General features: G+C 49.0%; 44 protein-coding genes and 4 tRNA genes. 30 read left to right on the plus strand and 18 right to left on the minus strand.

Going from position 1 to position 46,083, the window contains the following annotated elements; all coding sequences use genetic code 11:
- Window positions 1-104 precede the first annotated feature (104 nt).
- Together ACSHWX_RS13870 and ACSHWX_RS13875 are read left to right on the plus strand one after the other, a co-directional pair.
- On the plus strand, window positions 105-722 hold the full coding sequence (locus ACSHWX_RS13870; protein ID WP_435668824.1) for a cold-shock protein: 618 nt from the start codon (window positions 105-107) through the stop codon (window positions 720-722).
- A gap of 43 nt (window positions 723-765) precedes the next feature.
- Entirely contained in the window at window positions 766-1,194 is a 429-nt protein-coding gene (locus ACSHWX_RS13875; protein WP_435668825.1) for a DUF192 domain-containing protein, read from the plus strand.
- Window positions 1,195-1,305: 111 nt separating this feature from the next.
- On the opposite strand, the gene ACSHWX_RS13880 is transcribed toward ACSHWX_RS13875, so the two are convergent.
- The 8 genes from ACSHWX_RS13880 to ACSHWX_RS13915 all read right to left on the minus strand — a co-directional run bounded on the left by ACSHWX_RS13880 (window position 1,306) and on the right by ACSHWX_RS13915 (window position 6,394).
- Window positions 1,306-1,710: a LuxR C-terminal-related transcriptional regulator gene (locus tag ACSHWX_RS13880; protein ID WP_435668826.1), complete on the minus strand. Its 405-nt coding sequence runs from the start codon at window positions 1,708-1,710 to the stop codon at window positions 1,306-1,308.
- Between the two features lie 95 nt (window positions 1,711-1,805).
- Window positions 1,806-2,525, minus strand: a complete 720-nt coding sequence (locus tag ACSHWX_RS13885; protein WP_435668827.1) for a helix-turn-helix transcriptional regulator — start codon at window positions 2,523-2,525, stop codon at window positions 1,806-1,808.
- A 622-nt stretch (window positions 2,526-3,147) separates the two neighbouring features.
- Complete coding sequence (locus tag ACSHWX_RS13890) at window positions 3,148-3,318, minus strand: hypothetical protein (RefSeq protein WP_435668828.1); 171 nt, start codon at window positions 3,316-3,318, stop codon at window positions 3,148-3,150.
- A gap of 73 nt (window positions 3,319-3,391) precedes the next feature.
- Entirely contained in the window at window positions 3,392-3,637 is a 246-nt protein-coding gene (locus ACSHWX_RS13895; RefSeq protein ID WP_435668829.1) for a GlsB/YeaQ/YmgE family stress response membrane protein, read from the minus strand.
- 144 nt (window positions 3,638-3,781) lie between these two features.
- Complete coding sequence (locus tag ACSHWX_RS13900) at window positions 3,782-5,656, minus strand: cation:proton antiporter domain-containing protein (RefSeq protein WP_435668830.1); 1,875 nt, start codon at window positions 5,654-5,656, stop codon at window positions 3,782-3,784.
- A gap of 180 nt (window positions 5,657-5,836) precedes the next feature.
- Window positions 5,837-5,913: transfer RNA gene (locus tag ACSHWX_RS13905), tRNA-Arg, on the minus strand.
- 66 nt (window positions 5,914-5,979) lie between these two features.
- Window positions 5,980-6,285 carry an ETC complex I subunit gene (locus tag ACSHWX_RS13910; protein ID WP_435668831.1) on the minus strand — a complete coding sequence of 102 codons (306 nt, stop codon included), beginning with the start codon at window positions 6,283-6,285 and terminating at the stop codon, window positions 5,980-5,982.
- Window positions 6,286-6,317: 32 nt separating this feature from the next.
- Window positions 6,318-6,394, minus strand: a tRNA-Pro gene (locus tag ACSHWX_RS13915).
- Window positions 6,395-6,509: 115 nt separating this feature from the next.
- On the opposite strand from ACSHWX_RS13915, the gene ACSHWX_RS13920 reads away from it, so the two are divergent.
- Window positions 6,510-7,289: a phosphatase PAP2 family protein gene (locus ACSHWX_RS13920; RefSeq protein WP_435668832.1), complete on the plus strand. Its 780-nt coding sequence runs from the start codon at window positions 6,510-6,512 to the stop codon at window positions 7,287-7,289.
- On the opposite strand, the gene metC is transcribed toward ACSHWX_RS13920, so the two are convergent.
- Window positions 7,286-8,476 (minus strand): cystathionine beta-lyase, encoded by a 1,191-nt coding sequence (gene metC, locus ACSHWX_RS13925; RefSeq protein ID WP_435668833.1) that lies wholly within the window; start codon window positions 8,474-8,476, stop codon window positions 7,286-7,288. The two genes, ACSHWX_RS13920 and metC, sit on opposite strands and share 4 nt — an antisense overlap.
- A 219-nt stretch (window positions 8,477-8,695) precedes the next feature.
- Here metC and ACSHWX_RS13930 point away from each other — a divergent pair, with 219 nt between their 5' ends.
- From ACSHWX_RS13930 to ACSHWX_RS13950, 5 genes are all read left to right on the plus strand, one after another.
- Window positions 8,696-9,718, plus strand: coding sequence for an amino acid ABC transporter substrate-binding protein (locus ACSHWX_RS13930; protein ID WP_435668834.1), 1,023 nt, complete (start codon window positions 8,696-8,698; stop codon window positions 9,716-9,718).
- 132 nt (window positions 9,719-9,850) lie between these two features.
- On the plus strand, window positions 9,851-11,047 hold the full coding sequence (locus tag ACSHWX_RS13935; RefSeq protein ID WP_435668835.1) for an amino acid ABC transporter permease: 1,197 nt from the start codon (window positions 9,851-9,853) through the stop codon (window positions 11,045-11,047).
- An 11-nt stretch (window positions 11,048-11,058) separates the two neighbouring features.
- Window positions 11,059-12,201: an amino acid ABC transporter permease gene (locus ACSHWX_RS13940; protein WP_435668836.1), complete on the plus strand. Its 1,143-nt coding sequence runs from the start codon at window positions 11,059-11,061 to the stop codon at window positions 12,199-12,201.
- 4 nt (window positions 12,202-12,205) lie between these two features.
- Complete coding sequence (locus ACSHWX_RS13945; protein WP_435668837.1) at window positions 12,206-13,000, plus strand: amino acid ABC transporter ATP-binding protein; 795 nt, start codon at window positions 12,206-12,208, stop codon at window positions 12,998-13,000.
- Window positions 13,001-13,118: 118 nt separating this feature from the next.
- The gene (locus ACSHWX_RS13950; protein WP_435668838.1) at window positions 13,119-14,132 is read left to right on the plus strand and encodes a transporter substrate-binding domain-containing protein; all 1,014 of its coding nucleotides are present in this window, start codon (window positions 13,119-13,121) and stop codon (window positions 14,130-14,132) included.
- A 10-nt stretch (window positions 14,133-14,142) separates the two neighbouring features.
- On the opposite strand, the gene ACSHWX_RS13955 is transcribed toward ACSHWX_RS13950, so the two are convergent.
- The 4 genes from ACSHWX_RS13955 to ACSHWX_RS13970 are packed head-to-tail and all read right to left on the minus strand — an operon-like array spanning window position 14,143 to window position 16,800.
- The gene (locus ACSHWX_RS13955) at window positions 14,143-14,574 is read right to left on the minus strand and encodes a hypothetical protein (protein WP_435668839.1); all 432 of its coding nucleotides are present in this window, start codon (window positions 14,572-14,574) and stop codon (window positions 14,143-14,145) included.
- Between the two features lie 53 nt (window positions 14,575-14,627).
- Complete coding sequence (locus ACSHWX_RS13960) at window positions 14,628-15,011, minus strand: GFA family protein (protein WP_435668840.1); 384 nt, start codon at window positions 15,009-15,011, stop codon at window positions 14,628-14,630.
- The gene (locus tag ACSHWX_RS13965; protein ID WP_435668841.1) at window positions 15,012-15,758 is read right to left on the minus strand and encodes an alanyl-tRNA editing protein; all 747 of its coding nucleotides are present in this window, start codon (window positions 15,756-15,758) and stop codon (window positions 15,012-15,014) included.
- Window positions 15,751-16,800 carry a cysteine synthase A gene (locus tag ACSHWX_RS13970; RefSeq protein WP_435668842.1) on the minus strand — a complete coding sequence of 350 codons (1,050 nt, stop codon included), beginning with the start codon at window positions 16,798-16,800 and terminating at the stop codon, window positions 15,751-15,753. The genes ACSHWX_RS13965 and ACSHWX_RS13970 overlap by 8 nt, the downstream gene beginning before the upstream one ends.
- Before the next feature lie 422 nt (window positions 16,801-17,222).
- On the opposite strand from ACSHWX_RS13970, the gene cysD reads away from it, so the two are divergent.
- The 3 genes from cysD (at window position 17,223) to ACSHWX_RS13985 (ending at window position 20,860) form a co-directional block, all read left to right on the plus strand.
- On the plus strand, window positions 17,223-18,137 hold the full coding sequence (gene cysD, locus ACSHWX_RS13975) for a sulfate adenylyltransferase subunit CysD (RefSeq protein ID WP_435668843.1): 915 nt from the start codon (window positions 17,223-17,225) through the stop codon (window positions 18,135-18,137).
- A gap of 2 nt (window positions 18,138-18,139) precedes the next feature.
- Window positions 18,140-20,056 carry a sulfate adenylyltransferase subunit CysN gene (cysN, locus tag ACSHWX_RS13980; RefSeq protein ID WP_435668844.1) on the plus strand — a complete coding sequence of 639 codons (1,917 nt, stop codon included), beginning with the start codon at window positions 18,140-18,142 and terminating at the stop codon, window positions 20,054-20,056.
- Window positions 20,057-20,158: 102 nt separating this feature from the next.
- Window positions 20,159-20,860, plus strand: coding sequence for an SDR family NAD(P)-dependent oxidoreductase (locus ACSHWX_RS13985; RefSeq protein WP_435668845.1), 702 nt, complete (start codon window positions 20,159-20,161; stop codon window positions 20,858-20,860).
- Window positions 20,861-20,878: 18 nt separating this feature from the next.
- Here ACSHWX_RS13985 and ACSHWX_RS13990 read toward each other — a convergent pair.
- From ACSHWX_RS13990 to ACSHWX_RS14000, 3 genes are all read right to left on the minus strand, one after another.
- Window positions 20,879-20,954 (minus strand) — tRNA-Asn (locus ACSHWX_RS13990).
- A gap of 108 nt (window positions 20,955-21,062) precedes the next feature.
- Window positions 21,063-21,668, minus strand: a complete 606-nt coding sequence (locus ACSHWX_RS13995; RefSeq protein WP_435668846.1) for a molybdenum cofactor guanylyltransferase — start codon at window positions 21,666-21,668, stop codon at window positions 21,063-21,065.
- A 337-nt stretch (window positions 21,669-22,005) separates the two neighbouring features.
- Window positions 22,006-22,079: transfer RNA gene (locus ACSHWX_RS14000), tRNA-Cys, on the minus strand.
- Window positions 22,080-22,258: 179 nt separating this feature from the next.
- Here ACSHWX_RS14000 and ACSHWX_RS14005 point away from each other — a divergent pair.
- The 6 genes from ACSHWX_RS14005 (at window position 22,259) to ACSHWX_RS14030 (ending at window position 31,126) form a co-directional block, all read left to right on the plus strand.
- The gene (locus tag ACSHWX_RS14005; RefSeq protein WP_435668847.1) at window positions 22,259-22,909 is read left to right on the plus strand and encodes a protein-L-isoaspartate O-methyltransferase family protein; all 651 of its coding nucleotides are present in this window, start codon (window positions 22,259-22,261) and stop codon (window positions 22,907-22,909) included.
- A gap of 181 nt (window positions 22,910-23,090) precedes the next feature.
- Complete coding sequence (locus tag ACSHWX_RS14010) at window positions 23,091-24,437, plus strand: TolC family outer membrane protein (RefSeq protein ID WP_435668848.1); 1,347 nt, start codon at window positions 23,091-23,093, stop codon at window positions 24,435-24,437.
- A 128-nt stretch (window positions 24,438-24,565) separates the two neighbouring features.
- Entirely contained in the window at window positions 24,566-25,579 is a 1,014-nt protein-coding gene (locus tag ACSHWX_RS14015; RefSeq protein ID WP_435668849.1) for a DUF2497 domain-containing protein, read from the plus strand.
- Window positions 25,580-25,702: 123 nt separating this feature from the next.
- A complete protein-coding gene (locus tag ACSHWX_RS14020) occupies window positions 25,703-28,360 on the plus strand; it encodes a valine--tRNA ligase (RefSeq protein ID WP_435668850.1) in 2,658 nt (885 codons plus the stop codon).
- A gap of 269 nt (window positions 28,361-28,629) precedes the next feature.
- Window positions 28,630-30,354, plus strand: coding sequence for a dihydroxy-acid dehydratase (gene ilvD, locus ACSHWX_RS14025; protein ID WP_435668851.1), 1,725 nt, complete (start codon window positions 28,630-28,632; stop codon window positions 30,352-30,354).
- Entirely contained in the window at window positions 30,341-31,126 is a 786-nt protein-coding gene (locus ACSHWX_RS14030) for a tetratricopeptide repeat protein (RefSeq protein ID WP_435668852.1), read from the plus strand. The genes ilvD and ACSHWX_RS14030 overlap by 14 nt, the downstream gene beginning before the upstream one ends.
- A gap of 6 nt (window positions 31,127-31,132) precedes the next feature.
- Here ACSHWX_RS14030 and xth read toward each other — a convergent pair whose 3' ends face one another.
- Window positions 31,133-31,912 carry an exodeoxyribonuclease III gene (gene xth, locus ACSHWX_RS14035; protein WP_435668853.1) on the minus strand — a complete coding sequence of 260 codons (780 nt, stop codon included), beginning with the start codon at window positions 31,910-31,912 and terminating at the stop codon, window positions 31,133-31,135.
- Between the two features lie 75 nt (window positions 31,913-31,987).
- Entirely contained in the window at window positions 31,988-32,338 is a 351-nt protein-coding gene (locus ACSHWX_RS14040) for a HesB/IscA family protein (protein WP_435668854.1), read from the minus strand.
- Window positions 32,339-32,439: 101 nt separating this feature from the next.
- Here ACSHWX_RS14040 and ACSHWX_RS14045 point away from each other — a divergent pair, with 101 nt between their 5' ends.
- The 13 genes from ACSHWX_RS14045 to ACSHWX_RS14105 form a co-directional block, all read left to right on the plus strand.
- Complete coding sequence (locus tag ACSHWX_RS14045) at window positions 32,440-33,627, plus strand: deoxyguanosinetriphosphate triphosphohydrolase (RefSeq protein WP_435668855.1); 1,188 nt, start codon at window positions 32,440-32,442, stop codon at window positions 33,625-33,627.
- 42 nt (window positions 33,628-33,669) lie between these two features.
- Complete coding sequence (argS, locus tag ACSHWX_RS14050) at window positions 33,670-35,424, plus strand: arginine--tRNA ligase (RefSeq protein ID WP_435668856.1); 1,755 nt, start codon at window positions 33,670-33,672, stop codon at window positions 35,422-35,424.
- Window positions 35,425-35,512: 88 nt separating this feature from the next.
- Window positions 35,513-37,693 (plus strand): SPOR domain-containing protein, encoded by a 2,181-nt coding sequence (locus ACSHWX_RS14055; protein WP_435668857.1) that lies wholly within the window; start codon window positions 35,513-35,515, stop codon window positions 37,691-37,693.
- 110 nt (window positions 37,694-37,803) lie between these two features.
- The gene (locus tag ACSHWX_RS14060; RefSeq protein WP_435668858.1) at window positions 37,804-38,595 is read left to right on the plus strand and encodes a segregation and condensation protein A; all 792 of its coding nucleotides are present in this window, start codon (window positions 37,804-37,806) and stop codon (window positions 38,593-38,595) included.
- 13 nt (window positions 38,596-38,608) lie between these two features.
- Window positions 38,609-39,307 carry an SMC-Scp complex subunit ScpB gene (gene scpB, locus ACSHWX_RS14065; protein WP_435668859.1) on the plus strand — a complete coding sequence of 233 codons (699 nt, stop codon included), beginning with the start codon at window positions 38,609-38,611 and terminating at the stop codon, window positions 39,305-39,307.
- Entirely contained in the window at window positions 39,294-40,418 is a 1,125-nt protein-coding gene (locus ACSHWX_RS14070; RefSeq protein ID WP_435668860.1) for an ABC transporter ATP-binding protein, read from the plus strand. The genes scpB and ACSHWX_RS14070 overlap by 14 nt, the downstream gene beginning before the upstream one ends.
- 60 nt (window positions 40,419-40,478) lie before the next feature.
- Complete coding sequence (locus tag ACSHWX_RS14075) at window positions 40,479-40,673, plus strand: twin-arginine translocase TatA/TatE family subunit (protein WP_435668861.1); 195 nt, start codon at window positions 40,479-40,481, stop codon at window positions 40,671-40,673.
- Window positions 40,674-40,733: 60 nt separating this feature from the next.
- Window positions 40,734-41,513, plus strand: coding sequence for a Sec-independent protein translocase protein TatB (gene tatB / locus ACSHWX_RS14080; RefSeq protein WP_435668862.1), 780 nt, complete (start codon window positions 40,734-40,736; stop codon window positions 41,511-41,513).
- Window positions 41,513-42,349: a twin-arginine translocase subunit TatC gene (gene tatC / locus ACSHWX_RS14085; protein WP_435668863.1), complete on the plus strand. Its 837-nt coding sequence runs from the start codon at window positions 41,513-41,515 to the stop codon at window positions 42,347-42,349. Before tatB ends, tatC begins: the two co-directional genes overlap by 1 nt.
- 65 nt (window positions 42,350-42,414) lie before the next feature.
- Window positions 42,415-43,695: a serine--tRNA ligase gene (gene serS, locus ACSHWX_RS14090; protein WP_435668864.1), complete on the plus strand. Its 1,281-nt coding sequence runs from the start codon at window positions 42,415-42,417 to the stop codon at window positions 43,693-43,695.
- Window positions 43,695-44,471 (plus strand): 5'/3'-nucleotidase SurE, encoded by a 777-nt coding sequence (surE, locus tag ACSHWX_RS14095; protein ID WP_435668865.1) that lies wholly within the window; start codon window positions 43,695-43,697, stop codon window positions 44,469-44,471. Before serS ends, surE begins: the two co-directional genes overlap by 1 nt.
- A 10-nt stretch (window positions 44,472-44,481) precedes the next feature.
- Window positions 44,482-45,132, plus strand: coding sequence for a protein-L-isoaspartate(D-aspartate) O-methyltransferase (locus tag ACSHWX_RS14100; protein WP_435668866.1), 651 nt, complete (start codon window positions 44,482-44,484; stop codon window positions 45,130-45,132).
- Window positions 45,133-45,206: 74 nt separating this feature from the next.
- Window positions 45,207-46,083 (plus strand): LysM peptidoglycan-binding domain-containing protein (locus tag ACSHWX_RS14105; protein WP_435668867.1); only part of this gene is annotated, 877 nt, incomplete at its 3' end.

Raw genomic sequence — 46,083 nt, forward strand, 5'->3', positions numbered from 1 at the left:
CTAATTATTTGCTTAACAAATTGCTCTGAATCGGACAAACTTGGATATTAGTAAAGTGTAACCTGCTTGTGGTGGGGCAGACGAGACAGAGGGATGTCACGATTATGGGGGCCAAAATCACAGCCGATATGGGCAGCGAAGCAGAATATGAAGGCAATGTGCCTTCGGCGGACGATCTTAGCGAAGGTGTAAACGATCCTTCCGTAGACGTGATCGAAATAGCTGGTTCGATTAAGTGGTTCGATGTTGGTAAGGGCTTCGGGTTTATCGTACCCGACAATGGCATGCCCGACGTGTTGGTTCATGTGACATGTTTGCGCAGAGATGGCTTTAAAACAGCCTATGAAGGCTCGCGCATTGTTGTTGAAGCGCTGGACCGCCCCGGTGGGTTACAGGCATTTAGAATTCTCTCAATGGATGATTCTACTGCTAAACATCCAGCACAGATGGCCGCGCCAAATACACATGTTGTGGTGGAGCCTACATCAAAACTAGAACGTTTGCAGGTGAAATGGTTCAACCGCCTTCGTGGCTTTGGTTTCCTTTCAGCGGGCGAGGGACATCCGGACATATTCATCCATATGGAAACGCTTCGTCGTTTCGGTTTGGCTGAACTACGCCCCGGCCAATTTGTTTTGGCTAGATATGGCGATGGACCAAAAGGATTGATGGTTGCTGAAATTCGTCCTGAAGGATGGGGTGACGCACCGTCGTCGCACTAACATTTTGATGTATTCTCATTTTGTGAAACATTTGGCGCGCGGATTGTGCGCCTTTTTTCTGGCTATTGGCCTGTCGGCTTGCTTGGCAGGTGAGGATCAATTGACCCTCGTTACTCAAAACGGCGAGCACAGGTTTTCGATTGAAGTGGTGGATACGGATGAAACGCGGGCTAAAGGGCTCATGTATCGAACCAGTTTAGCGCCCGATGCAGGCATGCTCTTTGACTTTATTGAGGCGCGACCCGTGGCGTTTTGGATGCGTAATACGCTTATCCCGTTGGATATGATCTTTATTTCTGCGGCAGGTAATGTGGTCAACATCCATTCAAATGCCAAGCCACATGATCCAACATCCATCCCCTCAGATGGGCCGGTACGCTTTGTACTAGAAATTGCGGGTGGGCGCGCAAGGCAAATTGATCTGCGTGTCGGCGATCAAGTTATCCATCCACGTATTGATTCTTCGGAATAGTATGCCGGAATAATTTTGTAAAAATGAAATGCACACATAGAGAAGTCGAACAATTGTTGGTTGAGTGAGTGCGCAAGCATTTAGTGAACAGGCAATTATGCGGCCCGAATACTAGCCAGTTTTTGCAAGAGTTGGCGGCGCCACTTGCAGGTCATTCATGACAATCAAAGTTTCGAGGACGGAAAAATACCGCGCCGCAATCACCATGTTGCCGATGCCCATTTTCTGGATGAATCGTGCTTTATGGACATCAACTGTTCGCGGGCTTATGCCCAGTTCCTTACCAATTTTTACAGCGGTAAGACCCTGAATTACCTTTTCAAAAACTTCGAATTCTCGATTGGTAATCTGTTCAAGTTTACGCGCGAAGTTTAACAATTCTGGCGTTTCCGGCAGCGGGTTTGCGCGTTTTCTGCAGTTGATTGTATAATAATCCCGAACACGTCCCACCACCGCTAACAAGTTTGCAGGCGACTCAACGGCCCCAATTGGCGCAATGTTTTCAATATTATTCATTTTTTTGCCTATGGATCAAACACGATGTTATCCGTAGTCAATGTGCGCCTTTTTGTACGAAAAGGCACTTCCCCTAATTGGGGGTAATGACAACTTTAAATTGCACCTAAGCGCATGGCAGTGACAACAGCATGAAGCTTGTTGACGCCGCGCAATTTTCGTTGGCAATTTTGGAGGTAGGTCTTAACGGAGTGATCTGAAATGCCTAAAATCTGGGCCGTCTCCCACACAGATTTTCCCTCCGCTGCCCATTGCAACACCTCAATTTCACGATTTGAGAGTTGAACCTCGCCAGGACTGGGTTGGCATAGTTTAAGAACTTTTGCATGAAATTGATGGGCGAACAAAACCAGATGGGGCAAAATTTTGTTCCGTTTATCCCGCCACTGCCTATTCGACATACTAACATTTGCTGACATCGCACAGCATTCGCCCTCGGGTCCGTGAATTGGCACGGTGATGCCTTGGTTGCCTAGACCATGTTCAGTGGAGTCGGAGAAAAACTTAACCAGTTCTGGCGTTTTGTACCGCTTTGTGTCCCAGTCAAATGGTGTGTGTCTTTGAGTTGCTTCTTTGATTACGGGATCCAACTCATGATATTTGCGGCTTAGATATCTACTTTGCCATTCGTCACTATATGTAGTGATGAAATCGAACGACCTTCCATCGCTTCGAGCGCCAAGGCGTATAATCCCATATGCCAAATGGTCAACGCCCCACTCCTGAACCTTTTGCTGGAATACTACTAAGGCATCATGGCGGTCGGTGAGCTTGAATTCGCCTTCAATAAACTTGGCAGCCGAATGAAAATCCATCCAAATCATATATCCGAATAAAAGAATTAAATTATTTATCGTCCAAAATAAGTATTTTTCAGCCGACGTCGAGTCACTTTTATCGTATCTGTTACTTAAGAGGCGGATTTATTGGTTTTGTTGCGCAATTGTGAACGATGAACTGCGCCATCCACCGAGTTGGGATAAACGGGAACTGGTTTGTGGGAGGGACCAGCTCCTTATCAGTCGGAAGTTTCTTCTGGACGGGGAACGCCCCGGTGGCATCCATGCCCGATCATGGTCCTATGGGAAGCCGCTGTGGCACCAGCCAAATCCAATCCGACGGCTCCCATGATTTTTTTTGCTGCTTTTGGGGGCAATGCCTGAATTAGTATTAAAGCGGGGTAGCGCTTGTGTAGATCGAAAAGGTTATGCCCTCGACCTGCTTTGCAACAGCCCCAAGCTTATTTGTTGATTATCGAATGGCGAGGTGCGGGGAGGGCTTAAAGCGCAACAATCTTTTGCATATTTGTTCTCCCACCTGTTCAAGCAATAAACGCCACAAGTCAGGGTGAAAGTATCAATGCTTAGATAAGTGGCTGATTTGGCGACAAAGTTGGATAAAAATCGCTGAGTAAGACAACCGATAGTTCGCTGGCGACTAAACGCCAACAACAGGTGCGAAATATGCGCCCAAATAATATGGCCAAACGATAAGGCCCAAAAGGCCTTTAAAGAATCCCAGTTTTAAATACCCGACCGTAAACAGCCAGCCAACAAACCAGAGCATGCCTGCGCCACCGTGCTGGGTGACGTTGATTTTACGTTCCATGGGCGGCTTCCCGATTTAGGTGAGAATGTGCCCCCAATCAATCAACAGATTTTGGTTGATTGGGGTCGCGTTATTATGCTCGTTTGACGAGCTTGATCACAAACAGCAGCACAACTGCGCCAATGGTTGCGTGAATAATCGCCGCAATAATGCCACTGCCAATAGAAACGCCGACGATTGGCAATAAGTAGCCAGCAACAACTGCGCCGACAATACCCACAACGATGTTGCCGATTAAGCCAAAACCGAAACCTTTAACAATAAGGCCAGCTAACCAACCTGCAATACCGCCAATGATTAAGAAAACTAGAATATTCATATGTGCCTCCATTTAGCTATGATGAATTGAATATTGGATGTTTGAACCACAAAATCAACGCCTCGGTGAAATTTGGCGTGTATTGTTGTTAACAATGTGCGCGAAAAGGGAATTTCAAACAATTTTCGCGCACATTTCTGGCATTCACTCGCCGCCGCGCGCAGCTTGCATTTTTGCCTTCAGTTCTGCCTCCCAAGTTCCCACATTCTCACGAATCATTTGAGTGTAAGTGCTATCGTCACTATGGGGATCCTCACTTTCGATAAAGGCGCGTGCAGTTTCCACCATTGTCTTGCGATCGAAATCTTCAAATATGCCGGTGAGTTGCTCTGCCTGCTCGCGTGGATGACCAACCGCTTCAAAGACAGAACGTGCTGCGCGGATCGAACTGTCATATGTCTCGCGGATAATATCGCGACAACCCGCAGCCCAAAGGTCATATACATGCCAACGATCGACTGCGCGGGCCACGACATGCACCTTTGGGTGATGTTCATGTATGTAGCGGGCGAGTTCTGTTGCAGCATCTTTGTTGTCAATTGCAATCACCAACACTTTTGCTTCCTCGATTCCGGCGGCATGCAAAAGGTCAGGACGCGTGGCATCGCCGAAATAGGCCCTGAGACCGAAGCGACGTAGCATGGCTAATTGTTCATTGGAGTAATCGATAACTGTTGTTTCGTAGTCAGCTGCTTGTAGAGCTCGGTTTACAATGCCACCAAAGCGTCCGTGCCCAGCAATTATGATTTTCGCATCGGATGGCATGTCATCTGCATCTTGCGCCTGTTGTCGTGCATAGCGCGGCATGATGAGTTTATCATAGCAGATGAACAGCGCAGGGGTGAGCAACATGGAAAGTGCAACAACCAGCAGCAAGAGATCGGCAATTGGTCCCGGCACCACAGCATTTGCAACGGTAAAGGACACCAACACAAAGCCAAATTCACCGGCTTGAGCAAGGCCCAAAGAGAATAACCACTTGTCACTACCACTAAGTTTGAACACAAAGCCGAGCACAAACATGATCCCGGCTTTAAGTGCGATCAAACCAAGGGTTAGCCCAACAATCAACGCCATGTTTTCGCTGAACAGGGCAAAATCGATGCTGGCCCCGACGGTGATAAAGAAAACGCCAAGGAAGATGCCTTTGAAGGGCGCAATATCGCTTTCAAGCTCGTGTCGATATTCGCTGTTCGCCATCACAACGCCGGCTAAGAAGGTGCCGAGCGCTGGGGATAGTCCTACCATCGTCATCAAAAGGGCAATGCCGACCACCATCATCAATGCGGTGCTAACGAACAGTTCTCGTAGGCGCGCGCTCGCAACGTACCGAAATACCGGCCCGGTCAAATACCGCCCGGCGACGATAACTATTCCCACAGCAGCAAGCGTAACAATCGCGGTTTGCCAACCAGGAAGTCCTTCGACGAGGCTGAGGTTTAGACCGGCCTCGCCATGTCCGCCGCCATGATCATCGCCATGACCCAAGGCCGCTGTCAATTCCGGCAACGCCAAAAGTGGGATAAGCGCGAGCATGGGGATAACGGCAATATCTTGGAACAACAGCACAGAGAAACTAGCTTGTCCGCCGTCACTTTTCATCAACCCTTTTTCGTTCAGCGTCTGTGTGACGATTGCAGTCGAGGAAAGCGCAAATATCAAACCAATAGCGAGGGAGACTGTCCAGGGTTGCCCGAAAAACATTGACACTGCCATCACCGCAGCGGCTGTCAAACCGACTTGCAGCCCACCCATCAAAAAGATCCGCGCCCGCATGGCCCACAGAACCTTTGGCTGCATCTCTAGGCCGATCAGGAACAGCATCATCACGACGCCAAATTCGGTGAAGTGCTGTAAGCCCACCACATCGACCCCAGCCCAGTGCAAAATTGGCCCAATCGCAATACCGGCAATTAGGTAGCCGAGCACGGACCCAAGCCCAAAGCGGGAGGCCAAAGGCACAGCAATCATTCCAGCTAGAAATATGGTGAAGGTGATAAACAGGAATTCTGCAGTCATTAAGTCGTCCTTTTGGGGGTTTCTATTTGCGTGTGGGCTATGCTCAACATAGCGTTAGACATTCAAACGCACCATCCCAATTGTGGACCACGACACGCCAGTATGCGAGCCACTTCAATTGGAACGAACGAGCAGGACTGCAAATGTGTTGATATGTGGGAAGTGGGGGCAACCAATTAATGGTGATCCCGACAGGAATCGAACCTGTAACCTGCTGATTAGAAATCAGCTGCTCTATCCAGTTGAGCTACGGGACCAGCTAAGACCACAATCAGTTGGCCATGCGATAGGTGGTTTATTTTATCGGCTTGATGAATTTGTATTTAGTGTGTCCAGGGTGCTTTGCGATCCGATTTAAAGTTATCGGCATAGGCAACCTTTTTGGGTGTTGATTCATGGGGTTGCTGAACCACATATTCGAGCCCTTTGCGCTGGGCGTAGCTTTCGGCTTCTTCCAACGTATCAAACTTGAGTTTGATTTGTGAGCTCATGTCTGTTGAAGAAGTGTAGCCCATCAACGGGTCAATTGAACGCGCTTCTTGAGGTTCGAAAACCAACATCCAATTTTTGGATTTTCCGCGGCCAGATTGCATGGCGTTTTTTGCGGGGCGAAAGATTCTAGCGGTCATGAACCTATCCAATCATTGTTCCGTTGTGGTGATGGTCGGAGTAGCAAGATTCGAACTTGCGACCCCTGGTACCCAAAACCAGTGCTCTACCAGGCTGAGCTATACTCCGACATATCACAACGGATGTGATCACCGGGATGCGATGTACACATTCTTGTGGCATACTGCAAGTCATGATAGTTGCTCATTTCAAGAATATTGCATTTTTTTGTCTGGAACTCTAGTTGGCTAATCCCAAAAACACACAAAATTCAGCCCCAAAGCCCCACGTACTGGATAGTTTCACTTTAAAGCGGTCCATTTTATCCGCGCTGGTGGTCCTTGCATTTTTTTTGCTGATTTTGTCGCTCGATCGCATTGTTACTCAGAACTTGACCCAATGGCCTGATGCAGAACGTGCATTTTTTGGCTCATTGGCCCGGGTAGGGGAATCGGATTGGATGCTTATTCCCACTTTGTTGGTTTGGGTGCTTTCTCAAATGACGAGTTGGATAAATCTGGGATACACAAAAAAATGGGCGGTTCGGGCCATTGGTGGCATGTCGGGGTTCATTTTCATCAGCGTTGCAGTGCCCGGCATAATCGCGGCTTTCCTCAAGGTAGCAATTGGCCGTGCGCGACCCATGTTGATGGATGAAGTGGGAATTCTTCACTTCACACCGTTCGCCGGGGACTGGCGATATGCTGGTTTCCCATCTGGTCATGCGACAACGGCATTTGCTTTGGCTTGGGCAATCTACTTTTTATTCGGCAAACGCACGTTGATTGTGTTTTTAGGTGCGTTTTTGATCTCACTTTCAAGAATTGTAGATGAAGTTCATTATTTGTCAGATGTAATTGCCGGTTCGATGCTGGGCACATTCGGCGCGTTTTGGGTGCGGGACTTTTATCTGAAAAGGCGCTGGGTGCATAACAAGTCTGGGCTTGGGCCAAAAAAAGGGACGCAAAATCGGTTTCTGCGTCCCATTCAAAGATTTTGGCGTCGTAGGTCCGCCAAGACCTAATGCCCGGCAGCCTCGTTATATCTGCTTATTGCTGCTTCTAGGTCGGCTTTCAGGTCGTCCATATCTTCCAGGCCAATATGAACGCGGAACAGGTTGCCTTCTGCCGCCCATTTGGTGGCAGAACGCTGCTGTTTGATGAAAACAGGCAAGATAAGACTTTCAAATCCGCCCCAAGAATATCCCATGCCGAATAGCTTTAGGTCATTGAGCATTGCCGAAATGGCAGACTGTGGGGCGTCTTTAAGTGTGAAGCCGAACAATGATCCAGAACCGGTGAAATCGCGCTTAAATATCTCATGGTCGGGATGCTGTTCCAAAGCAGGATGGAATACTTTGTCGACGACGGGTAGTGTTTCAAGCCATTTTGCGAGTTCAAGAGCACGTTGTTGATGCTCCTTCATCCGTAGAGCAAGGGTGCGCAAGCCGCGCGCGACCAGAAAACTATCTTCAGGGGAAACGCATACCCCGAGCGCTCGATAGGTATCGAGTACAGGTGCTGTCCATTTCTCATTTGTAGAGATGGTGCCAAACAGTACATCTGAATGCCCCACAAACATTTTTGTGCCCGCATGCACCACAATATCGGCACCTAATTCCAAGGGTTTGTAATATAGAGGCGTTGCCCAGCTATTGTCAGTGATGATGGCAATGTCACGATTTCCTCGCGCTGCGGCGATTGCAGGAAGATCTTGCACTTCAAATGTCAGTGACCCGGGACTTTCAGTCAAAATTGCTGTGGTATTTTCGCGAATTAGTGCGTCGATCCCGCTACCGATTCGCGGGTCGTAATACTCGACTTCAACTTGATTCGCTTTCAAAACCGAATCGCAAAACTGACGAGTCGGTTCGTACGCGCTATCGCTTATTAAAATGTGATCATGAGCATGGGCGACCGCAGTTAACGTTGTACTTATCGCGCTAAGGCCAGAAGGCGCGAGCATTGTGGTGTGGGCACCCTCCAACGCGGTAATCACATCGCTTACTGCATCGTTTGTTGGGTTGCCATGACGACCGTATTTATACTGGCGATCACCAGACATGAGCTGTTCAAAATTGTCGAACAACACAGTTGAGCCGCGCACGACCGGCGTGTTTACGAATCCGTCTTGCTGGTCCGGAGACCGCCCCAAATGTGTAAGGATTGTTTGCGCACTCATCTTGGCATCAACGTGTTTTTTGTTACTCATTAATTTTTCCGTTATCAAAGTTATTATTATAGCTACCCACTTATTGGGTGTGTTTCACCATAGCGAGGGAATTATGTAACTTAAGGTCTTGACCGCAAGCAAAAAACCCTTTTCCATTGCGTATATCGTTATGGACACAAGTACCATGGCGATTGTGGCGCCTGAACTTAGGAGGGGAAAGCGTCGCAGATTAAAAAAAAAGGGTTAGGAAACAAAGTTATGAAGAAACAACTCGTAACACTCGCTCTCGGAGCAGTGCTGGGGCTTTCAGCTTCAGCTGCATTCGCAGACACTCTCGAAGACGTAACGGCTAAAGGCTACCTACAGTGCGGTGTTTCACCAAGCACACCAGGTTTTGCTGCGCCAGATGGCAACAACGAATGGGCTGGCTTGGATGTTGACTTCTGTCGCGCCATGGCTGCTGCAATCTTTGATGATGCACAAGCTGTTCGCTTTACACCATTGACATCTAAAGAGCGTTTCACAGCGCTATCTTCAGGTGAAATTGACGTGCTTTCACGTACAACAACATGGACAATGAGCCGCGACACCAACCTTGGTATCGATTTCGCTGGCGTCATGTTTTATGATGGTCAAGGCTTCATGGTTCGTAAGGATCTAGGTGTCGCTTCAGCTACTGAACTTTCAGGCGCTGCGATCTGTATTGAAGCAGGTACAACTACTGAATTGAACGCTGCTGACTACTTCTCTTCAAACGGTATGGAATTCAACGCAGTTGTTTTCGAAGACCAAGACGAAGTTGTAAAAGCTTATGATGATGGTCGTTGTGACGTGTTCACAACAGATTCATCAGCACTAGCTGCTGAGCGTTTGTCACTTGCAAGCCCTGATGAGAACATGATTCTTCCAGAAATCATTTCTAAAGAGCCTTTGGGCCCATCAGTACGTCAAGGTGACGATCTTTGGTACAATGTAACACGTTGGGTTTACTTCGCGCTTCTAGAAGCTGAAGAACTTGGTGTTACTCAAGCTAACGTTGACGATATGCTCGGTTCAGAGAACCCAGGTGTTCGTCGTTTGCTTGGCGTTGAAGGTGACTTCGGTACAGCAATCGGTCTTTCACAAGATTGGGCTTATAAGGCTATCAAGCACGTAGGTAACTACAACGACATCTACGAGCGCCACGTTGGTGAGAATACACCAGTGGGCATCACACGTGCAGGATCAGTTAATGATCTTTGGACACGCGGTGGCCTAATGTATTCACCACCAGTTCGCTAAGCGAACTCGTGTTTAGCGGCTCGGCGTCCTATGACGCCGGGCCGTTTTCTACTAAGGGGGAGGGCAAATTGCCCGCCAGCTCTGATTGGTTAATTTCAGAGAGACTACTCAACAAAAACAAATAGGGTAGCTATGGCTAAAAGTCAGGAACAGCTGCAGCAAAAGCGCAGCGCTACATCGCTGATATACGACCCAAAATTCCGATCATACGCATTTCAAATTTTGCTTCTGATTGGTCTCGTCGTATTCGGATGGTGGATATTTAATAACACCGTAACAAACCTACAAGCTCAAAACAAAACAACTGGCTTTGACTTTCTAGGCATTACATCAGGCTTCAACATTGGGTTCTCGTTGATCCCTTATGACAGATCGTCAACATATTTTGACGTGTTTGTTGTGGGTATACTGAACACTTTGCTGGTCTCTGTAATCGGTGTAATTCTAGCAACAATTCTGGGCTTCATCATTGGCGTCGCCAGACTTTCGAGCAACTGGATCATTGCCAAATTGGCAACTGTCTACATCGAAGTTTTCCGGAACATTCCATTGTTGCTTCAATTGTTCTTCTGGTACTTCGCAGTGTTGAAAAGCATGCCAGCGGTTAAGAACAGCTTGGAAATATTGACCGGTTCAGTTTTTCTGAACAACCGTGGTCTTTATGTGCCAGATCCAAATCCGAATGATTCATTCGTTTGGGTGCAACTCGCCATCGTCGGCGTCATTATTGGTGGGTATTTCCTCCATAGATGGGCACGCCTTCGTCAGGAAGCTACGGGTCAAAGATTTCCGTTTATACCAGCCTTCATCGCGGGGCTCATCATTGTTCCAACACTTGTTTGGATCATTGTTGGCGCTCAGATCAATTTGGATTATCCGGTTCTAGAGCGGTTTAACTTCGCAGGCGGCATTCAAATTCCACCTGAGTTTGTGGCACTTTTATTTGGATTGGTGATCTACACCGCAGCCTTTATCGCCGAAACAGTTCGTGCCGGCATTTTGGCCGTGAATTCGGGCCAAACCGAAGCCGCACAGTCACTTGGATTAAAGAACTCAGACCGTTTGAATTTGGTGGTCATTCCGCAAGCTATGCGGGTGATTGTACCGCCATTAACAAGCCAATACCTGAACTTGACCAAGAACTCTTCTTTGGCTGTGGCAATTGGTTATCCAGAAATCGTGAACGTATTCATGGGTACCGCGTTGAATCAATCAGGCAAAGCGGTTGAAGTTATCTTCATGACCATGATGGTTTACCTCACCTTGTCATTGGCAACGTCTGCCGTGATGAACGTTTACAATGCGCGTATAGCGCTAACCGAGCGATAGGGAGAACACAAATGACTGATACTAGTGTTGCCTATGTACGCAACGAGATGCTTGAGGAGCAACCTGCTCCATCAACAAGCAAAGGTGTTGTGGGTTGGATGCGCGCAAACTTGTTTTCGGACATTCCGAATACAATTATGACGGTAGTTGGGTTCGCCTTTCTTGTTTGGTTCATTCCGCCTATCTTTAACTTTCTTGTCACCGACGCGGTTTTCCCGTGGTCAGTGAACAATACTGTTGAAGCTTGTCGGACTGAAGCAGCGGGTGCGTGCTGGATTTATGTTGTCGATCGGATGGACTTCTTCATTTACGGGTTTTATCCCTCAGAAGAATATTGGCGGGTTAATATCTGTTTTGTCTTGGGCATCATAACATTAGTTCCACTATTGTGGCCTGATTTGCCATACAAGGGCGTGTCTGCAATAGCGTTCTTCGTTGTGTACCCAATCGTTACATTCATTTTGATGAACGGTGGGGCGGTTTTCGGACTTCCCGAAGTGCCAACAGAAAAATGGGGTGGTCTTACACTAACGCTGATCATTGCGACGGTCGGTATTGTGGTTTCCTTGCCTATTGGTGTGGTGCTTGCTCTTGGGCGACGTTCACACATGCCGTTCGTGAAGTATGTGTGTATTGCCTTCATCGAATTGTGGCGTGCGGTTCCGCTGATCACAGTGTTGTTCATGGCATCAATCATGCTGCCACTGTTCCTTCCAGAAGGAACAACCATTGATAAGTTGCTGCGTGCCCTTGTGGGTGTGTCGCTCTTCTCTGCCGCTTACATGGCGGAAGTGGTTCGTGGTGGTTTGCAAGCATTGCCAAAAGGACAATATGAAGCCGGTGATGCACTTGGTTTGAGTTATTTCAAATCAATGTATCTGGTCATTTTGCCTCAAGCGTTGAAGCACGTTATTCCAGGCATTGTGAACAGCTTCATATCGCTTTTCAAAGATACGTCTTTGGTATCGATTGTTGGGCTATTCGATCTTTTGCAAGCCGTGCAAGCAACAACCGCACAAGTTGAATGGAAATCACCTAACCAGGCTATAACAGGCTACCTGTTTGCCGCCGCTGTGTTTTGGATATTCTGTTTCGGTATGTCGCGTTACTCCATGTTTATGGAACGCCGTCTAGACACCGGACACAAGGAGTAAATATATGTCAGAAGTAGACGCAAACGAGATCAAAGTTGATCGCACAAAAATGGTCGTGTCCGATACCGATGTTGCCATTGAGATCAATGAGATGAATAAATGGTACGGCGACTTTCATGTTCTTAAGGACATTAATCTCAAAGTCATGAAAGGCGAACGGATTGTTATTGCAGGGCCTTCTGGGTCCGGTAAGTCAACCCTTATTCGCTGTATCAACCGTTTGGAAGAACATCAGCAAGGCGAAATTATTGTTGATGGCATCGAGCTAACAAACGATTTGAAACGCATTGATGAGGTTCGTCGTGAAGTGGGAATGGTGTTCCAACACTTTAATCTGTTCCCGCATCTTACTATCATGGAAAACTGCACACTTGCGCCAATGTGGGTGCGAGGCATTCCGAAGGCTGAAGCCGAAGCAACTGCAATGGAATATCTTGAAAAAGTGAAAATTCCAGAGCAGGCTGAAAAGTTCCCCGGTCAATTGTCGGGTGGTCAGCAACAACGTGTGGCGATTGCTCGCTCGTTGTGCATGAACCCAAACATCATGTTGTTCGATGAGCCTACTTCAGCCCTTGATCCTGAAATGATCAAGGAAGTGCTGGAGGTGATGGTGAACTTGGCGGAAACAGGCATGACCATGTTGTGCGTTACCCACGAAATGGGTTTTGCGCGTCAAGTTGCGAACCGGGTTATTTTCATGGACCAAGGCCAGATCATTGAACAAAATGATCCGGATAACTTCTTTGATAATCCTCAGCATGAACGTACCAAATTGTTCTTGAGCCAAATCCTTCACTAGTTGAGGAAAATTGAGTTTCCCTCATGAAAATGAGGGACTTTCAATTGCTTAGGAATTATATTTGATTTACATATAATTTGAGCGGCCCATTCGGCCGCTCAAATCGTAAGAGGGATAAGTGAACCGTCTCCGTATTTTCATAGCATTAGTTTTGGTTGCGGTTGTGCAAAGCACCGCAGCCTATTCTGACACGTTAGATAACGTCTTGGAGCGTGGAAACGTGCGATGCGGCGCCACAGAGGGGCACAAAGGCTTTTCAGAAATATCCGATGGCCTGTGGCGTGGATTTGACGTTGATCTATGCCGAGCAGTCTCTGCAGCGGTTTTTGGTGTCGCCAATCGTGTCGAGTTTGTGGAGTTCGAAGGCGCTAGCCGAATTGCGCCGTTGCAAAGCGGCGAAGTTGATCTGCTTGCGCGCAACACATACTGGACCATGGCGCGAGATACCCAATTTGGCGCACAAAATGTAGGTATATCCTATTTCGATGGTCAAGCCATTATGGTTCCAGAGGCGTTGGGCGTTGTATCAGCCATCCAACTTGCCGATGTGACTGCCTGTGCTGTTGTTGGTTCGCTGGAGCAAGCTCGCCTTGAACGTTACTTTTTCGAGTATCAGATCGCCTATAAAGAAGCCTATTATGAGGAATTCGCTGATTTGCGTGTCGCGTATAAAGCTGGGCTTTGCAATGTTGTGACCGCGCCCGCAAGCACATTGCAGGCGATGTTGATTGAAGACTTTGATGAAACAGAACATCGTATCTTGCCAGAGCGGCTATCCAATGATGCTTGGGGACCAGTTGTGCGTGCTAACGATGATCGTTGGCAGGATGTTGTGCGGTGGACACTTTTCGCGTTAATTAATGCAGAAGAGTTGGGCGTGAACTCGCGCAACGTTGACACGATGATTGAAAGCAAAAATCCAAAAGTGCGCCGTTTGCTTGGTTTGGATGGTGAGTTTGGCGCGCCCTTGGGCATTCCAAACAGTTGGGCGCAAGACATTATCCGCGGCATCGGCAATTATGGTGAAATGTATAGTCGGAATTTGGGCCGAGAATCTGGTTTGAATATCGCGCGTGGGCAAAATGAACTTTGGACACGTGGCGGCCTTATGTATGCGCCGCCCGTGCGATAAAGCCGCGGCATTAGCTATTCATTGCGTCTTGCCAATCACGCGCAGAAAATTGATAGGCCTTGCCAAACCCACCATTGATATCGACGCGCAATACATCAAACAGCACGACGTGAAAATCGCTGAACCCAGCGTAGACCTTTGAAGTTGGTCGTTGTGCAACAAAGCTTTGGCGTAGTTCTGCGTCTTGCTTGGTGCCGTGCTCCAAAAACCGTGCGTGACAAATAAGGCTCATGCGGGCTTGGGTTAGTGGATTGCCTTTTGATGCAACGTTGCCCAGCAATATTGAGCATTTGGCTTCGGCTTGCAACGCGCCCGTGTGATGGGCTAATTCCGATATGAGGCTCATCGGTGTGCAACAATTGGCCAACGCGAGACCAATCCGACTTGCGTAAGGGTGCCCATCGGGGTGAATTGACGCCAGCACGCCAAAGTCCAGTTCCATCAGCGACTTAGCCAGTCTAATCGCTTCATCATCAATTGGGTTTATGGGGTTCTTTATTGATCGTCTCCATTGGAACTTTCGTGAACCAAACTCATAGAGATACCATCGACCTTTTTAATTTTCAGAGCGTTTACATCCAAGTCTTCAAGGCAGTGCAAATTTACCCCAAAATGATCAGGCATTGACCGCTTTCGATGAAATGTATAGATGCCGCATTTTGAGCAAAAATAGTGCTGTGCGACTTTCGTGTTCCAAGTGTAGCAACTTAATGCATCTTCGCCGGATAAAAGTTCAAATTTTGTCTCGTGAACAGCGGTCATTACCGCGTTCTTTTTTACGCATAATGAACAGTCGCAAGAAGTTACATGATCAAGTGCGCTAGAAATTCTAAACCGAACGGTGCCACAATGACAGGCGCCTTTATATTGCTTTTCCATCTAGCTATCAAAATGAATGGCGACGCGTCGGTTGATCTTGCCCTTTTTCTCAACCTTGCCAAATCGCATGCGGCCAATTTCCCGCGTGTTCGCAACATGGGTGCCACCACATGGTTGCCAATCCACGGTTTCAGCGCCATCGCTTATTCTAATCATGCGAATTTTGCCCTGACCGACGGGCGGTTTTACGGCCATGGTTTTCACAAGGTCTGGGTTGGCATCAAGCTCTGCTTCTGTGATCCACTCCTCGGTCACGTCGAGTTCACGCTCAATTAGTGCGTTAAGCTGTGCCGCTAATGCCTCTTTATCCTCAGGCGGTTCGGGCATTTGAAAATCCAATCGGCCCTTTTCAGCGCCGATTGAACCGCCAGTTACCGGCAGGGGAATGACGACAGACAGCAAGTGCAGAGCCGTGTGCATACGCATCAGCTTGTAGCGATTTTCCCAATCAATGTGACAAGTGACTTCGTCACCAACGTTGGGTAGATCCTGTCCATCGGTCGGGACATGTACGATCAGGTTTTTATCGCCGTCTGGATGAATGGTGGTGGCGATTTTGATTTTGTCACCAGACGCCGTTTCTAAGAAACCGATATCGCCGGGTTGGCCGCCAGAGGTGGCGTAAAAATTTGTGCGGTCCAACAAAATGCCGCCAAGCTCGTTTACTTCAACGACCTTGCCGGCAACTGCATTTAAATAGCTATCGCTACGAAAAAGAAACTCTGTGCGGTTTGAACCGTTATCCATCATCACTTGCCAATACAGCTTGAATATCAATATCCAAACTGTTGTCCAAAAAGGCAGGTACTGGCAAGCCCTTGGAGTTCAAGAAGTCTTTATTGAAGAGCTTTGTTTGATAGCGATTTCCGTAATCGCAGAGAATAGTCACAATAGTTTTGCCCGGACCCAATTCTTTCGCCAGTTTAACAGCGCCTGCAATGTTGATTGCACTTGAACCACCAAGGCATAGGCCTTCATGGGCAAGCAAATCGTAGATATAGGGCAGGGCCTCAGCATCTGAAATTTGATAGGCGTGGTCGGGTGTTAGCCCTTCCAAGTTCGCGGTGATGCGCCCTTGGCCAATGCCTTCGGTGATTGACGACCCAGTTGAGGCGAATTCACCCGTTTTATAATAGCTGTAAAGCGCAGCGCCTTCTGGATCAGCAATACCGATCTGAATGTCCTTGTTGCGCTCCTTTAGGGCGTGGGCAACGCCAGCTAAGGTGCCGCCGGAACCAACCGCACAAATAAAGCCGTCGACTTTGCCGTCAGTTTGTTCAAAAATTTCGGGGCCGGTAGTTTCTATATGGGCCTGTCGGTTGGCAACATTGTCGAACTGTTGCGCCCAAACAGCGCCCTCAGGCAGCACTTTATTGAGATGTTCTGCAAGACGGCCCGATAGTTTCACGTAATTGTTCGGGTTCTTATAGGGTTTGGCAGGCACTTCAATAAGTGTTGCGCCAGCAAGTCGAATGCTGTCTTTTTTCTCTTTGCTTTGTGTTTCAGGAATAACGATGACTGACTTGTACCCCAGTGCATTAGCAACCATTGATAGCCCAATACCCGTATTGCCGGCTGTGCCTTCAACAATTGTCGCGCCAGGGCGCAAAAGGCCGCGCTTTTCAGCATCGCGAATAATGTAAAGCGCAGCGCGGTCTTTTACGGATTGACCGGGATTTAAGAATTCAGCCTTGCCCAAAATTTCACAGCCTGTCGCCTCAGAAACAGCATTGAGCCGAATAAGGGGCGTGTTGCCAATTGCGTCCAAAACGCTTCTGTGCTTCGTCATAATTCATTCCTTTTGATGTTGGCTAAATATTAAGTCTCAAGTCACGGTTTCTCAAGCCATAAATCGGTGAAAAACAAAGGCTTTTCCCGATATGGAAAATTGACAGCAAACCGATCTAGCATTTGCGAATTTGCGGCGAATGGATTTCTCCAAATCAACGGTTAAGGCACAGTGACATACCCGCCCGTCCGATGGGATTTGATAGGGCCAGTGGAATGCGAAGTGAAAAACTTTGCTTCAAATTCTTCAATCGAGACAATCAGATTTTACCATTTGCCATGGGCGCAAATATGGATGTTTACAGAATTCCATATTCACAAAATCTCTGACTTATACGGGTAAAGTACTGATTTATAAGATTGTTTTGGCAGGTCGCACAGCCTATTTTAAACGCCAAGTTCATAAGCCCTTTCGGAGCCATCATGTCGGCCACACAAAAAACACTTTCCCATCTTCAAGCGCTTGAAGCAGAGAGTATTGAGATATTTCGCGAAGTTGCATCCAGCTTTGAGCGGCCAGTGATGATGTATTCGATTGGCAAAGATTCCAGCGTATTGCTGCATCTGGCGCGTAAGGCGTTTTTCCCGTCCAGAATTCCATTTCCTTTGCTGCACGTCGATACGACATGGAAGTTCAAGGAAATGATCGCGTTTCGTGATAGGATGGCTGAGCAACATGGTTTTAATCTAATTACCCACACCAATCCCGAGGGTAAAGCGGACAACATCAACCCATTCGATCATGGCTCTTCGCGATACACCGATATCATGAAAACCGTCGCATTGCGGCAGGCGCTGAACGCTGGCCAATATGATGCAGCTATTGGCGGTGCGCGACGGGACGAGGAAAAATCTCGCGCGAAAGAGCGCATCTTTTCACACCGTAATGCCCAGCACGCATGGGACCCGAAAAACCAACGGCCAGAACTTTGGCGCGTGTTCAATACGCGTTTAGCGCCGGGTGAAAGCATGCGGGTCTTCCCGCTGTCCAATTGGACAGAGTTGGATATTTGGACTTACATCTATTCCGAGGGTATCGAAATTCCACCGCTTTATATGGCTAAAAAACGCCCGGTGGTCGAACGCTCTGGCACATTGATCATGGTCGATGATGAGCGCTTGCAGTTGAACGTGGGCGAAGTGCCGCGCGAAGAAATGGTGCGGTTCCGCACGCTTGGCTGCTATCCGCTGACCGGCGCGATAAAATCAGATGCCGCGACATTGCCCGAAATCATTATGGAAATGAACGCATCGACGACTTCCGAACGGGAGGGGCGTTTGATCGACAGCGATCAAGCCGGGTCGATGGAGAAGAAAAAACAAGAAGGATATTTTTGATTATGAGTTCTTCCGAAAATATTCTTAAAAACAATGCATTAGACGTTGATAGTTGGCTTGGCCAACAAACCAACAAAAGCCTTTTGCGGTTTTTGACCTGTGGTTCAGTGGATGACGGCAAATCAACACTGATCGGGCGGTTGCTATATGATAGCCAGCTTATCTTGGATGATCAGCTCGCGGCTTTGCAAAAGGAAAGCCATAACCGCACGACGGGCGACGAAGGCATCGACTTTTCATTGTTGGTAGATGGTTTGACCGCCGAGCGGGAGCAGGGCATCACAATTGACGTTGCCTATCGGTTTTTCACCACCAATAAGCGCAAGTTCATCGTTGCCGATACGCCGGGGCACGAACAATATACCCGCAACATGGCAACCGGTGCTTCCAACGCAGATGTCGCAATTGTATTGATCGATGCACGTAAGGGATTGTTGACCCAAACCCGTCGCCACAGCTTTATTCTGTCGCTAATTGGCGTGAAGCATGTTGTTGCTGTGATCAACAAAATTGATCTTGTTGATTATGACAAAGAGGTCTTTGATCGTATCGAAACTGAATATCGCGAGTTTGCTGGTCAGTTGGGTTTCAAATCACTTGTAACGATTCCCGTCTCTGCGCTAAAAGGCGATAATATTGTCAATAAAAGCGAGGCAATGGATTGGTATCGCGGCCCACAGCTTGTGCCATATCTCGAAGAAATTGATGTCACAGAAGACAAAACGGAGAAACCGTTTCGTTTCCCAGTTCAATGGGTAAACCGTGCCAGCCTTGATTTCCGTGGCTTTTCGGGCACTGTCGCAGGTGGTAGCGTTAAGCCGGGCGATGAAGTGTTGGTTGCAGCTTCGCGCAAGCCTGCAAAAATCACACGAATTGTTACCATGGACGGTGACTTGGATGAAGCGATTGCAGGGCAGGCGGTTACGCTTGTGTTGGACCGTGAAATAGATATTTCACGCGGAGATACTTTGTCCGCACCAGGTGTTGTGCCTGAATATTCAAACCAGTTCCAAGCGCAATTGGTTTGGATGAATGAAGAACAGGCAATTGCTGGCCGTTCCTATTTGATCAAAATAGGCACCCAATTGGTGCCCGCAACCATCACGGACATTAAGTTCAAAACCAACGTCAATAACTTAGAGCAAAGTGCCACAAAACATCTGGACCTGAATGAAGTTGGCACGGTGACCTTTTCAACCGATAAGCCGATTGCTTTCGACCCCTATGGCGAAAATGGCACCACTGGCGGGTTCATCCTGATCGACCGCCTGTCCAACGCGACATTGGCCGCTGGCACAGTAGAGTTCGGATTGAACCGCGCTCAAAATTTGACCTATCAAGATTTCGATGTAAACCGCAAAACCCGTTCAGAAATGAAAGGCCAAACACCAAAAATTGTTTGGTTCACTGGCCTTTCTGGTTCCGGGAAATCAACGGTGGCCAATCTATTAGAAAAGCGCATCGCCGCTGAAGGCAAGCACACCTATATTCTTGACGGTGACAACGTACGTCATGGCCTCAACAAAGACCTTGGTTTTACGGATCAGGACCGTATCGAGAATATTCGTCGCATCGCAGAGGTGGCCAAACTGATGGCCGACGCCGGACTTATCGTGTTGGTGTCGTTTATTTCGCCATTCAAAAACGAACGCAAACTGGCGAGGGAAGTGGCCGGCGACATCGAGTTCATCGAGGCATATGTGAATACACCGATTGAGGTTTGCGCTGAGCGCGATCCAAAGGGCCTTTATGCCCGTGCTAAGAAAGGTGAAATCAAAAATTTCACTGGACTAGATTCACCATTCGAAGCGCCAGAAAATGCCGATATTACGCTCAATACAGCTGAAAAAGAACCAGTTGTATTGGCGAACGAGTTGTATGACTTAATGTTCGAAGGGCACCAATACCGCGCGCTTTAGTCGACTAAGCACATATTTATCTTAAATTGAATTGGGTGGCCATTGGCCACCCCAATCATCCGAAAGGGGCTACTCGACGTATTCTTTGTACGAGGAGAAGACATGATTACCTTTGAAAATGATTTTCGAGCTCTTGTTTTTGGTGCAAACGGTGGAATTGGTTCAGCCATAGTTGAAGAACTTCAGGGCACCCCTGGCTGTACGAATTTGAAATGCGTTGAACGGCAAAAATATCCAAACTTTGACCTGACCAATGAAAGCTCGATCCAAGATCTGGCGGATGAGTTTAAGCAAGAGGGCCTCCAATTTGATTTGATATTTGACGCCACCGGCGCATTGGAAATTGACAATCACCCGCCGGAGCGGTCACTTAAAGAAGTAAACCTGACGAACATGGCAAATCACTTTGCGGTAAACGCTATTGGTCCGGCCTTGCTGTTGAAACATTTTTCGCCGCTCTTGTCGTCTGGGAAGCGAACTATATTTGCAACTTTGGGCGCGCGTGTGGGATCAATTGGTGACAATCAACTTGGCGGTTGGATGAGTTACCGGGCGTCTAAAGCTGCGCTTAATCAAATCGTCAAGACAGCTTCAATTGAACTTTCTCGCACAAGACCTAAAACAGTCTGTGTCAGTGTGCATCCTGGAACCGTTGAAACATCACTGTCCCAGAATTACCAAACTAGACATAAAAAACTTACGCCAGAGGAAGCGGCACGCCAAATTCTAAGAGTGTTGGATAATCTTCAACCACATCACAGCGGACATCAGCTCGCTTATGATGGTTCTATCATTCCACATTGATGTCTGGATGAAAGGTTGTGGCTCCTCAGGTAAGACTCGAACTTACGACAAAGCGATTAACAGTCGCTTGCTCTACCAACTGAGCTACTGAGGATCATCACAACAACCTGATGATCAGGTGAGACGGGGTTTAACTGTTTTGCGCGAGCTTGCCAAGCCCCTTTTTCCAAATTTTTGAACTTTTTTATGTTAGATCAAAAAATTAGTTTTGTGGTGTGCTTAGGGTCAGTAAGTCGCTCATTTTGTTGACGTTCTTAAATGGGTTTTTTGCGTAAATAGGTGTGAAATCCAAATATCCAACATCTAGGCCGTCGAGATAATTGCGGATTGAATTGTTAGGATTTCCATTTCGTGATTGGGCAATGTTTTTAGCTGCATTCAAACGCCAAAGGCTGCATGTCGGGTATTCCTGATCCCTATAGCGGGCAACGATGACATCTCGGTTTTGAAGCATTGGCTTTGCATGATCGCAAAATGTTTGTGGGAATTTGGGGGTGTCTACAGGGGCGATCAGAAGAGCGGTGGAACTGTGCTCTGTGACTATTTTGTTGGCCCACAAATAACCAGCGTAAATGCCGCCCAGCGGTCCTATTTGCGGATCAAACGGGTCCGTGAGCATTTCCAAGCCGGGCATCGCCAATTGGGAAGCAGAATGCCCGACGGACACTGCCATGCCGTCAACTTGAGCGCCGAGTTGGTTTTGCACATGCTGCAAAAGTGTTCGCCCGTTAAATCTGAGCGAGCCTTTATCAACACCACCCAAGCGCACTCCACCGCCGCCAGCCAATATCGTCGCAAATATTTTCATTTGAATTCAATGACAGACAAGGGCTGCTAAATCAATTCGAGCAAAACAGTTTTAAAAAGAGCGTATACGAAATGGCGCCTGAAACGACTCACTTGCCCATTTTTTGCTTCTTTGGGTGGAAGTGACGCCATGGGCTTTGTGAAACCCTACCAGCATGGACGTGGCTTGTGCCGCTTAATCGGAGAAAGCGTTACTGCCTTGGGAAGATTGCGCGCAGTTCAAACAAGACCCAATAGGGCGCGTAGGATTTTACTTTTGTAACCGGTGGATGTATTCGGGACAAAATGCATGCATACGTGCAGGGTAGCATTGATTTAATAGGGAAATTTAGATTATTTGGAGGCCACGCCCGGAATCGAACCGGGGTACACGGATTTGCAATCCGCTGCGTCACCACTCCGCCACGTGGCCTCAATGAGTTGCGTTGCTATACCAAACACAAAGCTGTTTCAAGCAATTGTTGGGTACTAAATTTGTAAAGAGGCGATCTGAGGAAAAAAAACCTGCAATTTTGAATTTTCCCTCGCTTGCATATCGCCAAATAGAAAGTTATTGAACGTCATAAGGTGCAACACCTAAAGGAACGTGAAATGGACTTTCAGCGCGCGCGCACAGCAATGGTGGACTGCCAAGTTCGCCCAAACTCAGTTACTGATTTTGAAATCATTCAAATCATGGGCGAAATTCCCCGCGAGAATTTTGTTCCTGCTGATTTGCGAGCGTTAGCCTATTTGGACGAACATTTATCGCTTAGCGCAAATCGCATGATGCTTTCGCCAATGCGTGTGGCGCAAATGATCCAACTTGCGGATATTCAAAAAACGGATGTGGTTTTGGATGTTGCTTGTGGCAGTGGTTATTCCGCCGCAATTATGGCTGGGCTTGCAAGTTCGGTTGTGGCCATTGATGATGACGAAACGTTAGTAGCCACTGCAAATGAAGTGCTTGCTGATTTGGATATCGGAAATGTTGCGGTCATGCAGAGCGCTTTGAACGCAGGGTTCGCGAAAGAGGGGCCATATGACGTTATTTTCGTTGAAGGGTCAGTCGATTTCGTTTCGGATGAGCTTAAACAGCAACTCGCAATGGGTGGACGGATTGTATGTGTGGAGCCACTAGACGGTGTAGACACAGCAATCCTATACACAAAATCGGAAGGCGGACTGTCTCGACGTGAAGCTTTCAATGCTTCTGTGCCACATTTGTCACCTTTCACAAAGCAGTCAGAATTCACATTATAGGTTTATTTACCAAGCGGACTTGAAACACTCCAGTCGAACACCAAATGGGTGTAGGTTGGTGTTGCGTTCGCGACACAATCAGGTACTTATGCGCAAGTTAACGAAAAGTTAATTTTCTTTTCTATGTGTTTTTATGCATATTGTGAACGCTTGGAATTGTTCGGGGTTAAGAGTAGTGTTTTTGAAAAAAAGTTTGATCGCAGCAGCGGCGGTGTCGTTGGCTATGAGCGGCATTGCGAGTGCTGAAAGCCTAACGAATGCCTTGGCAAAGGCCTACACGAACAATCCGGCGATGGCGGCCGCGTTGATTAGTGTTAAGTTAGCGTCTGAAGATATTGTTTTGCGCAAGTCGGGAATGCGGCCTCAGGTCAACCTTTCCGCCACAACACAATATAGCTGGGCAAATTTGGGTGGAACAAGTAGCAGTTCAACTTCGACGAGCGTCAACCTGCAATACAATCAAAGGCTTTTTGACGGCCTTAAAACAAATGCTCAAATTGACCAAGCCCGCGCTCTGGCTAATGCGGCTACACATGGGTTACGTAACACTGAGCAAAACGTTCTTCTCGCAGCCGCGACGGCCTATATGGATGTTGTGCGCGATACAAACCTTGCAAGTCTGCGCGCCGACAATGTGAAGTTCCTGCGCGCTCAAGTTTCATCGGCTCGAAATCGTCTAGATGTTGGCGAGGGGACGAAGATTGACGTCGCTCAGGCCGAGGCGCGATTGGCCCAATCCGTTGCGAGTTACAAATCTGCCGTGAATTCGCTGCGCAGCGCCCAGGCATCCTATGTGCGGTGGATGGGAACGAAGCCTAGCGGCCTGAATTCTAACTTCAAATTTGGCAAAGCGTTGCCGCGATCCTTAAATGCAGCGCTAAATTCTGCCAAGGCAAATCACCCGGCCGTTAAAACGGCTCAGGCGCAAGTGGAAGCAGCAAGTTACAACACAGACGCCGCTTTGCGCGCATTTGGTCCAACAATAGACCTTATTGGTTCAATTTGTGCGATTGACTGTGGTGGCGGCCTTGCTGCACGCGGATCATCTGGTTCCATTCGTTTGACCTTAGCAATTCCGATATATCAAGGTGGGGCACTTGGAGCTTCTGCACGTAAGGCGAACCTTAGCCATATCCGCGCAGAAGTAGACGCGCGTGACACTGTGAACCAAGTGGAAGAGTCAGTTGTTTCTGCCTGGGGCGGGCTTCAAACGTCCATTGCATTAATTGAATCAGCAAACGCATCAGTTCGCTCGGGTCAGATCGCACTTGATGGTGTGATTGAAGAGAGAAATGTTGGACAGCGTACAACGCTTGATGTGCTTAATGCGCGTGCTGAATTGACGGGCGCAAAAGAAGCGCTTTATACCGCGCAACGCAATAAGGTCGTGGCGGCGTTCTCACTTGTTTCAGCAACCGGAAAATTGGATGCAGCTTCGCTTCACCTGCCTGTGTCGATCCAGTCTGCGGACGGGTATCGGGCAAATGTTGAAGACATTTGGGGTGAACTTCGCGATCAAACCAACTAACTGGTGGAAAACGCGGATTTGTCGTCCGACTGGACTAACACGATCAATTTGCGCACAATAAGCTTAACTAGTGCGAATCGCATCGTGTTTTTTGATGCAAAGTTGCTTCGCACAACTGTGAGGCAAAGATGAATCAACCAGCGTCTAAAGACCCATCAATGGATGAAATTCTGTCGTCTATTCGACAGATAATCGCTGATGATGAGCCGGCTGCAAGTGAGCCTCCGGCGGCGGAACAGGTGCAACCAGCTGCTGCGCTGCAAGCTGAAGCGGTAGTTCAAGAACCAGAAGTTGCAGAACCAGCGCAAATGGCGGAGCCAGCGCCAGTAGCAGCTCCAACTCCTGTTGAAGCCGCTCCTGCAGAAGAGATGCCGCTTGCTCTAAGCCAAGATCAAATGATCGAACCCACGCCAATGCCTTCTGCGCCGGAACCTGCACAAATGGCAGAGCCAGCTCCGTTGCCTACGCCAGCGCTAGTAGATTCGGTTGCTCCCGCTGCGCCAGTTGAGGAAATGCCTCTGGCTTTGAGCCAAGATCAGATGATTGACTCTGTACCCATTGATGCCATGGCGGACGTTGCTGACGACGCCGGGTTGATGCGCGCTGCGCCAGACCCTCAAGAATTTGCCAACGAATTTGGCGCGGATGTATCTGAGGATGTCGGATTGGTCGTGCCAGACGATATTGCTTTCATCAGCGATAGCGATGATGAAGAAGCCGAAGCGACAGTTGATAATACCGATATTGAATCTACCGATTTAGATGATCTGGATGGGTTGATTGGGAATGTTGATCTAGCAACATTAGATCCCGTACATCCTGCTGAAGCACCTGACATCGGGCATGCAGCGACGTTTGATCCAGAGCCAGTTGACGAACCACAAAGCCCGCTGCCAGACAAATCACTAACCACGGAAATGAGTGATGAGCTTTTGGAGCCTGCAACTCAGGCCGCCGCGAAAAGCGCCTTTGGACAGTTGGATGCACTAACGCTTATGGGGGGCAGTGGACAAACGGTTGAAGACCTCATCCGTGAAATGCTCCGTCCAATGCTAAAAGGTTGGTTGGATGAAAACTTGCCTGGCGTGGTCGAAAAATTGGTTCAACGTGAAATAGAACGTGTCTCGCGCGGCAACAAATAGCCAATTTGGTCGAATTTTGATCGCGCGCTGTTGACAGCGCGCGTCCCCTTGGCTTTACACCTAGATTGAATGTTTTTCAGCTGCGGGCAGTCCTTGTTGCCGTGGCGGACAAAGGCTATGCACATGATTGATAAAAGCTACGACCCCAAAGAGGTCGAAAACCGGATTTACGAAGGCTGGCAGAGCGAAAACTTGTTCGCTGCAGGCGCGGGCGCAAAAGAGGGCGCTGAGAGTTACACCATCGCCATGCCGCCGCCAAATGTCACCGGTGATTTGCATGTTGGTCATGCCCTTACATTTACCATTCAAGATTTGCTGGCGCGGTTTGAACGCATGCGCGGCAAGAATGTTCTTTGGCAACCCGGCACCGACCATGCGGGTATTGCGACGCAAATGATTGTCGAACGGCAATTGATGGAAAATCAATTGCCAGGGCGTCGGGAGCTTGGTCGCGAGAAGTTCTTGGAAAAAGTCTGGGAATGGAAAGAAAAAAGCGGCAACACCATCGTCTCTCAGCAAAAACGCTTGGGTTCTTCGGCTGATTGGTCGCGCCAGCGGTTCACTATGGACGACGGCATGTCTGATGCTGTTCTCAAGGTGTTTGTGCAGTTGCATAAAGAAGGGCTGATTTATAAGGACAAGCGACTTGTAAACTGGCACCCAGTCTTACAAACAGCTGTTTCTGACCTCGAAGTTGAGAACATCGAGATCAACGGCCATATGTGGCATTTGCGCTACCCAATTGAGGGTAGTGACGAAACAATCACCGTTGCAACAACGCGACCAGAAACAATGCTTGGGGACACAGCTGTTGCTGTGCATCCTGAAGATGAGCGATACACCCACCTTGTTGGCAAAATGGTGATCCTTCCACTTACCGGACGCAAGATCCCAATCGTCACCGATGAGCATGCTGACCCAGAGCAGGGATCAGGCGCGGTTAAGATTACACCAGCGCACGACTTCAACGATTTTGAAGTTGGTAAGCGTAACAATCTTGAAAAGATCAATATCTTCACATCTGATGCCAAAATCAACGACGAAGCGCCCGAAGCCTATCGCGGCATGGACCGGTTTGATGCGCGCAAGCAAATCGTAAAAGATCTTGATGCCCTTGGCGTGCTTGTTGAAATCGAAGACAAAATGATTTCGGTTCCGCATGACGAAAAGTCCAAACTTGTCGTTATAGAGCCATATCTGACCGATCAATGGTATGTTGACGCTGTAACGCTGGCAAAACCTGCTCTTGCGGCGGTTAAAGAAGGCCGGACCAAATTTGTCCCTAAGAGTTGGGAAAATACTTATTACGCTTGGATGGAGAACCTTCAACCATGGTGTATTTCGCGCCAATTGTGGTGGGGTCACCAAATTCCAGCATGGTATGGCCCTGATGGCAAAGTGTTTGTTGAACACAGCGAAGAAGATGCGCAAGCCGCTGCGGATGACCATTATGGCGCGCCCACTACAATCACTCGCGATGAAGACGTACTGGATACGTGGTTCTCGTCTGCACTTTGGCCATTTTCTACATTAGGTTGGCCTGAAAAGACAAAAGAACTCGAAACCTATTACCAGACCAACACATTGGTGACCGGGTTCGACATTATCTTCTTCTGGGTTGCCAGAATGATGATGTTTGGTCTTCATTTCATGGACGAAGAGCCATTTGAAAACGTTTATGTTCACGCGCTTGTTCGCGATGAAAACGGACAGAAAATGTCGAAAACCAAGGGCAATGTAATTGACCCATTGGTACTGTTCGACGAATACGGAACCGACGCAACTCGCTTTACGCTTGCCGCGATGGCTGCGCAGGGTCGAGATATTCGCCTGTCATTATCTCGTGTTGAAGGCTACCGAAATTTTGTCACAAAAATTTGGAATGCTGCCCGCTTCCTGGAAATGAATGAGTGCGTTCGTGTTGAGGGTTTTGATCCCAAATCGGTCAACTCTGCCCTTAATAAGTGGATTTTGAGCCGCACGGCAAAAGCTGTGGCCGACGTCGAGAAATCAATTGAAACTTTCCGTTTCAATGAGTCTGCAAATGCGGCTTATGATTTTGTTTGGGGCACTTTCTGCGATTGGTTCGTGGAGCTGGCCAAGCCCGTATTCAACGGCGACGATGAAGCGCTGAAAGCTGAAACACGGGCAACGGCTGCGTTTGCCCTTGATCAGATTTTGGCATTATTGCACCCGTTTATGCCGTTTGTGACCGAAGAGCTTTGGGCTCAAACTGCACATCAGGGTCCAAAACGTGAAAAACAGCTGATTATTTCTGAGTGGCCACAATTGGCTGCGCTCGTTGACGAAGAAGCTGAGCAGGAGTTGGGTTGGCTGATCGACCTAATTTCCGGTATTCGTTCCGTTCGCGTGGAAATGAATGTACCCGCAAGCATTAAAGCACCACTAGTGGTGGTTGGTGCAAACGACAAAACAAAGTTGCATCTTGATAGCCAAGCGGCGATGGTCAAACGCCTTGCACGCATCGAAGATATTTCGTTTGCGGATGCTGTGCCTGATGAAGCTGCGCAGTTGGTGCTGAACGAGGCGACATATTGTTTGCCCCTTTCAGGTATCATCGACATTTCCGCAGAAAAAGAGCGGTTGGGCAAAGACTTAGCCAAGTTGGATAAGGAAATTGATGGGGTTGATAGAAAGCTCAGCAACGAGCAGTTTATTTCCAAAGCCCCTGAAAGCGTCGTGAACGATCAAAAACAACGTCGCGATGATGCAATTGCAAAGAAAGAACGCGTTGAGGCTGCGCTAGCGCGCCTCGGTTGATCTAAATTGTTATAAATTTGCAACAGTTCGCAACAATTCACCCAAACGTGATTGGCGGCCACATTATGACGATGTGGTCGCCATTTTTTTAACCCATTGCATATGCATAACCACGATAACAGCGGCATTGGCGGATGGCGCGCTGCACTCAAGCAAACGAGTCGCACAGCGAACCGTACGTCTTGCCCCAATTGTGCCTTGCATCAGGTGGTTGGCAACGTAAAACAGGTCAACGGTTTAACGCCAATGATGCTTGGAAGGAATAAACAGTGGACGAGAACAACATCGACAAGAAAAATCTACCTAGTCGACATGTAACCGAAGGGCCTTCGCGGGCACCGCACCGGTCGTATTATTACGCAATGGGATTGACTGGCGGGCAAATTCACCAGCCGTTCGTCGGTGTTGCGACCTGTTGGAACGAAGCAGCGCCGTGCAATATTGCTTTGGCGCACCAAGCCCAGTTCGTGAAAAAGGGTGTTGCCGCAGCGCACGGTACACCGCGTGAGTTTACGACGATCACTGTGACAGACGGCATTGCCATGGGTCACCAAGGCATGAAGTCGTCATTGGTGTCGCGTGACGTGATTACCGATTCTGTCGAACTGACAATGCGCGGCCACAGCTATGATGCACTTGTTGGCCTAGCTGGTTGCGACAAATCTCTTCCCGGCATGATGATGGCAATGGTTCGCCTAAATGTGCCGTCCGTGTTCCTTTATGGCGGCTCAATCTTGCCAGGTACCTTCAAAGGCAACCCAGTTACAGTTCAAGATGTTTTCGAAGCCGTTGGTAAGCACTCTGTTGGCGACTTTTCTGACGAGGACTTGGAAGAACTAGAACGCGTGGCTTGTCCTTCTTCCGGAGCATGTGGTGCGCAGTTTACGGCGAACACCATGGCGACAGTTTCTGAAGCTATTGGTTTGGCGCTTCCATATTCTGCTGGTGCGCCAGCACCTTACGAAATTCGTGACCAGTTCTGTTACACTGCCGGTGAGCAGGTAATGGAACTGATCAAGAAAAATATTCGTCCCCGTGATATCGTTACGCGCAAGGCGCTTGAAAATGCGGCGACTGTTGTTGCTGCTTCTGGCGGTTCAACAAATGCTGCATTGCACTTGCCAGCTATTGCGAACGAAGCGGGCATCGATTTTGATCTGTTTGATGTTGCTGAAATTTTCAAAAAAACACCATACATTGCTGACTTGAAACCAGGTGGTCGCTATGTGGCCAAAGACATGTTTGAAGCAGGCGGCATTCCGCAGCTGATGAAAACATTGCTCGATAATGGCTTTATGCACGGCGACTGCATGACGGTAACTGGCCGTACAATTGCTGAAAATCTTGAAAAAGTTAAGTGGAACGACAAGCAAGATGTTGTTTGGCCTGCGGATAAACCAATCACCAAAACAGGTGGTGTTGTTGGTTTGCGTGGCAATCTCGCACCTGAGGGCGCGATTGTTAAAGTTGCCGGCATGAGCAAATTGGAATTTACAGGCCCAGCGCGTTGCTTTGATAGTGAAGAAGAGTGCTTTAAAGCCGTTTCCAAACGCGATTATAAAGAAGGCGAAGTGCTTGTTATCCGTTACGAAGGACCAAAAGGCGGTCCAGGTATGCGCGAAATGTTGGCAACAACTGCGGCGCTTTACGGCCAAGGCATGGGCGACAAGCTTGCTTTGATCACTGATGGCCGTTTTTCCGGCGCAACCCGTGGGTTCTGTATTGGTCACGTTGGCCCAGAAGCTGCGATCGGTGGCCCGATTGCGTTGTTGAATGATGGCGACATGATCACCATCAATGCGAATACGGGCGAGATTTCAGTCGATCTTTCTGACGAAGAACTGAGCGCCCGAAAACATAAATGGCAGCCTCGCGAAACCAATTTTGGTTCCGGTGTCATTTGGAAATATGCCCAAGGCGTTGGGTCTGCGCGTTATGGCGCACTGACTCATCCCGGCGCAAAGGGCGAGAAGGAGTGTTATGCGGACATCTAGCATTCGTATTGCCGTCGGTTTTGTTGCCTTTATGTTGGCATTGCCGTTAGCAGGTGGTGTCAACGCACAGGACAATACTGACATTTCCTCTTTTTTCGGGGAAAACGATGCAGAAGTGTCTAACGAAAACCTGTTGGCAGCCTTGGAAGAGGCTGCCGAAGCAGGGCAACCCATCGCGCTTTGGCGATTGGGGACAATGTATGAAAATGGGGAAGGGGTGCGGCAAGACCGTGCCCGGGCCTTCCTCTATTTCCGCGAATTAGCAGATGGCCACGCGGATACACCGCCAAAATCGGTTGGTGCGGATATTATTGCGCAAAGTTTCCTCAAAGTCGGCGAATATTACCGCGAAGGCGTGCCTGACGCCGGGGTAGAAGCTGACAATATGCTTTCGCGCAAATTATGGCTGCACGCAGCATCCTATTTTGGCGATGCTGACGCCCAGTTTAGAGTGGGTCAGCTCTATCTCGACGAAAATGAGTTTGGCTATTCGCCGCTGCAAAGCGCTCGTTGGCTGTCCCTTGCATCGAGAAAAGGCCACCCAGCTGCCCAGGCAACGTTGGGTGACTTGATGTTTAACGGCGAAGGTATTGAAGCCGATCCAGTTGAAGGTTTAATGTGGCTAACGCTTGCTGACCGTCATGCAGGCGGCACCGAGGACGAGCACTGGATTGCAGAACTACACGAACGCGCCGTTTCTGTGGCGACGCCCGAAGAACGGCAAAGAGCGATTAGCGCGGCGGACGGTATTGGCGCTCGATTTGGTGGATAGTTTCCGCTAAAAGTCGAAATGTCCAACAACTGGCACATGATCCGAGGGCTTTTCTCGGCCACGCATATCTTTATGCACTTCAACGCTTTGCAACCTATCTGTGGCTTGGGGCGAACACATCAAATGGTCGATCCGAATGCCATTATTCTTGCGCCATGCACCGGCCTGAAAATCCCAAAATGTAAAAGCTTGCTCTGAATCTGTCGCTCTTAGCGCATCGGTCATTCCCAATGCAGCCAACGCGCGGAAACGTTCAAGGCTTTCGGGGCGATAAAGCGCATCACCCCACCATGCATCATGGTCATGGGTGTCAAGCGGCTCGGGGATTATGTTGTAATCTCCGGTCACTATAAGCGGTTCTTCAAGTGTTAGACGATCTTTGGTCCACTCGATTAACCGGTCCATCCACGCAAGTTTATAAGGAAACTTGTCGGTATCGACAGGGTTTCCGTTTGGCAAATAAATCCCAGCAATTCGAACTGGGCCGTCTGGCCGAGAAATCACGCATTCGATAAAACGTGCTTGTTCGTCACTATCATCGCCGGGTAGACCGCGATTGACCTCCTCGAACGGATGTAAAGAGAGAAGTGCCACGCCGTTGAAACTCTTTTGTCCATGCGTTTCCACATTGTAGCCAAGGTCTTCGAAAACTTCGCGCGGAAAATTCTCGTCGATACTTTTTATTTCTTGCAAACAGACAATATCTGGCTTGTTTTCCTTCAACCAATACTCGACTTCGTTAAGTCGTGCCTTAATGCCATTTATGTTCCAGGTCGCTACTTGCATGTTTGAAGGGCACTTTCGTCCACCGAGTCAGGTTGGCCCATGCTAACGCGTGAGCCATGGCGCAACAATATAAATTTAAACTGAAAAGCTTGTTCCGCAGCCGCATGATGCAACAGCGTTCGGGTTGTTGATTTGAAAGCTCTGTCCGATCAAATCATTGACGAAATCGATTTCAGAACCCTGCATAAATTCAAGGCTCAATGAATCGATTAGTACCGTTGCTTTGTCGTGGCCCAGCACGAGGTCGTCGTCGGTCGGCGTTTCTTGAACAAGGTTATATTCATATTGGAAACCTGAACAACCACCGCCAGAAACAGCCACTCGAAGGACAGTGCCCGGTTTTTGTTTCGTCAAAATCGCCTCAATCCGGGTCAACGCATTGTCGGTTACAGTGACTTTTTCAGCTACTGGTGCAATATCTGACATACTAATTTCCTATTTCTTACGCCAAACGGCGTTTTCAAAAGCCTTGCTTAATAGATAGGCTTCATAAAGCGCTTTGAAAAGAGGGTACAAGGAAAGTTGAAATGCATCTCAACAATGCGCTTGCGCCATATGCGTCCCATGCGGAGCAATCTAAGGGTCGGCTTCACACAACAAGTGATAGTCCCACGCGGTCAGAATTTCAGCGTGACAGGGATCGGATCATCCATTCCAACGCGTTTCGACGCCTAAAACACAAGACCCAAGTTTTTCTGCATCACGAGGGCAATCATTTCAGAACACGTTTAACCCACACGCTAGAAGTTTCTCAGATTGCGCGCTCAATTGCTCGGGCGCTAAACTTGAACGAAGACCTCGCTGAATGTTTGGCACTTGCGCACGACTTGGGACACACGCCCTTTGGCCATGCAGGTGAACGTGTCTTGCATGAAAAAATGAAGTCGTATGGTGGATTTGATCACAACGTGCAGGCTTTGCGTGTCGTGACATCACTTGAAAACCGCTATGCAGAGCATGATGGTTTGAACCTAACTTGGGAAACGCTGGAAGGGATCATCAAGCACAATGGTCCATTGATCGAGCGTGGAACAGAACCGGCAGATCGCCGCTTGCCGTTTGGTCTTGATCAAAAACTAGCCATTGACGATTTGCGCTATGACAGTTTTGCCAGTTTAGAAGCGCAAGCCGCGGCAATTGCTGATGATATCGCTTATAACGCCCATGATATTGATGATGCATTACGTGCCGGGTTGCTCAATTTGGAACAACTTCGCGAAGTCGCGATTGTCGGTGACATCGTCAAAGAAGTGCAAAGCAAATATCCAAATGTTAGCGCCGATAGACAGTCCCACGAGACAATCAGACGTTTGATCACGCGAACGATTGAAGACGTTATCAATCATTCGACCGCGCAAATCTCAGCACTCGCACCGCGAAATGCGGAAGATGTTCGTCTAGCGAACAAAGCGTTCATTTCATTTTCTGATCCGATGGCAGCGAAAGAAAAGGAGCTAAAAAAGTTCCTCTTTTCAAATGTTTATCGTTCAGATCAGGTTATGAATCCGGTAATTCAAGGTGAGAAAATCGTTGGTGCTTTGTTTGATGCGTTTATGGAAAACCATGCGATGCCAGAAGAGTGGGAAGAGCTTGCAAATTCAACCCCTCTTGGTGGTCGCCCACGCACTGTAAGTGACTTTGTTTCTGGCATGACTGACCCATATGCCACGAGCACATTTAACCGATTGTTTGACGCGGACGTGGATTTCCGGTAACCGCTTGAGTATTCATGTTATTATTGAAATGGACAAAACATAATGGACGCATTTGCCGTCTTCCGCGATCGTGTGGAAGAAAAGTTGATCAACCTCTATCCTGAACTTAGCGACGACAAAGCGGCGCTCTCACGATTTGTGGTTGAACCTCCGCGCGATGCAAGCCATGGCGACTTGTCTTGCAATGCCGCAATGGTGTTGTCTAAGACTTTAAAATCAAATCCTCGGCAAATTGCTGAAAAACTGGTCGCTGAATTTGAGAGCGACGAGCAAGTGACTAATATTGATGTTGCGGGCCCCGGATTTATCAATTTTACGCTGAGTGCTGACGTCTGGCAATCGGTGATTGCGGACGCAAACGCCAGTGGCGCTGACTATGGGCGTCCTGACGCCAAGCCAAGCGGAAAAGTAAATGTCGAATATGTATCGGCAAATCCAACTGGCCCCTTGCATGTTGGACACACACGTGGCGCTGTATTTGGCGACGCGCTTGCCAATCTCATGGATTTTTGCCGTTACGATATCACTCGCGAATACTATATTAATGATGCTGGTGGCCAAATTACGGTTTTGGCTAAGTCAGCATTCTTGCGTTATTTGGAGGCTCTAGGCGAAGATATCGGCGAAATACCTGCGGGATTGTATCCCGGCAAGTACCTTGTTCCGGTTGGGCAGGCATTGCTCGAACAGTTCGGCGATAAGCTGAAGACGATGGATGAAGCCGCTCAAATTAAGACGATCAGGCCCATCGTGCTTGAACTTATGATGGACCTGGTGCGGTCTGATTTGGCCAAGCTTGGCATAAAGCATGACGAGTTCTTCTCTGAGAAAACGCTACATGGCGATGAAGGCGATATCAACAAAACGCTAGCGTGGCTACGCGAAGAGGGTTTGGTTTACCAAGGCACCCTTGAAGCGCCGAAAGGCAAAACGCCTGAAGAATGGGAAGACCGAGAGCAAACTTTGTTCAAAGCAACTGACTTTGGCGACGATACAGATCGTGCGTTGGTAAAGTCTGACGGGACATATACCTATTTTGCAGCTGACATTGCTTATCACCGCAATAAATATCTTCGTGGGTTTAACGCGCAAATCGTCGTTTTGGGCGCCGACCACGCCGGATATGTCAAAAGACTAGGTGCAGCCGGCAAAGCTGTTTCAGGCGGCGAAGCCGAGGTTGACGTTAAAATTTGCCAATTGGTGAATTTGTTGCGGAACGGCCAGCCAGCTAAAATGTCCAAACGGAGCGGGAACTTTGTCACCATGGCCAACTTGGTGGACGAAGTTGGAGCGGACGTCGTGCGTTTTATCATGTTGTTCCGTCGGAATGAAGCGCCACTTGATTTCGACTTTGATCTGGTGACGCAACAAACGCGCGAAAACCCGGTGTTTTATGTTCAATATGCACATGCGCGGGCTTGCTCGGCATTTAGAAATGCCAATAGGGACGTGCCAGAGTTGGATATTTCCCCGGCTGCACTACTAAAAGCTGACTTGAGTTTGCTGTCTCATCCCGCTGAACTAACGTTGCTAAAGGTTGCAGGACAGTTCCCACGGGTGATCAATTCAGCAGCCGTTGCGCATGAGCCGCACCGCGTCGCGTTCTACGTTCATGAACTTGCTGGCGCGTTTAATGCGTTTTGGACCAAAGGCAAAGAGGAGCCAAAGTTACGGTTTATTAATCATGAAGATAGAACAATAACGTTGGCGCGACTCGCAATGGTCAATGCAGTTCGACAAATATTGCGAAATGGTTTGGGCATTCTTGGCGTGTCGGCGCCAGAAGAACTATCATAATTCAGGCACAATGCTGCTTTATCAGCATAGAATATAGTGTCACGAATACAAAAGTGAGGGTCATGATTAACGTCTGTGGCCGAGCAATATGACGAATTCGAACGATCCGAAGAATTCTGGATTTGAACAATCTGACGATTTGATTGCGGAATTGGCGCGCATTGTGGCTGATGATGCGAAGAGAAGCACTGTCTCTGACGCCATTGATGAACGCGCTCAAGCAACTGTCGCATCGCGTTCGATGCCGACGCCAACCCAATCTTTCGAGCAAAGCCCTGAAGTTGAGGAGCGTGCCGAAGCGCCCCAACCGGAACCCACATTCCGACCAACATTGGTTGAAGCAAAAGAACAAGCGCCCGAGGAGGCGTTTGTTGCTCCCGTAGAGGCTGAGCCAACACCAGCAGTGCCGTTTTCGACAATAGGTGAGGGTGTTACACCCGTTACGCGCACTGAAGAACCTGCGACCCCTAAAGCTGAGCTACAAGACCCGATAAGCCCAAACACTCAAAGCGTGGACGTGCCGTTTGAGTTCGATTTTACATCGAATATCGAGCAAGGGTTTGCTGAAAAGCCATCGCTAATTCCAAAGCGCGAGGAATCACCAGCACTTCAAGCTTCGGATGCAGAGCCTGCGGCTGAGGAAGAAATACCTGCGGAATTGGATGACTTAGACGTCATAGCATCTCTAATTGAAGATGTTGAGCGCCAATCGGCCTCTGAACCGGTGCCCACATTCGATGAAATTCCGGTTGCTCAAAGTGGAGTTGCGGATCATCAGGTGCAAGACAATTTGACTGACACATCGCCAAATTTTGCCCCCGTGCCTGAGCAAACTGCACAGACCCAACGTGGGGAAGACGAGTTTTCTGTGCCGCCCTCAATGGTTGTTGACGCGACAGACCCAACAGTGGCCGTTAGTGATCCGCTGTCTGAAATAGAGGATCTAATTGCGGACACGCGAACACCAGTTGAGCAAAATCGCGATGATAAAACACCGGCAGACGCTGCCGAAGCGGCTATTCTTGCTGCATTGGCCGCCGCTGGCCCCAAAAAGGTGACACCGCCAATTGCGCCTGCACAAACAATAGCTGCGACACAGCGTTCGCCGGTAGCTCGCCCGAGCGAACCAAATGTGCATTCTGACATGCGCAGTTCTGCCGACCAGGATTATGCATCAGCCTCCGTTGGAACCGATCAAATTCGAAGTGATTTTGGCACACCTGAAGAGGAAAAGCGCGGTGGAATGCTGCCCGTTTTCGCTTCAGTTGCGGCTGTTTTGCTTTTGGCAATCGTTGGCGGTGTTGGTTATTGGGTGTTTTATGGGCAAAATGCTGACACCGATGTGCCAACCGTTGCTGCACAAAATACCCAGGTAAAAGTCGCTCCAGAAACACCGCAAAGCACCGAGGAAAATTCGAGCGTGTTTAATGCGCTTGATGGAAACGCTGAAAACACCGGCAACGAACAGTTGGTTTCTCGCGACGATACAGATGGGGCTTCGGGCACCAATGTTGCGCGCGTGGTTACGCCGACAAGCTCCAGTACTGGGCTGACAAATCGAAAAGTTAAGACGGTCACTGTTTTGGCTGACGGAACGATTGTAAGCGGCAACGAAGCCTCTGCTGGTGCCGAGCAATTACCCCAGGGCGTGCGGCCAAACGTACCAGCCCTTACAGGTGGTAATGCGACTACGGAAACGGGGGACGACATTGCCTCTGTGTTGAATTCTATTGCGTCAGGCGATCCAGTTACATCCGTAACACCAGATGCCACTACGCTTGTTCCAGCGATCACTGACACACCTACAACAGACACAACAGCAATTGACGATCCGTCTGCGCCAACACCACCTGCGCGGCCGGCTGGGTTAGGTACCAACCAACCGTTGGCAACAGCAGTCGCGACACCAAATAGCGATGCGACGACTTCGCAGCCCATTTCGCTGCTGCCACAAACAACATCCGCGCCAACCCCAACGACCAACACCAGCACTGTTGCTTCCAGCACAACAAATGGTGTTTCCGCGCCGTTTTATGTTCAACTGGCGTCTCAGCGAACTGTTGAAACTGCTCAGACCACTGCGGCGAGATTGCAGCGACAATTCCCGAGCTTGCTGAGCAATGCAACGATTGATATTAATCGTGTCGATCTTGGCGAAAAGGGCATCTATTACAGGGTGCGTGTACCGGCAAACAGCCTTACCGATGCGAATGCGCTGTGCTCTAATTTGAAGGTCGGGGGCGGAGATTGTTTCGTCCGAAACAACTAATAGTTGCGATTAATCGGTGAATTGGCGGCGTTTGTCGCCAATCCTGCTTGACCCAGTGCCTATCACCACGCCACACTTTAATCGAATTTGTGGCTCAAAATGTTGGTGAAATGGCGCAAAAAGACACCCAGTCAGATTTTATGCAAGACCCGATACGTCCCCCGCGCGGTGAAGGGGTCATGTATGTGGATGTGCAGGGCTATGAAGGCCCACTGGATCTGTTGTTGGACCTTGCGCGCAAGCAAAAGGTCGATCTGGTCAACATTTCGGTTTTAGCGCTAGCCGAACAATATTTGAGCTTTATCGATACGATCAGGGAGCGCCGAATAGAGGTAGCTGCTGACTATTTGGTGATGGCTGCTTGGCTAACTTATCTCAAAAGCCGGCTGATGGTTCCGCAGGACGATGACACGGACGAGCCGACCGGCGAGGAAATGGCTGCGTTGCTGCAATTCCGCCTGAAACGGCTTGAGGCCATGCGGGATGCAGCCGCCCAATTGATCAATCGCCCTCAACTTGGGCGTGAGATATTTGCGCGCGGCGATCCTGAGCGCGTGGTGACGGACAAAAAACAAATATGGGAAGCGACATATTTTGATCTGCTTCGGGCATATGCAGTTCAACGAGAACGCCAAATCCCTGTTGAATATATGCCGGTGACAAGAACAGTATGGTCGCTTCAAGAAGCCGAAGATATGCTGCGTCGATTGATCGGTGAGGGCGCGGATTGGGTTCCGTTGCACGCGTGTTTGTCTGAATATTTGGACTTGCCCGAAGAACGAACAACCGCACTTGCCTCAAGTTTTACAGCTTCGCTTGAAATGGTCAGGCAAGGCCAGTTAGAACTGCGACAATCAAAACTGTTTGGACCGTTGATGCTTCGACGGCGCAAAGAGCAGTAGGGTGGAACATTTGGTGAATGACAGCTTAGACAATATGCAGGCAGAAGACGCAGATGACGGCGAAATCGTCGCCCGCAATTTGCGCGTTCTAGAAGCGCTGTTGTTTGCAGCGAAGGAGCCCTTGGTTTTGGACGAAGCCAAGCCGTTTCTGTCCGACGGTGCGGATGTCGAGCAATTGGCAACCCAGTTGCAGCTAAAATATCAACATGCCGGGGTAAATCTGGTGAAGCGGGGCGATGCCTTTGCTTTTCGCACGGCACAAGATTTAGGATTTTTGCTGCGGCGTGAAGAAACTGAGCGCAAACCATTGTCTCGTGCCGCGCTCGAAATTATGGCGATCATCGCTTATCATCAACCCGTCACGCGTTCCGAAATCGAAGAAGTTCGCGGTGTTGCCACATCAAAAGGCACGTTGGATGTGTTGATGGAAGCCGGGTGGGTGCGGATGCGCGGTAGACGCCGTACGCCGGGGCGACCAGTCACCTATGGCACAACCCCAGAGTTCTTGGACCAATTTGGCTTAGAAACGATCACGGACTTGCCGGGTTTGAACGAATTGAAGGGCACGGGGCTGCTTTCTGCCAATTTACCACCCAATTTCAGCATTCCTTCGCCCAATGATGGGGATTTGTTTGACAATGAAGACCCGCTTGATGCAGATGACGAAGGCGATGATCTGCTGACTGAATTGAGCGACGATGACCTTGAATAAAACTGCTGGTGCCAAACGTGCATCAGTTGATCAGGATTGGGGACCACGCGGCACTGCTGGTATCAGTTTTGCTGCCGGGCTTGAATTCAACCAAGTGCATTGCGACATGGGCGGGCGAGAAGTGCTTAAGGGCACTGACTTTTCCACCGCGCCGGGTGAAATTTTATGCCTGTTGGGCGCGTCGGGATCGGGAAAATCCACCATTTTGCGAGCAACGGCTGGATTGCAGGATATTTCTGCGGGCACCATCAAAATTAACAAAACAATTGTCGCATCTTCAACTATTTCTGTTCGGCCGGAAAAACGCGGCATTGGCTTGATGTTTCAAGATTTCGCGCTGTTTCCTCATATGTCGATTGCGCAAAATGTCGAATATGGATTGAAATCTTTGGGGAAAAGCGAGGCACGAATTCAAGCAATGCACGCCCTGCGCCGGGTTGGTCTGGCTGACCGCGCCGGTGATTATCCATCTCAACTTTCTGGTGGGCAACAACAACGGTTGGCGCTTGCCCGCTCGATTGCGCCAAAGCCGGGTCTCTTGTTATTGGATGAGCCATTTTCATCGCTTGATGCGCGGTTGCGTGAAAGTGTTCGGGCAGAAACGTTGGCGGTGCTGCGTGAAACCCGCGCAACATGTGTAATTGTGACGCATGATCCGGAAGAGGCTATGCTGTTTGGCGATAAAATTGCCCTTTTGCGGGACGGCGAAATTGCGCAAATCGGCTCGTCAGATCAGATTTATAATCAGCCGATGGATTTAGATGTCGCTCGGTTCTTTTCACCTATTTCTGAAATGCACGCAGTTGTTTCCAATGGCCGTGCAGCAACGCCATTGGGCGATCTGGCGGTTCAGGGGCGCGCTGACGGCACAAAAATTATTGTTGCGATGCGCCCGGTGGCATCTGCAAATCTTGTGCCTAGCGGCGAGGGCGCCATGGGGCGCGTTGTAAATAAACACACGGCGATCGGAATTGACACAATTGAAGTTGCTGTTGCTGGAATTGATCAACCTGTGCGCGTTCGGCGGCCAGCGAGCGATGAAGTCCGTCCAGGACAAGACGTAAATATCGCGATAAACCCTGATCGTGTCCTTGTGTTTGATGCAAATTGACCATATTTGAATAGCTAGAAGTTTTTTCGCGCAAAATGTGCGCACAAAAGGAGTAAAATCATGAATCCAGGTCCTTGGGGTATTTTGATCATTGCCGTGGCAGCATTGTTGTTGTTTGGTCGCGGTAAAATTGCAGGCATGATGGGTGAAGTTGCATCTGGCATCAAAGCATTCCGAAAAGGTATGTCCGACGATGAGAAGCAAGTTGCTGAAATTGATGTCAAAAAAGAAGAATCTGAAAAAGACAAAAGCTAATTAGCTTTTGTGGTTTGCCCATCCAAGTTGGTTGGGTCTTCATCAATCTAAGGGTGCCCTATGCTGAATATTGGCTGGAGCGAAATGTTGATCGTTGCGGCGATCGCGCTGATTGTCGTCGGTCCAAAAGACCTGCCAGTAATGTTGCGCCAATTGGGTCGCGTGTTCGGCACCGTGCGCCGAATGGGCAACGAGTTCAAATCAGAAATCAGCAAAGTAGCGGCCCTTGATGAAGTTAAAGACATCAAAAACTCCATTACCGCACCGCTCAAAGAAACGCACGAAGAGTTGACCAATCAGTTCAACACCATCGGCAAAGATGGAATTGAGCCAAGCGGTGCGATCAAGCCAAAAGTTGACGGGCAAGAGAGCGTTGCTGACGAAATTCGCGAGTCTTCTGGTATGTCCGCAATTCCACAGCCTGACCCTGAGGCTGCAGCATCCAGTATGAAGGCTGCGATATCACGCGCCAAACCCAACACAAAGTTAGCCGCAAAATCTGCTGCTGCGAACAAAACGGTGGCAAACAAGTCAGCTGCGAAGCAAAAGCCAGCGGCCAGCAAACCAGCCGCGAAAAAAACCACTGAACCCAAAAAGACAGCACCCGCAAAAACTGTTGCGGCTAAACCAGTAGCCAAGGCGACACCTGCGAAAAAGCCCACGGCACGCAAACCAAAGGTTGCTGCCGCAGCTAAACCTAAGGCAAATGCGACAGCCAATTCCAAGGCAAGCGCTCCAGCGAAAAAGCCAGCAGCTAGAAAACCAGCGGCTGCAAAGTCAACAACGAGAACCCGCCGCGCGCCGGCCAAGAAGCCAGCAGCGCCTAAAGGGAATGCATAATGAACAAGATGCTCGACGGGCCAGACGACGTTAGCCAAAGTGAAGCGCCATTGCTTGAACACTTGATCGAGTTGCGCACTCGGCTGATCTATTCGTTCGCCGCAATTGCAGTGCTTTTTGTTGTTTGCTTCTTTTTGGCGGGTCAGATTTACAGCGTCTTACTTGGACCTTTTGTACAGGCAGTCGGCGGGGCCGTTGAAGATGTTAGTTTGATTTACACAGCGCCACAGGAAGCCTTTTTCACTGAATTAAAGGTTGCGCTGTTTGGCGCTATTTTTCTGGCATTTCCAGTGCTTGCGAGCCAAGTTTATATGTTTGTTGCCCCTGGCTTGTATAAGCGCGAACGCGCAGCATTTATTCCCTATTTGATAGCTACACCTGTTTTGTTCATCTTAGGTGCTTCGCTGGTTTATTTTGGCGTGATGCCACTGGCGATGCGTTTCTTCTTGTCGTTCGAGCAGAGTGCGCCGGGAGAAGCCTCAATTCAAATGCTGACACGGGTCTCAGAATACTTATCTTTGACCATGACTTTGTTGTTGGCTTTCGGTCTTTGTTTCCAGCTGCCTGTGATATTGACGCTATTGGCACGGGCTGAACTGCTCACCGCAGACAATTTACGCGCTTGGCGCAAATACGCAATCGTTGCCATTTTGGCCGTGGCCGCGTTTTTGACGCCGCCTGAACCGATGACACAAATTGGTCTTGCTGTGCCTGTCTTCCTACTTTACGAGCTATCCATATTTGCCGTGCAACTTGTTGAGCGATCGCGGGCCAAGCGCCAAGCGGCCTCAGAAGAGACGTCGGAAACAGCGTCGCCAGACGATGACGCCTCGTAACAAATTTCTTATAGCAAATACAAATTGAGATCTTTCAAGAGATCGGCAACACGCCGGAGCACAACATGTTTGACGTAAAATGGATAAGAGCGAACCCCGAAGCATTCGACAAAAGTTTGCAAAGACGCGGCGTTCAGCCCCAATCAGCTAATGTAATCGCGCTTGATGACGCCCGCAAAGCCACCGTTCTGCAATTGAATGAATGGCAAGGGACGCGCAACGCTTCTTCCAAGCAAATTGGCCAGGCCAAAGCGCAAGGCGACGAGGAAAAGGCGCAAGCCTTGCTCAAAGAAGTCGCTGACCTAAAAGGCAAAGTGCAAGCTGGTGAAGAAACTGAGCGGCAACAAACCGCTGAATTGAACGAACTGCTCGCTGGTTTACCTAACTTATTGCACGATGACGTGCCCGATGGTGCTGACGAAAATGACAATGTTGAATTACGCAAGTTCTCAGAACCGCGTCAGTTTAACTTTGCGCCCAAAGAACATTACGAGCTTGGCGAACAACTCGGCCAGATGGACTTTGAAATCGCCGCCAAAATTGCCGGTTCACGCTTTGTGGTCCTTAAGAGCGATCTTGCGCGTCTTGAACGTGCGCTTGGTCAATATATGTTGGATCTGCACACTGGTGAACATGGGTTCACAGAAGTTGTTGCGCCGCTGCTTGTTCGTTCTGAAGCGCTGTTTGGCACTGGGCAACTCCCGAAATTTTCTGAAGACGCGTTTCAAACAACCGATGATCGGTGGCTAATCCCAACATCTGAGGTGTCTTTGACCAATTTGGTCCGTGAAACAATGCTCAGCAAAGAAGAATTGCCGCTGCGCTTTACGTCGTTAACGCCGTGCTTCCGATCTGAAGCGGGTTCTGCAGGGCGCGACACGCGCGGCATGTTGCGCCAACACCAGTTCTACAAAGTTGAAATGGTGGCCGTTACAACGCCTGACAAATCATCTGATGAGCACGAGCGGATGCTTGGATGTGCAGAAGCCGTGATGAAAGGCTTAGATATCCCTTACCGGGTGATGCGGCTTTGTTCCGGCGATATGGGCGCAACCATGATGCGTACATTTGATATTGAAGCATGGATGCCCGGCCAAGATGCCTATCGCGAGATTTCCTCTGTTTCTGTTGCTGGTGACTATCAAGCACGTCGTATGGAAGCGCGCTATCGAGACGAAAACGGCAAACCTCAATTTGTCCACACGCTTAATGGCTCCGGTGTTGCAACCGGGCGCGCATTGATTGCGGTGATGGAAAACTACCAACAAGAAGACGGTTCAATCGCCATCCCTAAAGTGTTGCAACCCTATATGGGCGGCAAGACAGAAATCGCATCGAGCAAATAATGGCAGATCAATTGCGCATCCTCGTGACCAATGATGACGGCGTGGATGCGCCTGGCATCAAATTGCTAGAAAAGATCGCGCGCAAAATTTCAGATGATGTTTGGGTTGTTGCGCCAGCCGGAAATCAAAGCGGAGTAGGGCACAAGTTCACCCTTGGAACCGAACTTTCACTTGATCAACGCGACAGCCAAGTCTTTGCGATTGAGGGTACGCCTGCTGACTGTGTTGTTATTGGTATGACGCATGTGTTGAAAGACAAGCCAGCAGATATTGTGCTCTCGGGCGTAAATCGGGGGCAAAACATTGCCGACATCATCCATTGCTCTGGAACCGCAGCCGGAGCGCGCGAAGGCGTGTTGCATGGGGCATTGGGCATTGCACTAAGCCAAAGCATGGATTTTTCCAACGAGCAAATGATCGGCTGGGAATGTGCAGAGCGTCATGGCGAAGCCGCGATTCGATCCATCATTGAAAATGGTGCTGGCAAAGACGTCTATTACAATGTCAATTTTCCACGCTGCGCTGCGGATGAGGTCACCGGCATTGAACTTGTGCCGCACCAAAGATTTTCTGAAGCCGCATTTGAATATTATCCAAGTGACAATGACGGTAAATTTTTCGTTACCATTTTGAAAACTCCGTCGCCACTAGACGCCGATGCTGATTGTGTGCGCCTTTTAGAGCATAATGCGGTAACAGTAACGCCAGTAAGAATGCAACAATCTGATTTTGATGCAATCAACGATCTGCAAGGCAAATTGTCGCTCGATCAATAGGGGCACCCATATGGCTGATGAAGACCAAAACCTTGACTGGGCCCGCGCATCGCTGGTTCTTCAAGCACGGCAATCAGGCATAATGAACGCACATATTCTCAAAGCGCTTGAGACAGTGCCAAGGGAGCTGTTCGTTCCTGCTGAATATATTGAACATGCCTATCGCGATGTTTCTTTGCCCATTGCTGAACATCAATCAATGATTTCGCCCATCAAATTGGCGAAAATGTTCAATGCGTTGGAATTGGAAGAACGGCCGATAAAAGTTTTGGAAGTCGGAACGGGGAGCGGATACTCCGCTGCATTGCTCGCTCAGATGTGCAAACGTGTGTTCACGGTTGAACGGCATCGCAGCCTATCTCGTGCCGCAGCCCAGAGTTGGAAAAGACTAAAAATATCAAATATCATAGAACATCACGGTGATGGTTTGGACGGTTGGGCCCTTCAATCTCCATTTCCAAGGATCATTTTGACCGGCTCAGTGTCCACCATTCCGGCTTCGATTTTGGAGCAGTTGGAAGAGGGCGGCACACTGGTTGCAGCGGTTGGTGAACCAAAATCCGTTCAAAAAATTACAAAATTTACGAAAGTCGATGGCGAGTTAGACCAGATTTCTCTAGGGGAAATTCGTCTTCAGCCCTTGGTTCCCGGAAAAGTTTAGCCGCTTTAAACTCCCCTTTACCTTAACGCATCTATACTCACATTCAATGAGTTGTATTGAGTATGAGTAGCTTCATGAGTATCCGCGAGAAGTCTAACATTGCAGTTTTAGGTGCGCTTTCATGCGCACTCCTTGTAACCGGCTGCACGAGCGCCAGATTTGCTGGACCGTCGCTCGTTACAAATTCTGTGAACACGGCGAGCAATGCGAACCTCTCTCAGCAAATGCCAGGTGCAGTTGCGGCGACGAAATTGCCGTCCGCCGGGCGTTATCTGAGCGCGTCCAATTCCCGCTCACCCTATATTCCTGCAGCCGCTGTTGGGGAAAGTAACGTTTCTTCACGCATTCAATCAAGAAACCCAAATGTGCCGGGCATGAATACACGGGTCCAGGCAGCTTCAAATATTGGGCAGTCTGTCGCAGCGCAGCCTAGCGTCATGCGTCAGCAACTGCCTATTTTGACACAGCAACCAGTAACGAGTACCCAGTCAATGCCTTCCATGCCATCTCTTGCTGAGGTTGACCTAACCAAAGCCCCGAAAATAGACAATTCCTTCACAACCGCCAGCATTCTGGAGTCCGCAGGCATAGCGACGTCGCCTCGCGCGGTGTCGGACAATGTCTTCATTCATCGGATTGAGTCTGGCGAGTCTCTCTATTCAGTTGCGCGGCGTTACGAAGTGACAACCGACGCTATTGTTGCAGCGAACGGTCTTGCATCTCCTGATCGCATCATTGTCGGCCAAGATGTCATCATTCCTGGGCGCCCTGGAATGACAGCGCTAAAAACTGTTGTTGCCAAATCTTCACCCGCAAAGTCAGTTGTGCCTGTTGATCTTGCAAAGGTCGCCGAAGCAAAACTGCCACCAGCTGCAATCACGGCCAAGAGCGAACCAACACAATCGAGCCAAACAACTTCATCCTTGCTAGTGCCGACGCGCAATGTTGTTT

This window comes from Maritalea sp., from assembly GCF_051251695.1.
Lineage (GTDB): Bacteria > Pseudomonadota > Alphaproteobacteria > Rhizobiales > Devosiaceae > Maritalea.

Excerpts from the sequence above, each read along its gene's own strand:
- ACSHWX_RS14005 (WP_435668847.1), top strand. The coding sequence starts at position 22,259 with ATGGACTTTCAGCGCGCGCGCACAGCAATGGTGGACTGCCAAGTTCGC.
- metC (WP_435668833.1), bottom strand. The coding sequence starts at position 8,476 with ATGAGTAACAAAAAACACGTTGATGCCAAGATGAGTGCGCAAACAATC.
- ACSHWX_RS13885 (WP_435668827.1), bottom strand. The coding sequence starts at position 2,525 with ATGGATTTTCATTCGGCTGCCAAGTTTATTGAAGGCGAATTCAAGCTC.
- xth (WP_435668853.1), bottom strand. The coding sequence starts at position 31,912 with ATGCAAGTAGCGACCTGGAACATAAATGGCATTAAGGCACGACTTAAC.
- ACSHWX_RS14040 (WP_435668854.1), bottom strand. The coding sequence starts at position 32,338 with ATGTCAGATATTGCACCAGTAGCTGAAAAAGTCACTGTAACCGACAAT.
- cysD (WP_435668843.1), top strand. The coding sequence starts at position 17,223 with ATGTCGGCCACACAAAAAACACTTTCCCATCTTCAAGCGCTTGAAGCA.
- ACSHWX_RS13930 (WP_435668834.1), top strand. The coding sequence starts at position 8,696 with ATGAAGAAACAACTCGTAACACTCGCTCTCGGAGCAGTGCTGGGGCTT.
- ACSHWX_RS13935 (WP_435668835.1), top strand. The coding sequence starts at position 9,851 with ATGGCTAAAAGTCAGGAACAGCTGCAGCAAAAGCGCAGCGCTACATCG.
- ACSHWX_RS13910 (WP_435668831.1), bottom strand. The coding sequence starts at position 6,285 with ATGACCGCTAGAATCTTTCGCCCCGCAAAAAACGCCATGCAATCTGGC.
- ACSHWX_RS14045 (WP_435668855.1), top strand. The coding sequence starts at position 32,440 with ATGCATCTCAACAATGCGCTTGCGCCATATGCGTCCCATGCGGAGCAA.
- argS (WP_435668856.1), top strand. The coding sequence starts at position 33,670 with ATGGACGCATTTGCCGTCTTCCGCGATCGTGTGGAAGAAAAGTTGATC.
- ACSHWX_RS14060 (WP_435668858.1), top strand. The coding sequence starts at position 37,804 with ATGGCGCAAAAAGACACCCAGTCAGATTTTATGCAAGACCCGATACGT.
- ACSHWX_RS13985 (WP_435668845.1), top strand. The coding sequence starts at position 20,159 with ATGATTACCTTTGAAAATGATTTTCGAGCTCTTGTTTTTGGTGCAAAC.
- ACSHWX_RS13995 (WP_435668846.1), bottom strand. The coding sequence starts at position 21,668 with ATGAAAATATTTGCGACGATATTGGCTGGCGGCGGTGGAGTGCGCTTG.
- ACSHWX_RS13890 (WP_435668828.1), bottom strand. The coding sequence starts at position 3,318 with ATGGAACGTAAAATCAACGTCACCCAGCACGGTGGCGCAGGCATGCTC.
- ACSHWX_RS13870 (WP_435668824.1), top strand. The coding sequence starts at position 105 with ATGGGGGCCAAAATCACAGCCGATATGGGCAGCGAAGCAGAATATGAA.
- ACSHWX_RS13960 (WP_435668840.1), bottom strand. The coding sequence starts at position 15,011 with ATGGAAAAGCAATATAAAGGCGCCTGTCATTGTGGCACCGTTCGGTTT.
- tatB (WP_435668862.1), top strand. The coding sequence starts at position 40,734 with ATGCTGAATATTGGCTGGAGCGAAATGTTGATCGTTGCGGCGATCGCG.
- ACSHWX_RS13880 (WP_435668826.1), bottom strand. The coding sequence starts at position 1,710 with ATGAATAATATTGAAAACATTGCGCCAATTGGGGCCGTTGAGTCGCCT.
- ACSHWX_RS13965 (WP_435668841.1), bottom strand. The coding sequence starts at position 15,758 with ATGGATAACGGTTCAAACCGCACAGAGTTTCTTTTTCGTAGCGATAGC.
- ACSHWX_RS13895 (WP_435668829.1), bottom strand. The coding sequence starts at position 3,637 with ATGAATATTCTAGTTTTCTTAATCATTGGCGGTATTGCAGGTTGGTTA.
- ACSHWX_RS14075 (WP_435668861.1), top strand. The coding sequence starts at position 40,479 with ATGAATCCAGGTCCTTGGGGTATTTTGATCATTGCCGTGGCAGCATTG.
- ACSHWX_RS14070 (WP_435668860.1), top strand. The coding sequence starts at position 39,294 with ATGACCTTGAATAAAACTGCTGGTGCCAAACGTGCATCAGTTGATCAG.
- ACSHWX_RS13955 (WP_435668839.1), bottom strand. The coding sequence starts at position 14,574 with ATGGAACTGGACTTTGGCGTGCTGGCGTCAATTCACCCCGATGGGCAC.
- ACSHWX_RS13970 (WP_435668842.1), bottom strand. The coding sequence starts at position 16,800 with ATGACGAAGCACAGAAGCGTTTTGGACGCAATTGGCAACACGCCCCTT.
- ACSHWX_RS13940 (WP_435668836.1), top strand. The coding sequence starts at position 11,059 with ATGACTGATACTAGTGTTGCCTATGTACGCAACGAGATGCTTGAGGAG.
- ACSHWX_RS13900 (WP_435668830.1), bottom strand. The coding sequence starts at position 5,656 with ATGACTGCAGAATTCCTGTTTATCACCTTCACCATATTTCTAGCTGGA.
- ACSHWX_RS13945 (WP_435668837.1), top strand. The coding sequence starts at position 12,206 with ATGTCAGAAGTAGACGCAAACGAGATCAAAGTTGATCGCACAAAAATG.
- surE (WP_435668865.1), top strand. The coding sequence starts at position 43,695 with ATGGCAGATCAATTGCGCATCCTCGTGACCAATGATGACGGCGTGGAT.
- ACSHWX_RS14055 (WP_435668857.1), top strand. The coding sequence starts at position 35,513 with ATGACGAATTCGAACGATCCGAAGAATTCTGGATTTGAACAATCTGAC.
- cysN (WP_435668844.1), top strand. The coding sequence starts at position 18,140 with ATGAGTTCTTCCGAAAATATTCTTAAAAACAATGCATTAGACGTTGAT.
- tatC (WP_435668863.1), top strand. The coding sequence starts at position 41,513 with ATGAACAAGATGCTCGACGGGCCAGACGACGTTAGCCAAAGTGAAGCG.
- serS (WP_435668864.1), top strand. The coding sequence starts at position 42,415 with ATGTTTGACGTAAAATGGATAAGAGCGAACCCCGAAGCATTCGACAAA.
- ACSHWX_RS14030 (WP_435668852.1), top strand. The coding sequence starts at position 30,341 with ATGCGGACATCTAGCATTCGTATTGCCGTCGGTTTTGTTGCCTTTATG.
- ACSHWX_RS14015 (WP_435668849.1), top strand. The coding sequence starts at position 24,566 with ATGAATCAACCAGCGTCTAAAGACCCATCAATGGATGAAATTCTGTCG.
- ACSHWX_RS14100 (WP_435668866.1), top strand. The coding sequence starts at position 44,482 with ATGGCTGATGAAGACCAAAACCTTGACTGGGCCCGCGCATCGCTGGTT.
- ACSHWX_RS14020 (WP_435668850.1), top strand. The coding sequence starts at position 25,703 with ATGATTGATAAAAGCTACGACCCCAAAGAGGTCGAAAACCGGATTTAC.